Raw genomic sequence first — 57,671 nt, 5'->3', positions numbered from 1 at the left:
CCACGAAACAGAGAATCGAGGATGGAAGATAGAGGATCGATCCTCTACCTTCCATCTTCGATCCTCCAGGCTAGGCTGCTCATTGGAAGATCGTGGCTTGATACTCGTGCCTGTCAACCGCGCGGACTCGCTGTGCCCAGTAGCCGAGCGCGCGCATCTCGGACTCGGCTTGCTCGGTCATCTGCGAATTATCAAAGACCCCAAAGACAGTTGCGCCGCTGCCGGACATCAGAGCGTGTCTCGCGCCGAGGCTTATGAGCCTGCGTTTGACTTCCGCGATTTCTGGGTGAGCGGCGAACACCACCTCTTCCAGATCGTTTCTCGCCACGAGCGGTAGCCCACTGATGCCTTTAGCGGCTAGTAAAGCAAAAGGTAGTTTAAGAGCCGCTTCTGACCTTGTCAACCGCGAAAGCTTTTCGTATGCGTCGCGGGTTGATACGGCGAAGCCTGGATTCACCAGCAGCAACTCTTCCGACTGAACTTGTTCAATCGAGTATACCTCTTCGCCGCGTCCGACACCGAGCGCCGTGCCTCCGATCAGAAAGAAAGGCACGTCCGATCCAAGGCTCGCCGCGATTCGAAATCGATTTCGTTCATCGATATCAAGCTGCCAGAGTTCGATCAGCGCGAGAAGCGTCGCCGCGGCGTTTGAAGACCCTCCACCCAACCCGGCAGCTACAGGGATGCGCTTCTCGATCTCGATGCGCGCGCCTTTTGAAGCACCCGCCGCTTCACGCAACAACGCCGCGGCCTTGAATGCGAGATTTGTTTCATCGCACGGGACTAGCGGATCATCGCAGATGATTTCGATTGCGTTGCTGGTTTCAGTGATGCGAAGCGAGTCGTGAAGCGAGACAGTCTGATAGATGGTTCGAAGTTCGTGAAAGTCATCCTCGCGCTTGAACAGCACGTCGAGCGTCCAATTGATCTTTGCGTAGGATTGGATCTGGATGGAGGACGGCATTTGGTTGGTAGCGGAAGTCTTGATTCAAATCTTATAGCTTTCCACGTCGCCTGTCCGACGCAATTCTACAGTGAAGATATAGCCTATCCCCCGCTATCAATCAGCATCAGCGCAGTTCGTGTGAGGGTCTAACTACTGTTTGAGAAAAATCTCCGTGAAGTACACCGTCCCATCCGACCTGATCCAGACGCCGATCGCGGTCAGCTTGAAATCAGGATCGAGAATGTTGCGTCGATGCCCCGGGCTCTCCATCCAACCGTGGAGGCTCGCCGCTACCGGGTTTATGTAGCCGTTCGAGTAAGCCAGGTTCTCACCCACCATTCGCCACCTGATGTCCGCGTCGTCGACTCTCTCACGAACGGTGCGCCCGTCGGGGTCGTTGTGAGAGAAGAAGCGCTCTTCGGCCATGCGGCGGCTGTACTCGCGAGCCACCGGCAGAAGGTCCTCATAAAAGTTGAGCCGAGGAAGCCCGCTGCGCCGGCGCACACGGTTGATTTCGTCCAGGCACTGCTGCTCGAGCGATTCAATCTCGCGAATGCGGCGGCTTGAAACGCGGGGCGTGGACTCGTCTTCTTCTGAAGTCGCGCGCTCAACGTGAGAATGTGTTGACTCGGCAGCGCGCGAGTCGCGGGCATTTCCTCGCGCAACTCGGCCGCCCCCGGCGACTCCGCCCTTCTGTAGCGAGCTGCCGGGTTGTGCCGCTGGCGGCGCCACCATCAACATCAACGCCGCGATGAAAAGAATTGCGCCAAGCTTGTTTCGCATAAAACAACCAGAGGGTTCGGGATTCAGGGTTCAGGGTTCAGGGTTCAGGGTTCAGGGTTCGTAAACGCTCTGCACTTCTATTGCAAGTAGAGGCTGAACCACACCCGGAACTCAGAACCCTGAACCCTGAACCGTTTCTTCTTACTTCTTCCCCAACTTCTCCTTGATCTTCTTTATCTCATCGGGCTCGGTCGCCAGTTTCAGCGCCTCTTCCCACTTTGCGCGAGCCTTATCCGTCTGTCCCTGTTTCTTGTACACATCGCCCAGATGATCGTGAATCGTTGCCGAGCGTTGCTGATAGATCACCGCTTGCTCCAAATACTTTTGCGCTTCGGCGAGCTTGCCCTGTCGATACAGCAGCCATCCGAGTGAATCCAGGAACGACCCGTTCGTCGGCTCGATGTTCACCGCGCGGCGTATAAGCGCTTCCGCTTCCGCAAGCCGCTCGTTTCGATCGGCAAGAAAGTAGCCGAGGTTGTTGAGAACCGTCGCGTTGTCCGGGTCGATCTCGAGCGCCTTTTTCAAGGTCGCCTCCGACTCTTTGTATTTTTTCTCCCGATCCTGAACGCTCGCCAGAGTCACCAGTGGACCGACGTCGTTGGGCTCCAGCGCGACTGCTTTGCGCGCGCTTTCTTCCGCTTCCTTCACCTGATTGGCCTCGAGCTGGACGCTCGACCAAAACAGGTAAACGTCCACGTCCTCGGGTCCGCTCTTGAGCATCGACTTCAGCGTTGCATCGGCGGTGGCCACATCCCCGAGGCGGCCCGCCGACTGCGCGCGATACAGCTTGAACGACCGCTCGTCGGGAAATCGCGCCGATGCATCGGTCGCCAACGCGAATGCTTCCTTGTATTTGCCCTCGTTGATCAACGTGTCCACGATGAGCTGATCCGCGCGCGGCCGGTCCTTTCCTACGACCTTCTTGATGCGTTCGAAGGTTTCCATCGCCTTGTCGCGCTTCCCAGCCATGCGGTAAGCGATCCCTATTCGCTGAAGCACAACCTCGGCGGCTTGCTTATCCTGCTCGCGATTGCCAACCGTGCCATCCGGATTGACGATCGAGGCAAGCGCGTCTTCGTAGGTCGAGATCGCCTTGTCAAACTGGAGCATCTCCTCGTGCGTCTCCGCCAGGGCGTAAACGACTGGCAGGCTGTCGGACACATCCTGTCCTTTGAGCGCCGTCTCGAGCAACTGCGCAGCCTCTTCGCGCTTGCCGGTTCTGCGCAACACATTGCTCTTCTCCCTGATCAGCGTCAGGTAAGTCGGCGTGTCTTTGCGGACGATCTTGATTAAAGGATCGAGCAGCTTGTTAGCTTCGTCGTAGCGTCCCGCGAACACCAACGCTTCCGCGTAGTCAATCAGGAGCGGGGAGTTTATTAGCACGCTGGTGCCCTCTTCATCCTTGTCCTTGTCTTCTGACGTCTTCGCTTCGGTTGCTTTCTTGTCCTCTTTGCTCGCCGTTTCCTTTATGCCGATGGCTTTCTTGTAGATGTCCAGAGCCTCTTGGGTCCGCCCGATGCGCAGCAGCGCTCTCGCCAGCAGGCCCGCGTACTGCGGCGATTTCGAATCTATGTCATAAGCCTTGCGGGCGGCAGCGGCGGCTTCGCGGAACTTGTTTCTCTGGTAGTAGAGCGTTGCCAGTTGATAGTGCGCGCGATCCGCTGTCGAGCTGCCTTCCGAAACGCGCTTCAGCGCTTCCAGCGCTTTATCCTGTTCGTCGAGCTCCCAATACAACGAACCGATGAGGCTGAGCACCGGCTGTTCTTGATCGCCTACTTCAATTTTCGCGGTCGGGCTCAGCCGAGCGATCTCCTCGAGTTCCTTGAGCGCAGCTCGAGCCTTTTCCTTTACCGTGGTTGTGCCGACGAAGGTCTGCGCAAGATAGATGCGCGCGAGGAGCTTGCGCACGTCTATGTTATCGGGCGCCAGCTTCATGGCTTCCCGGGCCTGGGCTTCGGCGTCGATGACGTTGCGGTTCTTCAGGTAGAGCGAACCAAGCGCCGTTCTCAACTCGACCGATTGCGGGTCAAGAGTCAGCGCTTCCTTGTAGGCCGCCACCGCGCCGGGATAATTGCCGGCCTGTTCCAGCCGCTGAGCCTCCAGGTATTTCTTCAGCGCGTCGGCGCGCTTGTCAGCGCTTTGCGCCGGCTTGTTGTCTTGAGCCTTGAACCCGGCTCCAAAGGCCCATTCCACGTTCGCCGCACTGGCGAGCGCCATCATCAGAGCAAGCGCTGCGCTGACTGTGAATTTGTTGTTTCTCAAAATTGCTCCCTTTCTATGCGGAAAAGTAACATAGACTTTAGTCTGTAGCAGCCACATCGATAGAATGATAATTCACCGGACACAGACTAAAGTCTATGCTACTTCCGGTCACAGGCCCAATCTGCCCTCACCCGCGCCTTCGGCCGTCGCGGAGAAATAGTCAACGGCTCGCTGCCAGGCCGACCTTCTCGGGTAGTTGTACAACGAGACCATCAGCGCAACAATACCCAGCCTTATAACATCGTTCTGATCGCCACCGAAGAAGGCAACCACCAGCGCGAGCACTCCGATGATTTCCGCTATAGCGGCGGCCAGGATCGTCGCATTCAGCAGGTGCTTGATTAGCCCTTCGGCCCCGCGCGTTGCGGCTACCACCTCGAGCTTCATCCTGTGCAACTGCGCGCGTCGAATCACGATTGAACCGATCGCCAGCCCCGCCGCCGCCGCGTAGAACCCGTAGGGCAGCTCCGTCCGCGTATTCCCCTTCCTGAGATTCAAGATCAAGAGCCCCACCCCCACATAGATGACTATGCTCATCGCGAAAGCCAGGACGAGGGTGAGAGCAGTCCTGTGAGCGGCGGCTACGCGGATGTTCAGCGATGCTGCTTGCTGAGCCTGTTCGGGGCTTCGCGTCACTCGCTGGCTCCCTTGACCAACCGCCCGTTCTCGAAAACGATGTCGTCATCCGTGTCCGGCTTGCCGTCCGCGCCGAGACTGATCAGGCGGTAGCTTGCGGCCGTGCCTTTATAACCGAATTCGCGCGACCAGGCATCGAGCCGAATAATCGTATTCAGGTATCGCGGGGCCAGATTATCCATCAGCGCCGAACCGGTATCGGCTTGAACGTACGAACCGTTGTCGCGGCGATAGGCTTCAAGCGCCGTCGCAACCGTGCGAAGCTCGGCGCCGGTCCTAAGCGCTTTCTCCTTGCGGAGCGCAGTCTGGATGAGCTCGATCGACTCCCACCGCCGGTCGCCGGCGCGCACCTCGACCGCTTGCCACTTGCCTTCTTTATCGGTCGTGAACCTGAACGCCGCGTCGAACTGGGCTTCGACTATAGCCTCGCTCCCCATGCCGCGGCTGATGTTCTTGATGTGTACGTTGTCGGATTTGTCAAACCCGAGCGCTTGCGCAATCTTCTCGCGAGCTTCACGCGCGCCGAGTTCTCGCGCATAGGCAACAATGCCGATCAAAGAGAGCGCCAGCGCCAACATCACCAGCGCACGCGGCTTGGGTTTCATTATTGTCCTCCGGCAACGGGTACAGGGGCTGTAGCTGCGGTCGAATCAGCTAACGAAGATAGTAACAAACGGCTGTTTCGAATGGCAATAATTCTTCTGGTTGGGTGCGGTTGCGAGGCCTGGGAGAGCAGCATCCCTCCCTCCCGTTGCTTTTGCGGGTCTTTGCGACTTTGCACGAAACTGGCGCTGTCTCAAGTCCAACTCCCGGGGGCCCGTCACCACTCAAATTCTGCCGGCGGAATTCGTCGGATAAACGTTTTGCCGCCTCGCCTAAGACTATGATCTTGAATGTGACTGCCGACTGGACAAACTTATCGCTCGCAAACTTATCGGGGGTCATGCCCGCGGCAAATTGCTGAATGTCCTGCGCGGCCAGCAGAATGTCCGCGGCGGTAGCATCATCTTTCCACGTAGATTGACAGCGCGGAACTTAACACGTGCTCACGGCGGATCCAGTTGCGATGACGTTCCATTTTCTCTCGTTCGATCAAATCCACTTTGCGGCCGAGCAAGGCAGAAAGTTCGTCGGCCATGTTGTTGTTAAGCCACGGACCGTACGCTCGATCTCTGCGAAAGGCCGGGCCCGGTGTGTAAAGAAAATCAATATCGCTGTCGGGTCGGAAGTCATCGCGAAGTGCCGAGCCGAAGAGTTCGAGTCTAACAATGCCCCAACGCCGGCAAAAATCAGCTCTCTCTTTTTGTGGTAGCTCGATGGTCATTTTCTTTGTCTTTCAGCGACTCGCAAATAGTATGCTTTGCGCTCCACGGATCGTCAATTTCGATGAAGTCCCTTCCTCTGTAGAGTCTCCCGACGGCTCAAACGCTCGCACCTAAGGAACCGACTGCCGCTTAGTAGGTCAAATGCCGGATGAAATGCTAACAGAATGTGGTGCGGTGCAGAAGTATCGATTCCTAAGTTTCAATTCCCCACCCGCAGTGGGTTTAGACGCTAATGGTCCGCATGAACGCACTGCTCAACGCATCCCCCCAGAGGCTGCGCAGAGTTGACTCGTGCTAGAATTTTGCTTCAATAAAAACGGAGCGGCTTAAAGCATCAACATCACAACCGACAGTTACTACGCTGAAATCTTCGGTCGCCTGTTTCAGAGCGCTGAGGTTGAGCGGCTTGCTTCTGAAATAAAGGCCGGTCGTCGCGTGGTCGTCGTGTCGGGTCTCGCCGGAAGCGCTCGCGCGCTGGTCTTAACAGCCCTCGAAAAGAAACTCGGCCGCCGCGTCGTGTTCGTTGCCCGCTCAAATCGCGAGGTCGAAGAGTTCCATTCCGACGTCAGCTTCTTCTACTGCGCGTTGAACGGCGTCAACACCAGCGAGTCGAGCGTTCTCACGATACCCGCCGTTGAAGCCGATCCTTATGACGGCACATCGCCTCACCTCGAAGTGCTCGAACAACGCGCGCTCGCGCTCTACCGTGCTACAAGAGGCGAAGCTCGAATCGTGCTTACATCGCTTGGCGCGCTTGCCGAGCGAACTATCTCGCCTGATCTGTTGAAAGCATCGAGCATCACCCTGCGCGCCGGCGAAGAAATGCCGCCGGAGCTGATCGTGGACCTCTTGATTGCCGCCGGCTATGTGCGCGAAGAACCAGTTGGCGCCGTCGGAGAGTTCAGCCTTCGCGGAGGCATTCTCGACGTCTTCTCGCCTGCTCACGACGCCCCGCACCGAATAGAGTTCTTCGGCGACGCGGTCGAATCGATACGCGAGTTCGATCCCGACACTCAACGCTCCGTCGGCCGCAAAACCGAATCGACGATCGTTCCAATGCGCGAGCTTTCTGTCCGGCGCGAAGAGTTCATGTCGTGGGCCGAGGCCGCCGCGCGCCATTGGGAAGACGATCGATTCCGCCGCGACCTTCGAGCGCGGCTCGCACACGCAGAACGAGGCGAGCCTTTTCCGGGTTGGGAGTATCTGATTCCGCTCACCCGGCCGCTTGCCTCTTCGGCGTTCGACTATTTCAAAGACGCGGTCCTGGTCATCGATGAACCGGTCGAGATCGAAAAGCGAGCGTCCGATCTGTACCGATATCTCGCGGACCGCTTCGCGCTCGCCGACGACGCCGGGGAACTGTCCCTGCCTCCTGACAAGTTGTTCCTGACCGCGGATGAGCTTCGAGCGCGCTTTGAAGCTGCGACGCGAATCGAGCTTCGGTTGCTCGGCCGCGACGCCGCCGCTACGGATGAACAGTTCAGTAGTATCGCAAGCTGCCAGCTTGCGGGTTCTGAGAGCCCTCCAGGTGGTTCTTCCCCGAGCCTCGCAAGCCGGCAGCGTGCGCCACTTTTCCTCTTCCCGATCGTGCCGTCCACTCCGGACATCTCAGCAATCTCTCAATCGCCGAGGCGGTATCACGGCCGCATCGCGGATCTTGCGCGCGACCTCGAATCGGAAACCCGCACGACATTGTTCGCGATGCCGAGCCTCGGATTAGCTGAGCGCGTAACCGAGATGCTCGCGGAGTACGCGATCACCGCCGAGCTGTTGCCGTCTCTAAATCCGAAGCAGCGTGAAAACGCAGCGCTCGCAGGCAATCGCATCGTCACCGTCGGCAAGCTCGCGAATGGGTTCACGCTTCCGGCGGCCGATCTGTCGGTGCTGACCGAGAGCGATGTCTTCGGCGACGTCGAACGCGTAGCCCTGCAACGAGCCGTTCCGAAGAAGGCGCGCAAGAAACGAACCGCTGCCGCGTTTCTCTCCGACCTCGGAGACTTGAAAGTCGAAGATTACGTCGTGCACGTAGACCACGGCGTCGGTCAGTTTCAAGGGCTTGTTCAGATGGCGACCGCCGGCGGACCAACAGGCAACGTAGCCGCCGGTCTAGAGCGAGCCCGCGGCGACATGCGCGAGTTCATGCTTCTAACCTACGCCGAAGGCTCGCGGCTCTATGTCCCGGTAGAGCGTTTGGATCTTGTCCAGCGTTATTCGGGAAGCGAAGGGCATCGTCCTCAACTCGATAAACTGGGCGGGCTCGGCTGGCAAAAAGCCAAGTCGCGGGCGCGCCGCGCGATGCGCGACATGGCCGAAGAGCTGTTGAAGCTCTACGCCGAACGCAAACTTGTTCAAGGTCACGCTTATGGCGCGGACACTCCGTGGCAACACGAGTTCGAAGACGCGTTCGAGTATCAGCTCACGCCCGATCAAGAGACCGCCATCGAAGACGTGAAGGAAGGCATGGAGAGTCCGCAGCCGATGGACCGTTTGATCGTCGGCGACGTCGGATACGGCAAGACGGAAGTGGCCATGAGAGCCGCTTTCAAGGCTGTGATGGAAGGCAAGCAGGTCGCAGTTCTCGCGCCCACGACCGTGCTGGTCTATCAGCACTGCAAGACTTTTCAGCAGCGGTTCAGCCCGTTCCCCGCGCGCATCGAAATGCTTTCGCGCTTTCGAAGTAACAAAGACATAAAGGACGTCGTGAAGGCGCTTGAAGCCGGGACGGTCGACGTCGTCATCGGCACTCACAGGCTTCTGTCGAAGGACATTCGCTTCAAAGACCTGGGTCTGCTGGTGGTCGATGAAGAGCAGCGGTTCGGAGTCGCACACAAAGAGCGAATCAAACAGATGCGCAAGAAGGTAGACGTGATCGCGATGTCGGCAACGCCGATTCCGAGGACGCTGAACATGTCGCTTGCGGGGTTGCGCGATATGTCGGTGATCGAAACGCCGCCGCGCGACCGGCTCGCGATTCAGACTCACGTGGTTCAGTTTTCGGAATCCGTCGTGCGGTCGGCCGTCGAGCTCGAGCTTCAACGCAGCGGGCAGGTTTTCTTCGTTCACAACCGCGTCGAAACGATCAACACGATTGCCGAGCTGATCTCGAGGCTCGTTCCTCAAGCGCGCCTCGGCGTTGGTCACGGGCAGATGGGCGAGAAGGAGCTTGAAGACGTCATCCTCAAATTCATTCGTCACGACCTTGATGTTCTGGTGTGCACAACGATCATTGAAAACGGCATCGACATACCGCTCGCGAATACTATCATCATCAACCGGGCGGATAAGTACGGTCTGGCGCAGCTCTATCAACTGCGCGGGCGAGTCGGGCGCTCGAACCGGCGGGCCTATTCGTATCTGCTAATCCCAGCCGAAGACACTTTGACCGACATCGCGCGCCGGCGGCTCGCCGCAATTCGAGAGTTCTCGGACCTCGGCGCGGGCTTTCGCATCGCCGCGCTCGACCTCGAGCTTCGAGGTGCGGGCAATCTGTTAGGCGCGCAGCAATCGGGACAGATCGACGCGATCGGGTTTGACCTTTACACGCAGATGCTCGAGCGCACGGTGAGGGAGATGAAGGGCGAGCCGGTTGAAGATGAAGTATCGACCGCGATCAATCTGGGCGTGGACATTCGAATACCCGAAGACTACATCTACGATATGAGCCAGCGGCTCCGGACGTATAAGCGCATCTCGTCAGCCGAGAGCGAAGCAGAACTGGCTGATGTACACGCGGAGATCGCTGACCGCTACGGCCCGATCCCGGAGACCATCGAGAACCTGTTCGAGTACTCACGTCTGCGGCGTGAGGCTTCGAAGTTGGGGATCATCTCGATCGACCGCGAAGCCGACCGGCTTGCAGTGAAGTTCACCGAGCAAGCGAAGATTAACCCGGACAAGTTGATTGCGCTTGTTTCATCCGGTTCCGCCAGCTTCGCCCCGAGCGGCGTGTTGAAGATCAAGCTCACCGCCGAAGATGACGCGGCGGTGTTTGATGAAGTGAGAGGGTTGTTGAATCAACTACGGTAGACAGACAAAAGAGCTTTTTCGCTAGCTTCCCGACGACTGCGCAGGTATGCTCTCGCAAACGAGATGATCACAAAGCTCACCGTCGAATCGTTCAAGTCCTTAGCGTCCGTCGAGGTCGAACTCGGACAAGTGAATGTGTTTATCGGGGCTAACGGGAGCGGTAAAAGCAACCTGCTTGAAGCCCTCGGCGTTCTCGGGGCCGCAGCGTCTGGACGGGTCGACGACGAGTCGCTGCGAAGGCGTGGCGTTCGCCCCGGCGTGCCAAAACTCTACAAGTCGGCGTTCCCGCGCCGAAAGGGAGAAAAAGAAACCCCTCATATTCTGTTTGAAGCTGAGCAAAACGGTGCTAGGTACAGAGTGTCGCTATGCAATCCGATTAATGACCCGAGTCCAGCCTGGCAGTATGAGACTGAGCTCCTAGAACGCCAGCCGAATGACAAGTTTGTCGCGCGATCTCCCGAAGACACGCATTTGAATCTGGAACAGGGGCTTGCTGCGTTGAAAGTAGTTGAATTGAGCAACGGCGATCCGGCGCTGAGACTATTTGACGATCTACGTGGCTACCGCATCTACTGCGCAAACACTCCTACGCTTCGTGGGGCGCCAGATCTGCAATCGCGCGAGCCGCTTGGTCTCTCCGGTGGTCGACTGGCCGATGCCATCAGAGAAATCAGGGGGGCGCGGAAGGGCAACAAACGTCTGAGAGGCGCCTTTAAGGAAGCGATTTCATTGATTGACTGGGCGAAGAACGTTGAGTCAGCGGGGTCCCACTCTGTTCCTCTCTCACCATCCGCAACTTCGCCAAAGCGGGTTGTTCAATTTACCGATCGCTTCATGGCGGAGGACCGAAATGCCTTAACCGGCTATGACGCTAGTGAGGGTGCGCTTTATGTCCTTTTCGCAGCAGTTCTTGCTCTTCATCCAAAGGTCCCTAGCTGCTTCGCGATCGACAACCTCGACCAAGCATTGAATCCACGCCTTTCTATGCGGCTTGCAGAGGCTTTATGTCGATGGCTACTTGACTCGCCAGACCCCAAGCAGGTTCTTTTGACCACACACAATCCTGTCGCGCTCGATGGCCTACCTTTAACGGATGACCGCGTGCGACTGTTCACGGTGGATCGCGACAATAGAGGGCACACGGTCGTGCGCAGAGTTGAGTTGACCAAGGCCTTGCGCGCCAAAGCGGATGAGGGATGGCCCCTGTCGCGGATGTGGGTAAACAAGTTAATCGGTGGAGTTCCGAATGTCTGAGCCTTTGAGACTAGCTCTCGTCGCGGAGGGGCCAACCGACAGGGTGGTCATCGAGGCGGCGATTTCGTCCATGCTCGATCCGCGACCGTTCATCCTGAACCAATTGCAGCCAGAGGAGTCTCTAGCCTTCTTCCCAACGGGCGGATTCGGCCAATTTGGGGGAGGATGGGGAGGCGTTTACCGATGGTGTCGACAAGCAACCGCCCGCAGTGGAGGCTCCTTGGACGCTGATCCTTTGTTCGAATTCCACGACATTCTTGTAATCCACCTCGACGCCGATGTCGCGGATAAAACTTATAATAGCGCTAACATACAAGACAACTCTGGCGATTTGCCTTGCGCTCAACCATGTCCTCCACCTCGTGCGACCACTGACCGCCTTATGAGAGTTCTCTTGCGATGGGTAGGCGAAATAGGACCGCCAGACCGCACAGTGCTCTGCACTCCGTCCAAGAGTACCGAGGCCTGGGTTCTGGCCGCTCTTCTTCCAAACGATCCTGCGGTGCTTGGCGGTAACTTGGAATGCCTGCAACACCCCGAGAATCGATTTGGACAGCAGCCAATAGAAAGCCGCGTATACAAAAGCGAGTCCGATTACGATAGCCATAGGGACTCGCTTCGAGAGGCTTGGCTGACCGTAACGGAAATCTGCACTGAGGCACGGCGATTCAACGATGACTTTCGCAGGGCGCTCCAAACAGTGGACGCAATTGCCAATGCAGCCGACGGTTCCTAGGTGAAAGCGTCACTGGGGAATCCCGCAGGAACAGACCTGCTATTCAGCCGGAGCAAGCTGTACCAGATGCAACGTTCTGAAGATGCACGGGACACTCAGTTATTCATCCCGTGATCCGCAAGCCTTATCAATTCATCTATCGATACGTCATTGAATCCGCGCTGTCGCATCTTCTTGATAAAAGCCGCTGTCACTCCATGATCTTGCATGCGGACCAATTGCTCGATCGGTAGATTGTCGTAGCCTGCCTCTTTGATCTCGCGGATGTATCTCGCGGTGACACCATGGTCTTGCATCCGCACCAACTTCTCTAACGGGAGCCGAGTATAGCCCAGCGATTCAATCTCCTTGATGAAGCTCGCGGTGAGTCCGTGATCCACCACTCGGGTCAACTGCTCGAGCGAGAGATCCGTGTAACCCGCAGCTTGAAGCTCACGGATGAACCGTGGCGTGACCCCGTGATCCACAGTTCGGATCAGGGTCTCGACGGGTATATCCTTGAACCCGAGCGCATCCAGCTCCCTTATGAATTTCGGGTTCACGCCGTGGTCCACCATCCTTGTCAGCAAGTCGACTGACTGGACGCTGTAGCCTTGCGCCTTCAATTCGCGAACGTAGTCGAGACTCACTCCGTGCTCGCCCATTCGAACGAGTTGATCGAGCGACGGGCGTTCATATCCCTGCGCTTTTAGCTCGTCGACTAACGCAAGGCTGACATCGCTCAGCGTCATCGAAAACTGCTGTGCTTCGCTGGGAGCTTGATAGCCTCGCCTTTGAAGCTCGGCGGCGAATGTCGGGCTCGCGGCGAAAACGAAATGTCCGGAGCCTTTGCCGTCCTTGAACCAGCCTTCGCAGTTGAGCGTCCCTGCATCGCGAACGAGTTGGAACTGGACGCGCGACCCCGCGGACATTACCTGGTTTTGAGTAAGTCCCTGGAACCGCTCTGGCTCAATCGTGAAACCCGACATGCTCTGGCCGCGCCCTATTCTGCCGGACCGGTATGTGAACGTCACCTGGTAGCGGTCAGCCACGCGAGACGGTTCGATTATCCACTGTCCGGTGTAGGAATCTTGAGCGCTCGTCTCACAGGTGGCCAGCGAACCGATCAGCAGGCTTAAGACGGTGATTACTCCGAGTATCGTAAGGATAGAAACAGGTTTCTCTCTCATCTCACACCTCCGAACAAATGTGGTTACTTGTCAAAGCCGTGGATCTTCAACTCAACCAGTTGATCGATCGTAGCGTCGTTGAACCCGCGCGTCTTCATCTTCTGAATGAACCCCGGACTGACTCCGTGTATTCGCATCGTTACAAGCTGGTCCGGAGATACGCGCTCGTAGCCCAGTGCCTTGATCTCTCTTATGAACCCCGTGCTCACACCGTGGATGCGCATCGCGACGAGTTGATCCATTGAAACGCGGTCGTAGCCAAGCTCCTTCAACTCCTTGATGAATTCATTCTTCACGCCGTGAATTCGCATCGCGATGAGTTGATCGATCGGCGGCAAGCGATAACCTGCGTCTTGCAGTCCTTTGATGAACTCGGCGCTCACACCGTGTATGCGCATCGCAACGAGCTGATCGAGGGGCTGGTGCTCATATCCGAGCGATTTGAGCTCTCGAATGAACTCGGGCCTCACGCCATGAATTCGCATGGCCACCAGATTATCGACCGGCACCTGGTCATATCCCTCGTCCTTCATCGCCTTGATGAATTGCGGATCGGCGCCGTGAATGCGCATAGCGAAGAGATTGTCGGTTGTCAGGTGGTCATAGCCGAGCGTGCTCAACTCGCGAATGAATTGCAGACCTATGTCGTGCACCGCCATCGAAAACAAGGTCTCTTCCGTCATCCTTTCGTGGCCCAGACTTCTCATTTCTGAGGCAAAGTTCTGATTTGGTGTAAACGTGAAATGCCCCGAGCCGTTGCCATTCTTGAACCAGCCTTCGCAGTTTAGCGTTCCGGCGTCGCGGACAATTTGAAAGTTGACCGCCGAGCCGCTGCCCGAGGCTTGCGCGATGGACAGGCCTCTCAGAGCGTCGGCTCGAATGTCGGAGGACGATGAGTGGTGGCCGCCTCTTTCACTTCGGCGGTTGATCGTCAGATATACGCGGTCGCCGCCGGGCTTCGCCTCGAGCGTCCACTGTCCGCTCATCGACTCTTGCGCCGCCGTGGAGGCGACGCACGCATAACACAACAGCGAGATCGACACGACCAGCGCCGCTCGCACACTGTGTTTCAAAAGGTCATTCTTGATGTTCATTTCACCTCCCAAGCGCACACTTATCCTGGACCGGGCGGAGCCCGGTTGCTTTCGAGCTGATGAGGCCGACCTGGTCCGACCTCGTTATTTTTTTCGGGACGACGGGATGATGTTCAACCGCCGCAGTTCTACGAGCTGATCTATGGTCACATCGGTGAATCCGCGGCTCTTCACCGTCTGAATGAATTCCGGAGTGACCCCGAATATCCTGAGTTCAACAAGCTGGTCCGCGGTTATGCGCGGATAACCGGCCTCTCTAATCGAGCTGATGAACCCGGGGGTGACTCCATGAATCTTCCACCCCATCAGTTGATCCGCGGTCAGGTTCGTGTATCCGAGGGCCTCGAGTCCCTTGATGAATTCGGGACTGACGCCGTGAATCCTTAAGCCCGTTAGATCGTCCGGCGAGAGCTTTCCTCGGATGATGGATCTCATCGCCTGAATGAACTCGGGGGTAACGCCGTGTATCTTGAAAGCGGTAAGCTGATCTCCAGAAAGACTCGTGAAGCCCAGGTCCTTGATCTGCTGGATGTACGCCGGAGTAATCCCGTGAATCCTGAACGCGACGAGCGAGTCGGGATCTGCATTGCCCACTCCGGCTGCTTTGATCTCGTTGATGAATTGCGGAGTCACCCCGTGTATAGCAAACGCTACAAGCTCATCAGCATCCAGCCCGTTTAGTCCCAGTGCCTTGAACTGGTTTGCATACCCCGGTGAGACGCCGTGAATCTTCATCGCGATAATTTCGTCCACCGTAAGCTTCTTGGTTACGGTCCCGGCCAGCTCGCGGACAAATTGCGCGGTCACTCCGTGAATCTTGAGCGTGACCAACTGGTCGACCTTCAAGTTCGTCAGACCGGCAGACACCATTTCGGAAATGAAATCCTGCGGGCTCGAGGCAGGTTCCTGCGCAGGCGGCTCCGATTGGGTAGTATCGTTCTGAGCCTGATCCTTCTGGGTCGGGGCGTTCTGATCCTGAACCGTATTTGCGGGATCGGTGCGCGATGCTTCTTCGGCGTGATTGAACGCCTGCTCTCGAGTGACTCGGTCAACGGTTGGCAAAATCGAATTCGTTGTTTGACCAGCAACCCTCGAATCAGAAGCAACAGACGTGAGCGTAACCGCGTCTTGAACGGCGGCCGCTTTGACATCGCGTGAGAGAAGCGCGGTTTCGGCGGCCGCGAGCAAGCCGAAGACCGTCGCCAGAGCGAGGACACCGGCCAGCCAGTTCTCAAACCCGTAGCGCGCCGGCGCGCGATGTCGAAGCAGGCGTTGAATCCTGACGAGCAGCGACCCGCCACTTGCCGCGACGGCGAGATGCGGCTCGACGACGCGCAGTTGTTCTAACGCCGCGAGAGCGCGAGCATAGGTCAATACGTCTCCGCACGCGGCTACGGCAAGATCGTCGCAGCAGTGCTCACGCTCCTGGCGGATCTGCCGCGACACCCACCAGACCGCGGGATGATAGAAAAGCAATGTCTCGATCGTTGTCTGGAGCAGATTGACCAGGTAATCACATCGGCGGATATGCGCCAGCTCGTGCGCCAGCAAGGCTTCCAACTGCTCCGCGCTCAGCCCGGTGACCGCGCTGACAGGAATGAGAATGACAGGTCGAAGCCAGCCGATCACGGTCGGCACTTCGACAAGCACCGATTCGCACAAACGAACGGGGCGCGAGACCCGTAGCCGAACACAGAGCGCGATGAGTTTTTCTTGCCAAAGCTGTACGACTGCGCTGTCGTCGACTCGCTTGAGTCGCTGGGCGGTCACCAATCCTCCCGCGAACCTCAGCGACAGAAGGAGCACTCCCAAGAACCACAATGCCAGGAGCCACGGCATAGCTAGTGGGAGCCGGTCGGCCGCCCACTGTTTCATCGGCGAACCGTGGGGAGCAGCAGCGGGTTCGACTTTCGAGGTGATCGCTTGCTGATCGTCCGTCGATCGCGCGATCGGGTTTGCCGGCTGAGCTTGCCCTATCGTGTCCGAAGGTGCGCCGGCAAGCGAAGGTTCCTGTGCGCGGATTACCGCGAACATAGTTGCCGCGGGAGCAATCAGCATCAGCAGCATTGCAAAGCAAGCAGAGGCGTACCGAACATTCGAGGTGGACCGCCTAAGCAGAACGCTCACGCTGGCGTAGAGAATCGCGACCAGAGCGCCTTCCCAGATGAAATGAATCAAGGTCCAGCCAAGCGCCTGGAAAACCGGTTTGCCCAACAGCATCTCTATGCCGTTCATCATTCCGTTCATCGGGCACCTCGATCAAGCTCGTCCAAAATCTCTCTGATCTGGGAGAGCTCTTCGCGAGAGGCCCCCTTCTTGGTGGCCAGGGCGTGCATCAGCAGATTCGAGGCTGACCCGTCAAAAACCCGATTGAGCAAATCGCCAACCATTTGCCGCTGGGTCAGATGCTGGGCGAGCTGAGCTTCGTAAACGTGCGCCCGCTGCTCCTCATTCCTGCGAACGAGCCCCTTCTCCGTCATGATTTGGAGCATCTTGAGAACGGTTGTATAGCCGGTCGGCTTGTTCTCGTTGAGAGCCTCTTGAACCTCGCGGACGGTGCTGGCCCCGCGCTGCCACAGCACCCTCAGAATCCCAAGCTCTGCATCGGTTGGCCGAGGCGGCCCTTTCTTTGGCATCGTCATCGATCCCCCTGTTTTGTCAGGCCGCCATACTACTACGAAGAACTTCGTAGTGTCAACGAAAATCTTCGTAGTGCCGTTTTTAGGGTCTCCGGTGAGTGGCGACGGTGGTGAGATGGTTTCAAGTTTCTGTTGATTGGCAGTACTATGACAGTCAGTTGGGAGGTCATATGTCAAAACCTGTGGAGCTAATGCCGGCGACAGAGTTAGCGGAAGAGATCGATGCAGTCCTTGATGGCCTGAGGACCTCTGATCAGCCTCTCACCGAGGAGGGTCGCCCCTCGGCCGTGATGCTAAGCGTCGCAGCCTACGAGCGGGCCGAGCGTGAACGGCAGATCTTACTATTGCTGGCCCGCGGCGAGAGGGAGATCGCCCGATCAGAAGGTCATGACCTCGACGACGTGCTCGCAGAGGCCGACGCCATTCTCGCTAATGCGCCATTGTGAAGATTCGGTTCACCAAGTCCGCCCGCGCTCAGTTCCTAGCCGCACTGTCCTACATCACAGCCTTCTGAACATTGTTCCTCCCACGTTGGAAGACTAGCGAACCGTTGGCCGTCGAGCTTTCCTTTGACTCTAGCGCTCCGGTTCGTGTAGGAATGTGGGCGTTCACAAAGCAAGCTTCAAAGGACTTGAGATGAAAAACAGAATCGCCCTGTTAATTCCGCTCTGGTTGATCCTCGTTTTCGTTTTCCCTCAACCACAAGCTGCGCAGGCAACTGCCGATCCTCAGCTTGTCGCCGAGATCGCAAAGATCAAAGCCATCGACAATCACGCGCACCCGTTGCGGTTCGTCCCTGAAGGAGACAAACCTGATGACGAATACGACGCTCTGCCTCTGGAGGGGCTCGAACCGTTCGCGCTGCCGCCGCGACTCAATCCCGCCAATCCGGAATACATCGGCGCCTGGCGAGCTCTATACGGATATAAGCACGATGACATGAGCGAGGCGCACGTTAAGGAGTTGATGGCAGCCAAACAACGCGTTATGCGCGAGCGCGGCGACGGCTATCCCGCATGGGTGCTGGACCAAATCGGCATAGAGACGATGTTTGCCAACCGTGTAGCCATGGGGCGTGGCCTTCAAGCGCCTCGTTATCGATGGGTTTCATTCGTCGACGCGCTGATGGTCCCGCTCAACAATGAGGCAGCGCGCAGGTCGAATCCTGACTATCGAGTCTTCTATCTGGGCGAAGACCAATTGTTGAAACGCTACCTGGCGGAATCAAGAATAGACTCGCTTCCCGCGACCCTCGATGAGTATGTGAAAAAAGTTGTGACCGCGACGCTTGAACGCCAGAAACGCGACGGCGCGGTAGCCGTGAAGTTCGAAGCGGCATATCTGCGCCGGCTCGATTTCGATGATGCGCCGGAGACCGAAGCTCGGCGCGTCTACGCTAAGTACGTCAAAGGCGGCGAGCCCCCGGCAATCGAATACAGGTCGCTGCAGGATTATCTTTTTCGCTACATTGCGCGTGAAGCCGGCCGCCTGGGCTTGGCCGTTCACATTCACGCCATCGATGGCGTCGGCAGTTTCTACAAGCAGAGCGGCAGCAATCCATTGCTTCTCGAATCGGCGTTCAACGATCCTGGCTTGAGGAAGACCAGCTTCGTCATAGTGCACGGCGGTTATCCGTTCACCAAGCAGACGGCATCGCTGATGAGCAAATCGAACGTCTATGCGGACTTCTCGGCGCAAACGTTTCTGCTCTACGCGCGTGCGCTCAGCGACGTGTTGCGCAACTGGCTCGAGTTCTATCCCGACAAAGTGCTGTTCGGCACCGACGCGTTTGCGCTCACCCCTGAGATTGGATGGGAGGAGGGAGGATGGCTCGCGATCACCAGCGCGCGACAGGCGCTGGCGCTGGCGCTGACCGGGATGCTGAATGACGGCGAGATCACTCGCGAGCGCGCGATTGAATTGGCCCGGATGGTGATGCGCGATAATGCCGTCAAGCTGTACGGCTTGAAATCTCAATGAGTGCGACAGGGTGATAAGCTTAACCAAAGTGAAGCACGCTCGATTGATCTTGTTGTCTTTTTTGATTCCGATGATCTTGTGCTGTCGAGCGGGCGGCGATCGTTCTCCGGTGATTGCAACATTGAACGGGCACGACATACGGCGCGATGAGTTCGAGCGTTTTCTCCAATTGAAGATGGGCGAGTTCAGCGGCGCCGAAGGTTCCAGTTCGCTTCCAAGCGAGGTGCTTGACGAGTACCTGAAGCGCCGGCTGGTGCTCGACGACGCGGCGCGCCTGGGGCTCAGCGTGCTCAGCTCCGAGATCGATCAGACAACGCAAGACAACCCGCAAATGAAGTCTTCGGTCACCAGCGCCGCTGCTCGCGAAGAGCTAGCTCGCGATTTGCTGGTTGAAAAATACTACCGCCAGGTTGCGCTGCGCGATGTGCGGGTTTCCCCGGAAGAAGTCCAGCAGTACGTCGAGAAGAACCAGTCGCGACTCACCGATCGTCCGGGTTTCCTGGTGCGCGAGATTCGCGTTCAGTCTCGAGAGGAGGCTGATCGATTGCGCGGCGAGGTTACCGAAGGCCGCCGCGACTTCGCCTCCGTGGCGCGGCTTCATTCCGATGCTCCAAACGCCGAGCAAAGCGGGCTCGATCGCTACGACGAAGGCCAGCTTCCGGAGGTGCTTGAAAAGGCGGTGGGCCAACTCGGGCCCGGCGACGTTAGCCCGGTGATCGAATCCAACTACGGCTTTCACATTTTCAAACTGGAGCAACGCATTCAGCCTCATGCGATTGAAGAGCGGCGCTCGAAGCTCGACGACCGCCGCGCGCAGTTGACCGAAGAGCTGATCGCCCTGAAGAACCAGCAGGCGGTCGATAAGACGATCGAGCGCCTCACATCGGAGGCGACGATCAAAATCAACGACGCGGCTCTGGGCTTCACATACACGGGACAGCTCAGGCATAATTGAGCTTCACACCAGCCCAAACAAATGATGCGTGATGCGTGATTCGTGACAGGAGGGACGCCTGATAAGAAGCTCCGGTCACGCATTACGCATCACGCATCACGAAAGAGAGGATGTGCCACATGAAGTTCATCATAACGACCCTGGCGATCGGGTTCGTGCTCGCGTTCGCGACAACCGCACGCGCGCAGGACCCGGAACTGGTCAACGAAATCGTCGCCCGCGTCAATAACGATATCGTCACTCTCGCTGACTACCTGAATGGGCTCCGCGACTTTAAGGAAGAACTCGTTCGGCAGATGGCAGGCAAGAGCGAAGCCGAGATCAAGGCGGAATTCGAGCGGCTCAAGTCTTCGGTGCTCGACTACATCATCGATGATCTGCTCCTCGAGCAAAAGGCCAAGGAGCTCAACCTCGACGTCGAGGCCGAGGTTAACCAGCGGATGAAAGAGATAGCGGCTCAGAACGGGTCTCCTAACGTACTCGCTTTCGAAAACGAGCTCAAGAAGCAAGGCGTAGATCCGGAAACCGCGAGGGCGTCGATTCGCAAGCAACTTCAACAGCAGTACGTCATTCAACGCGAAGTGCTTTCGCCGATCTTCCAGCGCTTGAACGACAAGGACAAACGCGACTTTTACGACAAGCATAAGGAGGGGTTCACTGTGCCGGGCGAGGTGACGCTTTCGGAAATCTTCCTGCCCCTGGAGGGTCACACCGCCGCCGAAGTGGATCAAAGAGCTAAACGTTTGGTCGCCGAGCTTCGCGCCGGCAAGGACTTCGCCGTCGCGGTGCAGGAGAACTCGCCAGCGGGCCGCGCTTCTCGAGCGCAGAATGGCAAGCTCGGGGTCTTCAAGCAGGGCGAGCTTAAAGAAGACATTGCCGCCGCAATCTCAACTCTCAAAACCGGAGAGGTAACCGAACCGTTGAGACTCCAGGACGGATTTCAGATAATTCGCCTGGACGATCGCAAGGCTGCTAACCTGCGCGCGTTTGAAGAACCCGATGTGCAGAGTGCCATCGGCCGGGCGGCGACGATGGAACGCGCGGACGACGCTCGCAAGAAGTATCTGAAGAAGTTGCGCGAGGACGCCTTCATCAAGATCGCGGACGGTTACGTTACTGCTCAAGCCAAGCCCGCCGATAAGACGGACAAGAACTAGCAGAGGAGCACGCAAGGGAGCAGAGGAGAATCGGACCGCCACACTTTTCCCTGCTCACCTGCATGCGTGCTTGCCCACATGCGCCTCGACAACTTCCTTAAGCTGTCACGACTCGTGCCTCGCAGAACACTGGCCCAGGAGGCGTGCGAAGCAGGCGCCGTGAAAGTAAACGGCTTGCGTGCAAAGAGCGCGCACGAAGTACGAGAAGGAGATCTCCTTTCAATCAGGCAGCGCGGCCGAATGACTACCGTGCGCGTGCTCAAGGTCCCGTCGAAACCGCCGCCCAAGCGTGAGGCGGCGGCGCTGTGCGAGACAGTGAGCATCGAATCATACAACGTCGATTAAGAGCGGAATGCGAATGCGGTACTGGCCGCCCGTTAGGATTTCAGCAGCGGCATGTGATTGAGCTCCACGTTGTTTTCGCGGCATACAATCGCGACTAACCGTCAATGCCCAAACGATTCACAATCGAAGAGCACGTCCGTTGGTCGGACATCGACCGCGCTGGGATTATCTACTATGGTCAGTTCCTCAGGTTCTTTGAGATCGCCGAGACAGAACTGTTTCGCGCGGTTGGCCTGCCGTATTCAGAAGTCTTTGATCGCTTCGATATCTGGCTTCCGCGGGTGCAGATCCATTTCGACTTTCGCAAACCGCTCATGCTGGACGATCCGATTGAGGTCTCGGCTTATGTCGGCCGTTTCGGGACCAAGTCGCTGACGCTTCGGTTCGAAGTAAGCAAGAAGGGCGAGACAGATCTGGTAGCCGACGGCCACGTCGTGCTTGCCTGTGTGTCGAGATCGACGTTCAAGTCCATTCCTGTACCGAGCGAGGTGATCGAAGCGCTCAGGCGCTACGTTGTTGAATAAAGGCTTCCGCCCTCGCCGGATCTCGTTTCGGTCACCCTATTGACTCCTCGCTTCCAATGGAATTCATTTCTTGGGTCCGCTTGCCCACGACGTTTTGACACATCGCTGACCGTCCGGTTGCATTGGTCCAACTTAGACCTTAACCTACATACCTTGAATGCGGATGGGCGACTTTGCGTTTCCGCTCGAATCCGCTCCTTGCTTGCGAGGTGGAGATGGCAAACAGACACAACTTCCTGGGCGGCGCCGCAATTGATCCGAAGCCCGTGACCGGCTCGATGACCGTGGCCGAACTTGTCGACACGGCTTTTCTAGCTTACAACGCGGCGCGGCTACGCGAGGCGTGCCGGCTCTTCGTCGAGAAGATGCTCGAAGACGATGTGACCATCGGAATGAGCCTGACTGGAGCGCTGACCCCCGCAGGTCTGGGCATGTCGGCAATCATCCCGCTCATCGAGAATGGCTTTGTCGATTGGATTGTCTCAACGGGTGCCAATGCCTATCACGACACCCACTTCGGGATTGGGCTTCGAATGCACCGGGGCAATCCGCAGACCAGCGACGTTGTACTCCGCGAAGAGGGGATTGTTCGCATCTACGACATATTCTTCGAGTACGACGTGTTGCTGTCGACCGACGAGTTCTATCGCAAGATGATCGAAGGGCCGGAGTTCCAACGGGAAATGAGCACCGCCGAGTTTCACCACCTCGCGGGCAAGTACGTCGCCGAACGCGAACGCGTGCTGGGGATCGGGCGCAAGAGCCTGCTTGCGGCGGCGCACGACGCGGCTGTTCCCGTTTACACCTCTTCGCCCGGCGACAGCTCGATCGGAATGAACGTCGCGGCAAAGGCGCTTACCGGCAACAAGCTGCGCTACGATGTGAACGCAGATGTAAACGAAACCGCGGCAATCGTTCTCGACGCCAAACGCAGCGGTGGCAAATCAGCGGTGTTGATCTTTGGCGGAGGTAGCCCAAAGAATTTCCTGCTTCAAACCGAGCCGCAGATTCAAGAAGTGCTGAAGATCGAAGAGAAGGGTCACGATTACTTCTTGCAGGTGACCGACGCTCGGCCCGACACCGGCGGCCTGTCGGGCGCGACTCCGAGCGAAGCGGTAAGCTGGGGCAAGATCGACCCCGACCGCTTGCCCGACGCCGTTGTGTGCTATCTCGATTCGACGATCGCGCTGCCGATCATTACGTCATACGCGCTGGCTCGTCACAAGCCCCGACAGCTCAAGCGTCTTTACGACCGTCGCGCTGAGATGATGAAGCTGCTGACAGACGAACATGCTCGCGCGCTTTCAAATGAACCGGCTCCCGCCCATGAAGCGCACAGCCTCGATCGAATCAGATAGGCTGTTCAAGTCGAGTCTATCCTCGGGCTGTTGTTGCTTGGTTAGAACTGGCACAATGGTTGATACGATTCAAAGTCCGGAGGGCTGTGAGTGACTGCCCGTCGAGGAGTAGAAACTATGAGATCAATTCTGTTACGCCGAGTTACGGTGGTTATCGCTGGTATCGTATTATGCGCGTCGTTGCTGTTGCCTACTCAGGTTGTAGCCCAGGGAAACGGTCGCGGACGCGGCCAGGCAAAGAAATCTCAGAAATTCATCAACGGTCATGACGCTCGTTCAGGACGCTGGGATGGGCGCGGCCCCAGGCCCAGGCTTGGTGTACGGACGTTCCGCCGCAATGGTCGTCACCGTGGCTGGACGATTCGACGACATAAGAAAGTTCGGGTGCTCTAACGTTCGCTGAAGCGCACAACTATCGGTCAAAGCAAGCACTGTCGAGCATCGCGATAGGTTGAAGTCGCCATCCTCAATTCAGAACTGTAACTTCAAAGCCAATTGAATCGAGCGTGGACCGCCGATTTGATAAAGCGGACTCAATCCTGCTCCCTCTCCAAGACTTCGACCAAACATTTGTAGCGACTGCCCGAAGAGATTTATGTTGTTGAAAAAAGGATTTGGATCAGCGAAATTAGGATGGTTCATGACATTGAAGAGATCGGCCCTGAATTGAAGAGTCAGTCGTTCCGCTAGATTGAATCTTCGCCGGAGTGCTAGATCCAACTGAGATACAGGAAATCCTCGCAAGCTGTTACGGCCCAGAGTGCCTTGCTGGTTCGGCGGCGGGATCGAAAACGCAGCCCGGTTGATTCGACTGCCTCCTGCCACCGCCGGATCATCGAGATACAGAGGAACGCCTAGAACCAGGTCGGGACGATTGACAACGGGCACGCCAAACAGCAGTCTGCTCATAATTACATTCACAGGGGTGGCTGTTCGTGCTCTGAACATAGAATCAACAGACCAGTTGCGCAGAATCGCGCCGACAATCCCTGTGAGGGCCGGCGACGGAAAATCGTAAGTCAGCGCCCCAGAGAATGAATGGCGTACGTCAAAGTCAGACGGTCCCCGATTTACGTTCGGTTCTATCCTGGCTGCGGGAACATTGTTTCCTGTCTCGGTAGAAGCGCCGTCAATCGAGTGCGACCACGTATATGAAGCGAGGGCCTGCAATCCACGCGACAAGCGCCGATGATATTTCGTTTGCAGAGCGTGATAGTCCGACGTTGCCGCATTTCTCACGACTGCCAATCTGCGGAAATCAGGATTCGGGAGATTAGAGCCGCTCAGTGTCTCGAGGCGCAGCAGATCGCGGCCCACCGCGGCCACATATGAGATTGAAACTGCCTGGTCGGGGCCGAGCGATTGCTCTATTGACACGTTCCATTGATACGTCTTCGGCAGCTTCATATCAGGATCATACGCAAACAAATTGTATGGGGGGTCGAAGCTGAAAGCGGGCGGTCTTGCCTGTTCACTCGCGAGCGGAAAGGGGACGTCAAGCAGGAACATCCCGGAGCCGAAAGGGGATATGGCTCTTCCCGCTGGACCGGTGCCAAGATCATAAAGGAGCCCAATTCCGCCTCGCAGCACGGTTTCGAATCCCTTCGACTGAAATAACTGGTATGCTGCGCCCAGCCTCGGAGCAAAGTTCTTGTAAGAAGCTCGCCACAGTGGGGTCCCTATCGGAGCCAGGCTCATGGTAGCCGGATCGTCAAGGCCGCTGACGGTAAAAGGCCCGTTGCCATTTTTCTCTCTGGGAGGCGGATTGTACTCCCACCGAAGTCCGAAAGTGAGCGTTAGTCGTCGTTGGCTTGCTTTCCACGTGTCCTGTGCGTATGGAGAGACATTAGTGAATAATGGGAAGACTCTGCCAAACGTTGCCCCAATTTCCACGGACGGTGCAATGCCCGATACGAGCTCACTGGTATCAGAGAAATTGACTATTTGCGAGTACGACGATTGATTTGATATTGGGGAAAGCCGTCTATAATCAAATCCAAATTTGAATTGGTGGCCGACCGCAAGCACCGACAGGCTTTCAACCACATTGATCTGGCGCTGCAGATTGTCCGCAACCTTTCCAACGAGGTAAGCCGTGCCTGGCAGCGAGATCTGAAAAAGGGCATCCCGGCTTGCGGTGAACGAAGGGAAAATGACTGAGTCAGCGGGAGGAACTGCCCCGCCGAGTTGGTCCAGTACAAATCTCGTGCTTGCGCCGGTCCTGGTGTAATTGATTCGGAAGTCATTGCTGACGGACGGAGAAATGGCCTGCGTTAACCCCAGCGTTGAGCTTTGGGTCTTGAATGAATTTAGACCAACGTTATTCAAAGTAAGTTCCGGGTCCCGGAAAATCGCCTTAGATGGAGCGTGGTTGTATCTGCCAAATAGTGTTGTACCGGACCCTAAAGTGTGATCTGCTCGGATGCTAGTAGCGTCCAGACTCGATGGGTCTGAATAGCCGGCGCTGAACTCTGAAAACCCGCCTTGTAGCTCCTCGCCGTTAGGTATCGGGAAGGCGTTCAAGAATGGTTGAATCTGTGGCAAAGCGCTGCGTCGCAGGCTCAACGAAGGGACCTGGCTAATGCGAACCTCCGGCAGGCGCAGACGCAATCCCTCGTACGAAAAGAAGAAGAATGTTTGGTCCTTAATGATTGGGCCACCCAGCACCCCGCCAAAATCGTTCTGACGCAGCGCCGGCTTATTCAAGCCCCTGCTGTTGGCGAACCAGTCGTTGGCATCGAGCGCATCATTTCGAAAGTAATTAAAGACAGTCCCATGAAACTGGTTTGTGCCCGAGCGTGTTAAGAGCGAAACCTGGGCACCAGGCGTGCGGCCGAACTCAGGCGCATATGTAGAAGTCAGGATTCGGAACTCTTCCAAGGCATCAACAGAAACAAGGTTACTGGTGGTCCCGAGAGCGTTGAACGCGGGCACCGTCCCTCCGGCAGTTTGGCCGAGAGACAGGCCGATTGCGATACCAGTGTTGGAGCTGACACCATCAATCATGAAGTAATTGGCGTTGTTGCGCTGCCCGTTGACGCTGAACTGTCCCTGTTCTGCACCGGTTGATTTGGTAAGGACAACTCCCGGCGTGAGCTCGATCAGAGCATGAAAACTCCTCCCATTCAGCGGTATATTCTCTACAAATTGACGATCGACCAGTATGCCGATAGCGGCAGATTCAGTCTGAACAACGGACCCGCCCTCGACGATGATAGATTCGCTAATGTCACCCGTTTTCAGTTTGATATTTATTGCAACATGACCGCCGACATTTAGTTTGAGGTGGCTTACTTCTGCGGTTGCAAATCCCTGTCGTTGAGCCTTCAAGGTGTAGCTACCGGGTGGAAGCATCGCTAGTGAAAAGTAACCATCGCTGTTTGTGATGGCCTGTCTCTGAATACCGGTGTGGGCTTCACCAAAACGATATCAACATCGGGCACAAGCGCACCGGTCTCGTCAAAGGCGGTGCCGCTCAGCGTGGCTACGGGGGATTGCGTGTATGGGGCGGGCAATGCGCTGCCCAAACTCTCGCTTTGTAGCTGACCTAGCACAATGAGCAGCGTGGTTGCCAGTATGAGCAGAGATTGCCTGGGGGCAAACTCGTATCTGAGCCCGTTCATTGGTTGTCACCCCCGGAAGACAAGAGTTGATGCGTTCATATGATGCTCGCAAAGCGCCCCCCAATAGAACTGTGCCGGGTGGCAGGGCCTATGCGGAGTCCGCACGAGGGAAGCACAATTCCGCCGTGCAATCAGTAAAAGTTTGTTATCGAGACCAAATCACGCACGGTAAAGCCTCTCGAGCAGATGAGACTGCCGTCCGTTGACCAGTCGAATCCATACGCCGTGAGTGAGTTGAAATCTGTTAGCTGCCGCGGTGGCCCGTCATCTATCGGCTGACTCCAGATGTTTGAGACCCCGTTGCGAGTAACGATGTAGTTCAGGGCGCGACTGTCTGGAGACCAGCGCATATTGATGCTTGACGGAATGTCGAGTGTTCTTACGGGCGTGCCTCCTTCAAATGAAAGCACCGCTACTCTCCACCGAGCGGCAGGACTATCCTTCCACTGGCAGGCGATTAGCTTCCCGTCTGGCGACACCTTTGCAAATCTTGAAGGCTTTTCGACCAATTGTATGGGCTCGCCACCATCAATTGGGACTTTCCAGACCGTTAGCTCATCTCCAGTGCCAGATGAATAAATCACCCATCCGTCCGGTGAACAACTGGGAAAATTCTCGCCGACACCGTTGGTCAACCGTTTAAGATCGCTGCCATCAATATCCATTCTCCAAATGTGATGCGAGGCGTCGTTGTCGAGAGCGGAGAATACAATATAGCGACCATCAGCCGAGCCTGTGGGCCAAAATTTTGGCAAGCCATCAGAGGTCAACTTCCTAGGATCCGTTCCATCAGAATTCATCACCCAGATTTCACGACTGCCGCTCGTGTTTGAGGGAGCTACGATTCTGCCATCGGGTAGCCAGCAAACCGCTCTGAAAACAGTATTTCTTTCGTCTGTGATCTGTTTAGCAAGGCTGGCATCTCCATTCGGCACGTGCCAGATACTGGTTCGCATTTCTATCCGCGAACTGACAAGGATCTTTGAATCTGCCGTCAAGCTGAGTCTGGAATAGCCATTCAAATCATTTGTTATCCTCCGCGGCGCGCCACTTGGATATGATAGATGCCAAATTTGAAGTCGACCCGCTGTCTCTTTTTCCGCGGCCGTCACAATCAAACCGGTACCGTCTGAGAGCCACGCAACCTGTTCGATATTTTCCAATTCACCACGAGAAATTGCCTTCACGAGACCATTCTCTACCTGCGCTTCTACCACACTTTCGTAACCATCTTTGCCCATTCTCCCGGCTGGGCACGCGATGACCTTTCCATCAGGTGACCAGGCCGGCGCGATAGGATTGAAAAACTCTGGCAATTTGCGCAGGGCGAGTTGATTCTCTCCGGACCCATCGGCGTTCGCCAGTATGATTGCAGTCGCTTCTCCAGCCATCCGGACGAGAGCGAACTTCTTCCCGTCGGCGGAAAAAGTGATGGCACTACTTACGTCACCCATTACTATTTGGGACTCACCTCCGGACACCGCTACCCGGTAGAGCACGCCGGAATCCTCATCCTCACCCCTGACATAGTAGATATAGTCACCGTCCAACGAGAACGTGAGCCCTATGAAAACACCGTCGGCAGGCGGAATGATCTCAGTATCACTGTCTGTGGAAAGTCTCCTGATCCAGAGGCTGCTTTGACCTCGCACGTCTGCGACGTGAGCAAGGTATTTCCCATCCGCAGAGATCGCTCCAAGTCGTGAGCTGTCAGTTCCGATGATTTTTCTTATGCTCATTTCCTGAAAGGGGGCCCGGCTATTACTGCTTCTCCAGCCTACAGCATAGATAATGCCCGCAACGATGATGAGCAGAGCTGATGAGATTGCCGTCGCTTTTGTTTTGCCCCTTTTGACTTGGCTCGTAGTGTGCTTGCTGGCCAGCAGCGTTGGGATCGTTCCGATGTTCCCACTTGGAGCTGTCAAACAACCAGACGCTTCGACTGCTGCTTGAACACTGCTTGGCGTCAGGTCGGCTATGCCGGTTCTGTTCTGTTGCCTGAGATGGCGAGAGTCAAGCTCCAGCTCCTGCTTCAGCCGCTGAAGATCAATCAGCATGCTCCGCAGGGTTTCATAGCGTTCTTGTTTGTCTTTTCGGAGGGCTTTTGCGGTGATGCGCTGTAATTCATGTGGCACATCTGGCGAATAATACTGTAAAGGCGGCGGCTCATCTTTGAGTAGAGTCGCAATGAGATCGCTGTTTGTTTCGCCCTCAAATGGCGCGCGGCCCGCGACCATCTCGTACATAACCACTGCGAGGCTGAACACGTCGCTACGCGAATCTACATTCAGGCCTCTCGCCTGCTCGGGCGACATATACTTGACTGTGCCCATCAGCAGACCTGGTGTAGTTACTGGCTCTTCGATGTCGCGCCTATTCTCGCGGTGATCTTGCTGCTCGATCGATTTGGCAAGTCCAAAGTCGAGGACTTTAACGTAGCCATCTGAGCGCAGCATTATGTTTTCAGGTTTGATATCACGGTGAATAATTCCCGCCTCATGCGCCACTGCAAGGAGGCTCGCCACTTGAATCGATATATCCAGGATTCTGCTGACTGGAATTCTGTCACGACTCAAGTATTGGCGCAGGGTTTTGCCCTCAATGAATTCAGAGACAATAAAGCGCTGCCCATTGAATTGACCGATCTCGTAGATTGTTATGATATTCGGATGGTTGAGAGCCGACGCGGCGCGCGCCTCCTGCTGGAAGCGATAGAGTTGCTTTCCATCGGGAGTGTAACCACTGAGCAACACCTTGATGGCAACTCTACGGTCGAGGTTCGGGTCCTCGGCGAGATAAACTTCGCCCATGCCCCCGGCGCCGAGGAAAGAGAGGATTCTGTAGTGCCCGATAAGCTGTCCCGTTTCCAGTTCGGGAATATGGGTCGATAGCAAGCCGGCCGCAACTTCAAACGCGGGCGCGTCCATCATACTCAGCGCCGTCTCGCCAGAAAGTAAAAACTCGATCTCCTGCCTCAGGCTTTCATCGCCAGAACACGTTTCATCGAGGAACCGGGTACGCTCGGCGGGCGGACGCTCAAGCACGGCCTGCAAAACCGTGTCGATCTGCCGCCAACGTTCCTGGTCCATCATAGAGAAACCCCGCGAGAGGATGGGAATTCGACTGATCGCCACATTGTATAGCGAAATTTCTCGTCGGATTAGCTCAGCACATTAAGTATTCGTCATCAGACGGTGCAGCCACAGCTTAGCCGCCTGAAGCTCGCGTTTAACAGTGGCAGGCGAAATCTTCATAACTTCAGCAATCTCTTCAATGGTCAAGCCGCCGAAGAATTGCAACTCTACTATCTGGCTTTTGCGTGAATCGAAGGTTGTAAGACTGACGAGGGCATCGTCTAGAGCCACCAGTTCTGAGGCTCTCTGGCTATTCGCAATCACTGATTCATCGAGCGGCACCTGCTGTGCTCCGGCGCCGCGCCTCGCAGATTGATACTTACGGGCATGGTCTATCAGGATATTGCGCATAATCTGAGCGGCAACCGCAAAGAAATGTGCGCGGTCCTGCCATTCTACCTTTTGCTGGTCTACGAGCCGCAGATACGCCTCGTTAATCAGAGCAGAAGTTTGAAGGGTGTGATTCGAGCGCTCGCGTCGCATGTAGAGCCGGGCCAGGCGGCGCAGTTCACTGTAGACGAGAGGTATCAACTCGTCTAATGCCTTGTCGTCCCCAGTATTCCAGCTCAGCAAGAGCTGAGTGACTTCATTTGGTAAACCCGCCATAAGATTCCAGCGCTGATTGGTTCGGCCCGATTCTTAGGAGCGCGATTATAGCATTGTCGGCATAGCACCTGAATGCCAGCAAGAAACTCAAAATAACGATGAGCTTATACAGGCAAGTTTTTCGCTATATCAGGTGAGGCGCCAACCTGGCTAGCTCAGACGCGGCCATGATCTTCCAGGGGTTGGCCAGCGGGAATTCGCCTCTATCTTTGACCCGTGAGGAGAAAAGACCATGAAGAGAGTCATCTTGTTCACCTTGACGCTCACCATGCTTTCCGGTTTGACCGCTGTCGGTGTTCTGGCAGAGAAGCCAGGTACCATTGCGGCGGTCAATCTAAAGGCCGTCATTGAACCCACCGATTCATCCGGTAGCGCGTGTCAGATTCTTAGTGACGGAGGTGGTCCGTACGTTCACGGGCAGGAGGGTGTCTCGGCAAGCTTCGACAACTCTGGAGATCTGATCATAAATTTCCAGACAGGCAAAACGCCAATACGGGGAGTGGCGTTTGATTATTCGGTGCCATATACAGGCCTCGATAATGACCCGCCAACGACCCCCAAACAGCCTGTGTCAGGAACATATCCGCGTGCTTTCTTGAGCACAATTCCACAAAACAATGACGGCAGCTACATACCTCTTCAGAGTCTGTCCATCGGAGCTTCTGAATGCGTGCAGCTTTCCTGGTTTTATACTCTGAATGATGCCAAGAAAACACAGTGGCGGCATAACTTCCATAGAACTTCATCAGCCAGCGGTCTTGACGTGAGCCAAACAGCTTACGGTGTGGTCACGCGTATCGATGCGGATACGTGGGAAGTGGAGCCTGCAGGCACTGCGGCCTGCAACAACAGTGTTCCTGAGCCAGCCCTGGCAAGGCTGAAAGATACGCCAACGGTAGGCGCTTTGCGGCTCAACAATGATGGATTGTACTCTCTTCGGTTCAAGCTAACGCTCCTGAGGAAGTAGACGTAGCAGGTTAGTCTTGCCTCAAGTACTCAAGAGCTGAGGTAGAAAGGAACTATACGATGAACAAGATCAAGTTCGGCGACGAGTATGACGTTGTTCCTCGGGATGGTCATTGGACTACTGCTGTCAGGCGGCAGGGGCATCGTTGCACAGGGCCCCACCTGGCAATCAGCCATCAAGATCAGTAGGGCATGACGCAACTCTAGCTGGTCAGGGAACAACCACGTTTCCATTAGGGATTGCTAATGGCGGGGTTGGATCAAACCAACTCGCGAACGGAGCTGTGACCCCGCCAAAGTTAACACCGTAGGTACTACCACTGGATAAGTAATGACGGTGACTGCGACGGGGCCTGCATGGAGCACGCCGACCGCCGGCTTAGGCGCTTTAAGAGTCGTCGACAGTCTCGATCGGATCAGATATGCACGCGGTTGCCAAAGACCGTCATTCACCGTGCCGCTCGTCGCAGTTGGACAAGAATCGGATGGTCCGCGTCGGCGTATCTTAGCAGGCTCAGGAGTTCGACTTCGATCCTTTGAGCATCCTCCACTCGATTGAGCTTGCGATAGAGTTGCGCCAGTCGCGACTTGATTTCAACCAAAACACTTCTGGCGTTCCGGCCACATTCCCAGCCTCATCTTCACGACAACCTTGTTCCAACGCCCAAAGCGCTTCGGGTGAATTGCCTTGTTGTTCGTAAGTGGCTGCCAGCGATTCCGAGGCAGAATAGAAGCACTCCCAAAACGAGTACAACTCTCAACGGCGGTGCCTGGAAGCATGATCACTGTTAACGAGACTGACTCGGTACTATAGTTGCGTCTCGTACTCCGCTCCCTATTAGGGGCCATCTCTTATCAATACAACATCGCTAATCCGCGCGTTGCGCACGAAGGCGAGTTGTTTGCCATCGCGTGACCATTCCGCTTGCAACATCGTTTCTGTTCGGAGGTGGGTGAGCTGACTTGGCAGGCCACCAGCTAATGGCTGGCTCCATAAGTTGGAAATACCGCCGTGGGTCTCTATGTATGTAAGAGCGCTTCCGTCCGGCGCCCAGCGAATGGACCCGTAGGAAAGTCCAGGCGCAAGATAGGTCTTGATCGGCTGCCCGCCCTCAAAGGGGATTATCGCTATGTGAGCAGCCGAGGAAGGGGCATCTCTGTAAACACAAGCTATCATCTTCCCATCGGGTGAAACGGTAGGAGCAGCCGAGAACTTGTCAGTCAATTGCGAAGGGCTTCCTCCATCGCTGGACACCTTCCATATGTTTTGAATGGCGTGCCCGGTAACAAAACCCGAATAGACGATCCATTTGCCATCTGGTGAAAAGCTTGTTGACGTTATGTTGCCACACCTCGTCAGCAACGTTGGATTGTCACCGTTGATGTCCATTCTCCATAAACCCGGCTCTCCCCCTCTCGTGGAAGCAAAAGCAATGTATTGACCATCAAGTGAAACCGATGGTGTGTGGTTCTTACCCGCCGCAAACGTCAACTGCTTTTGATCGGTCCCATCGAGCTCCATGGTAAGAATCTCTAGATTGCCGTTGATTGTGTCGCCGCAGACTATCTTGCCGTCAGGCGTCAGTGCTAAACCCCGGTAAGGGGGACGACTAGATGTGATCTGTCTGGCTTGACTCAGGTCCCCAGTGGGTCCGATCCACATACTTGAAGTTTGACTGGATTGAGTAGTCACCAGATTCAGTGAATCTGACGTAAGGCTAATGCCCGTGTACGTGTTCAATTCACTAGTAGTTTTTTCGGCTTCGCCGCTGGGATAAGAGATACGCCATATCTTGGCAGTGTCTTCAGACCCCGGCCCATCCAAGGCAGCGAGGATCAGGCCGCTGCCATCCGAGAGCCAGCCAAGTCCATAGAACGCCCGCCAAGCCTTAGAAGTAATAGGCCTGTCGGTCTTATCCTCCAAACGAAATTCGACGATTCTAGTCAGATTGCGACCGGCTGCGGCATCAAAGTACCCTGCTCCGCAGGCAATGACCCTCCCATCCGGTGACCATGCCGGCCCGCAGGGATAGGTGGAGAGAAACTCAGGTTCTCTCCATTTGGTGAGTTCCTGCTCTCCAGCGCCATCTGCGTTTGCAACTATCAAAACTGTTTCCCTTGGATACCGGCGAATGAATGCGACCTGCTCGCCGTTGGGAGAAAAACTGATCGCCGAGTGGACGTTTGGAATCAACTTTCTCGAAGCACCTCCAAACACGCTAACTTGATAGAGCGCGTTTTGAGCCAGGTCAAATCCTTCATACTTGACGTAATAAACGGAATTTCCATCACGCGAGAAAGTTAAGGCTTGATATCGAGTAGGTTCAGGTGGCGTTATCGGAGCTGTAGAGTTTGTGGCGACTTGCCTTATCCAAAGGCCCTCCTGGCCGGCTTCTTCGACTACATAAGCTACGAGTTTGCCATCGGGCGAAATGGCTGCGTCCCTAGCCTTTCCGTTGGTCGTGAGGTTGATGATCTCCATGCTTTGGAAACGGCGTTCCGACGACCGGGATCGTTGCTGTGCAACCAACCACGCGACACTCCCAAGCAAGATGACAGCAACCGCTGTCATTACCGCCGCCCTTCCGCGTCGGTTGCTCCTGGAGAGTAAATGCGCTGGGCTTAATGCAGTGCGCAAAGCTTTTTCGCGCACGTTTGATGCTGATTGATCACGCCTCGTGTAAAGTCGAGCGCGCCACGAGCCGGTGTTTGGGCGGTAATACGAGGATCGTGGAAGCTTAGCCGCTAACTCCAACCCTTCTCTTAGCCTCTCGAGCTCGGCGAGCAAATCATTGATCGTTTGATAACGTTGATCTCTGTCCTTGCAGAGCGCTTTGCTCACGATGTCTTGTAATTCGGCAGGTACAACAGCAGGGGATTGGGTCAGCGGCACCGGCTCGACCCTCAGAATGGCGGCAATCAAGTCGCTGTTGGTTTCGCCTTCGAATGGCGGCCGGCCTGCCAGCATTTCGTAGATAACAATACCCAGACTGAATAAATCGCTTCGCGCATCCAGGTTCAACCCTCGCGCTTGCTCAGGAGACATGTACTTCACCGTGCCGATCAATAGGCCGGGTGTTGTATCGCCTTCCTTAGAAGAAAAATCGCTGCTACCGCCATCGCCCGATTGCTCCTCCAGTGTAGCCAGTCCGAAGTCCAACACTTTGACGTAGCCATCGGGCCGCAGCATGATGTTCTCCGGTTTGACGTCGCGATGAACGATGCCTGCCTGGTGCGCAGCGCCAAGCGCGCCCGCCACTTGAATGGCAATATCGAGAGTTTCGTTTAGGTTGAGGGTTGTACGCCTCATTCGTTGGCGCAGCGTCTCGCCTTCTATGTACTCAGTGGCTATGAAATGCCTGTCCTGGAATTCTCCTGTTTCGTGAATGGTGACGATATACGGGTGGTTAAGAGCCGACGCGGCGCGGGCCTCCTGCTGGAATCGACGCACTCGGCCGCGATCTGTGCTGAAGTCAGCGGGCAAAAGCTTGAGTGCGATCTTGCGACCCAGTTTAGTATCTTCCGCGAGATAGACCTCTCCCATACCGCCTGCGCCGAGCAATGAGAGAATTCTGAAATGGCCAACAAACTGTCCTTCAATCAGATCGGGTTGATCCGGAGCAAGTACGCAGGCCGCCGCCTCCAATGCGGGTCTATCTATGATGTCGAGTCCCTCCTTCTCAAGAGAAAGCAGGGAGATTACTTCGTCTCGCAGAGACTCGTCACCCTCACACGCACTGTCAACGAAGACGCTGCGCTCGGCCGGATTCAAGGCGAGAGCGGCTTGAAGAATATTATCTGTTCTGCGCCAGCGTTCGAGTTCCATGCGCGATGATCACGTTCCTAGACTGCTTTCGCAGCTACTTCATATAGCGAGAACATATCCGAATTCGGCTCACGAGAGAGTGTATTTCTCAGCAAGATTGGTCATGAGCCATTATGTGCTTTAACCAGAGCTTGGCCGCTTGCAACTCGCGCTTAACGGTAGCGGGCGAGGTGTGCACGACTTCGGCAACTTCTTCAATGCTCAACCCGCCAAAGAAACGCAGCTCGACGATCTGACTCTTGCGCGAGTCAAACGCCGCCAGTTCAATCAGCGCGTCGTCGAGCGCAATTAACTCTTTAGCCCGCTGCTGACCTAACAACGCCGCGTCGGTAAGGGCTACCTTCTGAGCGCCCGCCCCTCGCTTTTCATACTTATAGCGTCGAGCATGGTCAATCAGGATGTGGCGCATTATCTGGGCAGCGACGGCGAAAAAATGCGCCCGGTCTTTCCATTCGACGTTCTGCTGATTGACAAGCCGCAGGTACGCTTCATTGATGAGAGCAGAAGTCTGAAGAGTGTGGCCGGATCGCTCCTTGGCCATGTAACGCGTGGCCAATCGGCGCAACTCGGATGAGACCAGCGGGATTAGCTGGTCCAGAGCTTCCTTATCGCCATTGCTCCAGCTTAGTAAAAGCTCGGTGATCTGATCAGGTAGAGCGGCCATGAATGCCTGCCTTTGTTAACCATGAGGCGGGCGGATTATAGCACTCCTGGCGGGAAGCTTAAAAAGGTTAAGAACCGAGTGAGCCGTTTCGATCAAACTTCTCGCTTTATGCAGTGAGCGAGACACAGCTTCGAAGCGAAAGTTGGATGATCTTGGAGCCATTGGCCTGTGAAACGGTTCTCACCTATCCAGAACGAATGTTTTTATTGATTAAGGAGGATTCACGATGAGCAGACAAAGAATTCTGTTAGCTGTTTTGCTCGCCTGCTTGACCTTGCCCATCCCGGCATTGACCCAGCAGCAAGTGGCGGCTTCCCAAAAGCCCAACCGTCGCCCTGACCTTCCGGTTACATCGACAATCACGGATTACATCGATGTGACCGATGACACCGGCGCAGTGCAGCGCATCTGGATGCAGGTCCGGAGCGACGGAGCGGGTGGCTATACCAACAGCAGTGACGTGGAATCCATCATCCAGGGCGCTTATGGAAATTGGTACTTGACCAACTTTACCGCAGCCAGGCATGTCTTTCTAGATTTCAGCAAGCCAATTCCAGGCACGGGTCCGAATGGCGGCGCGCCGGTGCCTCCGTTTACCTCAGCATTGATCGGGCCCGTCTTGTAACGAAGTGCGATCAATACAACGTTGACATGTTTACCATTGCTGCTGGCACCACGGTCAATTGCCCGCTGGCGGTCTTGTTCAGCGACAGCGGGAACGATTACCTGCTCCAAATGAATCCGCTCACAGGCTACGTCGCTCCCGAGACAGACTATGTGAAGGTCACGTGTAACGGAACCGCCAACTCTCAGTGCAACAACTGGACGATCGTCCCGGATGGCACGCGGGGCGGGTGCGTGGCAGCGGACTGTTCGCTGAAGCAAAACGTCGCGCGGCTGAACAAGATGGTCCCAGGCAAAGGCAAATCGGGATCCGTGACTCCGGTGAATCAGGGAGACTTCTATGTGGCCTTCTCGGTCAGCATCACGAATCCCTGAGCGAATTCCTGGCTGGGCCGAGACCGGTTCGCTGATTACCGAATCTTGGTTTCTACCCGTCCAAGCAAAACAGAAAAGGCTTCGGTCGCGGTTATAGCACTCCGGGCGGGAAGCTTTAAAAGGTTCAAACCGAAAGAGCCGTTTCGATCAAAGATCTCGCTTCATGCGGCCGGGCAAATCAGAAAGTCTTCGGGCCAGTGATAGCTTTCGGCCAGATTTCTCGCTTAGTAAGGTGAGGCTTGACGATAAGACAGAGGCCCAGATTCATTGGGAGGAGAAGTTTATTGCTGGCCGCTTTCCTTTAACACGGTCTAAAAGCAGAACAACGGCACGCGCCAATCAGAACGAAGACCGACGATGCGTTGCTCACAACGATCAATCACGAAATGCTTTGAGCGCAATCGTCATAATCAAGCGGAGACTAAGGCCGGCTATTTGCGCTCGCGGGCTGATTGAGTAAGTACAACTTGGGCCTCACAGGGAATAGATAACGGAAGTTTGATTCGCGATCACTCACCGATTCAATAAAGGGAGCAAAGTCTCGACACGCGATCTTTCGACAAGCCTGCGCAAGCTCGATGCACGCGACTGAGGAATGAAAAAGTCTACGCGATTGATCGCGCTATGTTCTTGCTTCTTTCTGCTTCAGATAAGGGGAATCGAATGCTCAACAAACGAATTCGCCTGACTCACCTGTTCAGCTTTACCGTGTTGGCTCTGATTGTTTGCCTCACTCTGCCGGACCGCATGAAGTCACTTGCCTCAAGCGTCCTCGCACACACCAGCAAGACTTCCGCGTTTTCCGCCCGACATACCGCCGAAGCAAATCGCGTTGGGGTTCACGCTATCGGTCGAGGCAATCCATGGATCAAGCTCGGCGACGGCGTCGATATGCAGATCGAATACTCGCAAGCCGCGATGAAGCAGCTCGTGGATCAAGGTCAGGTCAGGCCTCTCACGCTCGCGTCTGCGGACTTCGATGAGGACGGCACTCCCGATCTGATCAGCGGCTACGCCAGCGCAAGCACAGGTTTCATAACCCATCTTCGCGGCAACGTTGATTCGATCTATCCCAACAGTCCCGAAGCGCAGCAACGAAAGGCAAGAGGTGAGTTCACCGATCAGCCTTTTCTCTCACCGGCGCGGGCCTTCGACTTGCCCGAAGCGCCTGACTTCCTTGGCGCCGGAGACTTCGACGCGGACGGTCATTGGGACGTAGTGACAGCGTCGCGCCGGGACACCGCGCTTTACCTGCTGACGGGAGATGGTCACGGCAACTTCGCGGCAGCGAAACGCATAGAACTACCGGGCCGCGTCACCGCGCTTGCAACAGGCGAAGTAAACCGCGCCGATGGGTTAACCGATGTTGTCGTCGGCATAGTCGCAGCCAATGGGCCGAAGGTTCTTGTCTTCGAATCGCTCGAAGGTGCGCTTCGAGGGAAAGCTGAAGAATTCGATCTGCCCGCCGAAGCGACTGCAATTGCAATTGGGAACCTCGACGAAGAGTACACGATGGACATCGCAGTCACAGCCGGCAGCGAACTCGTTGTCATATACGGACGCGACCGCAAGCTGTCGCAGGACGAGCAGAGACAAGGGGAAGTCCCGAAAGCGCGCATCAGCCAGCGATCCTTCCCGTTCGCGTTGAAGTCTGTGGCCATCGGAGACTTCAAAGGCGATCACAAGACAGGGCTGTCTCTGTTGGTGAGCGATGGCAGCGTGCACCTGTTGAGTCCGGGGGCGACAAAGGCAAAAAAGAAAAAGAAAAGTGCGGGCGTAGAGTCGTGGAAAGATGAAGTGCTGGCCTCTGGCGTCGGGGCGCAAGCGACACAGATGGTCTGTGCCCGCGTGTCGAGCATTCCGTCAGACGATCTCGTAGTAGTTGATCCGGCGAGCCGCCAGTTGCACATCATCGCGGGCGGCAAAGACTCAAGCGCTCAAGCTTCGAGCCTGCGGCCAGTGTCGCTGGATGTAGAGTCTGAGCCGGTCGCAGTGTTGCCGATGCGATTGAAGAGTTATGCGCTCAGCGACCTGGTGGTGCTCAGAAGTGGAGCGATAACACCGTCCGGAGTGGTTCACATTGCGGCGGCGTTCCCGGTGACCAACACGAACGACAGCGGGGCAGGCTCGTTGAGGCAGGCGATCATTAATGCGAATGCTAACGCGGGACTCGACACGATCACCTTCGCAATCGGCTCAGGCCCGCAGACGATCACGCCGCTATCGCCTCTGCCTACGATCACGGACGCGGTGGTGATAGACGGAACAACACAGCCGGGATTCGCAGGCACACCGATTATCGAGATCAACGGAAGCAGCGCAGGGCAATCAGACGGGGTCACTATTACAGCGGGAAACAGCGCGGTGCGCGGTTTGGTTATTAATCGTTTCCAAGACATTCCCAATCTTAGTGGCCGTTTGATTCAATTAATCACGAACGGCAATAACATAGTCGAAGGCAATTTTCTCGGGACTAACGTAGCTGGCACAGGCGTTCCGGGCGCACCCAGTCGCACTGGAGTGCTGATATTCGGGGGTCCAGCTAACAATAGAATCGGAGGCACCACCGCAGCAGCACGCAATCTGATTTCTGGAAACAGTTTCCTTGGCATCCAGTTCGCTCAAAGTTCAGGCGGAGACGTAGTGCAGGGCAACTTTATCGGCACCGATGTGACAGGCAACTCTGCTATAGGTAACGCCAATGGCATAGTCATTCAGGGCATTCCTTCGATCAGTATCGGAGGCACCACGGCGGGGGCAGGCAATGTCATCTCGGGTAACGGTGCGAACGGAGTTCAATTGAACAGTGCGACAGGAAACCAAGTGCAAGGCAACTTCATCGGCACCGGCGCAACCGGAACCACGGACCTAGGCAATTCGGCTAATGGGATCTTCATCAGCAACGCGCCCAACACGGTCGTCGGCGGCTCGACGGATGGAGCTCGAAATATCATCTCAGGCAACAATCAGGCTGGTATCTTGATCGTCGGCAGCGGTGCGACAGGAACTCAGGTAAAGGGTAACTTCATCGGCACTGATGTTACTGGCGCGGTTGGGCTGGGCAATACTCAGCATGGTGTAAACATCTTCAACGGCGCGGCCAACAACCGAATTGGCGGAGCAATAGTCGCCGAACGCAATGTCATCTCGGGCAATGGATTTCATGGCGTTAGTATCAATGCTTCGAGTAGTAACACCGTGCAGGGTAACTTCATTGGCACGGACGCGACCGGAACTGCTGCACTGGGCAATGCCTTGAACGGCGTCATAATCGGCGCCACTGTCCCGATCACGCCGACTAATAACCTCATCGGCGGCACCGGCAGCGGCGAGGGTAATGTCATCGCTTTTAACGCTCTCAATGGGGTCCTGTTGTTCCCTCCTGCCGGTAGCAGCAATCCCATTCTCTCCAACGCTATATTCTCGAACAATGGCTTAGGCATCGATCTTGGCGATAATGGTGTTACGCCAAACGATCCCTGCGACGTAGACACGGGTCCGAACAACCTGCAGAACTTTCCTGTCTTGACTTCCGCCTTCGCCTCTATTGGAGGGGTCACAACAATCGAGGGAACGCTGAACGGCACTGCAAATACGACATTCACGATCCAGTTCTTTTCCAACAGTGATTGCGATCCGTCCGGCTTTGGCGAGGGTCAGACTCTCATCGGCTCGAGGACTGTGACCACCGATGCCACTTGCAACGCGAGTTTCAAATTCACCACAAACCAGCCGGTGGCGGGCCAGGTCTTTACGGCAACAGCAACAGACTCGGCGGGTAATACGTCAGAGTTTTCTCAGTGCATCGATATCGGCGCGGCGCCGGCTGACGTCGCAATTACGAAGTCTGCCTCAACGGGTACGCCCAAGCCAGGTGATAAACTGACCTACACCATCACCGTCACCAACAACGGGCCACAAACAACGAACAACGTTGTGGTGACCGACAGCCTGCCCGATCAGTTGACGTTTGTCTCCTGCTCGGCAACAGGCGGCGGCTTCTGTGGAGGAGCGGGCAATGGGCGGACGGTCACCTTCCCGCTTATGGCCTTAAACGCCTCAGCCACTATCACCTTCGAAGCGACTGTGAAATCATCGATCACCAACGGCACGAAGATTGACAACACCGCTACGGTCACCGCCGCGACTAACGATTCCATTACGTCCAACAACGCAGCCACCGCGAGCGTGACCGTCTCGACAAATCCGATTGCCATTAACTGCCCCGCCAATGTCACGGTTGCTGCCGCCCAGGGACAAACTTCGGCTGTGGTCAGCTATCCTTCACCCGCTGTTGTGGGTAATCCTCCAGAGGTCACGATGGCCTGCTCGCCGCTCTCTGGATCAACGTTTCCTGTGGGCGCCACCCCGGTCACTTGCACCGCGACAGATCCAGCGAACAACAAAGGCTCGTGCGGCTTCAGTGTGACGGTCAACTTGTTTGTGCCTAACAATCCTGCGCCGGACAAGACCGCAGTTGATTTCGGCAGCGCGATCGCTTTACCGAATCAGAATCCGCCTTCGGGCACATTCGGGATCACCAACGCAGCGGCGGTTCCTGTTGACATCACTCTTGCTTCAATCAGGCGAACGGGCAGCGACGTCAGCGGGGGCAAAATTACGAATGGGGATGACAGTGGATTCTTTACCGTCTTCGCCGTCAATCCGGGTGCGGCTGATACTCAGCTCAGCGTCGGGGCGACGGTGACGATTCCAGTGGGTCAACGGAGCTTCCGGGTGACATTCAATCCGACGATTCCAGCGGTGGCGGCGCGAACGAGCAATCTGGCGGCCAATCAAGTGCTGCCCGACGTGGTCTCGTCCGCGATCAACTTCACTACAAGTGACAACAGGACGCTGACGATAAACCTGACTGGCCGGATCGCAAGCGTATTACGCCTGATCGATCCGACCAACACGAGCCGGCCGCCCGTCGTGACGTTCTCGAAATCAGGCAACCAGTTCACCCTGACCTACTCTGTGTTCGATTCCAATCTGGATGTCAGCCGGGCGTCGCATCAGTTCCTCGACAGCAGCGGTCAGCCGGTCGGGCAGGCGCTCGAAGTTAACCTTGCGCAGGCGCTTCAACCGCTCGGGCTGACCAGAGGTCAAAGCTTCACCGTAGAGCAGCCGTTTTCGGGAGCGAGCAGCCATCCCGGAAATCGCCGGCGTGCGAGTTACGGTTTTCGACGGCGAGACTAGCGTTTCTGCCACCGCAAGCCTGGGACCCACCGCCGCAAGCGCGACCGCGGCGGATCGCGCAGAAAGAGTGACCCTGGTGCTTCCTAAGGTGAAGCTGAGCGGTATCACTCCCTGAGTAACCGGCGCGAAGAGCAAAGCAGTACTCGCTGCCAGATCGAGGCGATCTGTCGAAGAAGGAGAACCAAATGATAAGAAACGAGTCTCTTGCCGCAAGCTTGTTGCTCGCAGTCTTGACGGCGGGTCTGATGCCGAAGTCTGCGCTAGCTGACGACTCAAGCTCACAACCGGAGAGGCCGATACGGCTTTACGCAACCGCGATGGCTGGTCCTATTGGCAAGTTCCGAACGCTGTCACCGGTGAGCCTCAACGGGCGCGTGTATTGTGGGGAGCACTTCATCTGGGGTGGCGACCTGCTTCAAGCTTTCGACACAGGTGCGCAGTTGGAGTTCGAGCAGTTGGGCCGGGTTGCGCTCGCCCGCGGCGCAGCAGCAAGATTCGCATCCGCAAGGGCGTCGTTCGAGGACAGCGCAAGCGGAAAAGTTCTGATTGTTTCGTTGATCAGTGGAGCTGTGACTCTGAAGCTGGGAGCAGACGCCGGGGCGTTCGTCGAAGCGGGCGGGTCGGTGTTCACGGCGTCTCGCGGCGCAGCTTTTCGGCTGATGGTCAGCGAAGGCCGGGCGGAGCTCACAACCATCGCGGGCAAGATTCAAACGGAGCAGGCAGCTCAGAGCGACCTCAAAATACAAGTCGTCGACGAACTCGGACGGCCTGTTGCCTCCGGCGCGCAACTGAGCGTGCGAGCCCGCGCGGCGCGGCAGATTCAAGTTAGAGTGACAGACAAGAACGATCGTCCAGTGCCCGATACAGCGGTCATATTCCTAATGGGCGGGCAAGGAGGGGGCACGCTGGGGTCAGGCGCGACTGCGGGAACCAGCGTGACTGTGAGCACAAACGCGCAAGGTATAGCGACGACCAGCTTCACTGCAGGACCTACGTCCGCCTCGACTTCGGTCACAGCGACCGTTGCCGGCACCAGCACCTCCACAACGATAGGAGTGAGCACGACGGCGGCGGCTGGGATACTTACCGGGACGACGCTCGGAATCGTTGCTGCGGCAGTGGCGGCAGGTACTGTAGCCGCGGTTGTCACAGTAAGGCAGGTGCAAGGTAACAAAGAACCAGTGACGGCCTTGCCGCCGAATATTACCCCGAAGCCGTGAGCGCGACGATAATAAACGTAAAGTAAGGAAGTAGCCATGAGATGCCCCTGCCACGCCGAAATCTCGGCAAGTTCCAGGTTCTGCCCTCACTGTGGACGGCGTGCTGCTGAGGAACTAGCGCTGGCAAGCACGGGCTCGCTACGCAGTAACGGCGCGACTACTGTTCCGGCACGAGATGAGATCCCCACGATCGCCGCTTCACGCTCAGTCGAAAAAACCACGAGTGACACTTTGACGCCACAACTGCCCGGAAAATATACGGCTAGACTTGCAGCGGGGATCAGGCCTGAACCAATCATTCGCGATTTGTTCGAGCAAGAGAATCAGCTAAGAAAAATCTTGGAGGCGGTAATCGTGGAATGGCCGGCAAACCTAACTGGTCGAGCGGTGGAAGAAGCCAAGGAATACCTGAGGACCCATTGCAAGGTTTGTGGGAAAGAGACAATGAGTCGCAAGCAAGCGGCAACCCCGCTATGTGGTTACTGCGAGGAGGTGTGATCGCCGTCCAGGTGAGAACTGGCGCCTGCCCTGCTGCAATCTCCGGCTTGGCCCGCTATACTGCGCCTGATTCAACTGGTCCAGGGCCGGTGCAAATGACAGACGCTTTCCAGCGGTTAACAACGCAATCTCGCGACTACACCGATCAGCTCATTGTCGCTCGGCTCAACTTTCACTATGACGGTGTGCTCGAAGATCCACGATATGCTATTCGCTGACATCGAGCTAGCCCGACGACTGGAGGTGACCGACGCCCTTGCGGGCGTCGAGTTCGCTCGCTCATGGGCCAGGCTCAACTCTTTCAAGGGCCAAGTGTTCCTCCCGGTAGGCGGCGGTCACGCGGCATTTGGCGGTATCGACTCGCCGGTGACGCAAGCCTTTGGTCTCGGCTTGAACGGCCCGGTAACCGACGCGGACATGGCCGGGATGGAAGAGTTCTATCAAACGCACGGGTCGGCTGTTAACATCGAGACTTGTTCGCTGGCCGATCCTTCTTTGTTGAAGCTGCTGAACGAACGAGGCTACAGTCCGATCGAATACTCGAATGTTTTCACACGAGAACTTACCAATAGCGACTCACGCGCCTGGCCGGACCCAACAAGCGAAGTTCGCGTGCGCAGGCCGGCGCCCGGTGAAGCTGAGAGTTACTCGCTGTTGGTGGCGAAGAGCTTCTTTGAGAACGACGAGATCTCGCCCGAATTCCTGAGCGTCTTCACGAGTTGCTTTTACGCTGCCGGCGCGTTCTTCTTCCTGGCTGAAGTCGATGGCGTTCCGGCCGGCGGCGGCATGATGTCGATTCATCAAGGCGTGGCGTCTCTTGGCGGCACGGGCACTCTGCCTGAGTTCCGCAATCGAGGCGCGCAGAAAGCCTTGCTCCTCGCGCGCCTTGCAGTGGCCGCCGAGTCAGGCTGCGATCTGGCGATGGTCGCTACGGCGCCGGGCTCGATCTCGCAACGCAACGTCGAACGACAGGGATTCAGGGTCGTCTACACTCGAACGAAATTCAGCAAGCAGTAGGCAGTAGGCAGAAGGCAGAAGGCAGTAGGCAGTAGGCAGAAGGCAGTAGGCAGAAGGCAGAAGGCAGAAGGCAGAAGGCAGTAGGCAGTAGGCAGAAGGCAAAAGGCGGTGGTCGCCATCTCCGCCAGATGTTTTCTTGTCTTCTGCCTACTGCCTTCTGCCTTCTGCCTACTGCCTACAGCCTACTGCCTTCTGCCTTCTGCCTTCTTCTGCCGCCTGCCGGGCTGCCGTCTGGTTAGCGTTTCATGCTAGTCTGCCACGATGACCGCCTGGCAAGGATCCCTCGTCTTCTTAGCCGGCCTGATTGCCGGAATGATGAACTCAGTTGCCGGCGGCGGCACACTCGTAGCTTTTCCCACGCTGGTGTGGATGGGCATCGACCCGATTCGAGCCAACGTCACCTGCACCGTCGCGCTTTGGCCGGGTTCGCTTGGTGCGATGGTCGGCTTTCGCCGCGAGCTTGGCGACAGCCGCCGCTGGATGCTCTTGCTTGGAGCGCCTTCCATTGTCGGAGGACTGATCGGCGCGCGTTTGCTTCTGCTCACCCCTTCGCCGCTGTTTGCATCGATCGTGCCTTTTCTGATCCTGTTCGCGACGATCCTTTTCGCCGCCGGCGAACCGATCAGGCGAAGGTTGGCTCCGAACGGCAATCCGGAGTCTTCCACCGAACGCGCGCCGACGCGATCGCGGTGGATCGCCGCGATGGTTTTTCAGTTCTTTGTTGCGATCTACGGAGGATACTTCGGCGCGGGCATGGGCATTCTGATGCTGGCGGCGTTAGGCCTGATGGGGCTGACGGACATTCATCGGATGAACGGGCTGAAGAACTTTTTCGCCGTCTGCATAAACGTCGTCGCAGCCGCTTACTTCATCGTGTCAGGGCGAGTCGAGTGGCCATACGCGATGGTTATGGTAGCCGGAGGGATCGCAGGCGGCTATGGCGGTGCGGGCCTTGCGCGAAAGCTTGGCCGCCGATTCGTTCGCCGCGCGGTGATCGTGATTGGTGTTTTGATGGCGCTATCTCTACTGCTTCGCCGCTGATTCCAGGCGTTCCGAACAAGAGCCGAAAAAATTTCCCCTTTTACTCTTGAGGAAACCAACTCGACAGGAACCGAACTGCGCGGTTTGATCACTCAATTTCAGGTCGCCGACAACGATGGATCGCGCTTAAGAAGATCTCTGTTCCTTTGCTATCAGCAGAACCACTTGCGCTTTACCTCTGTCAGTTTGATTCCATTGGCTTGGTCAGTGCTTTCACCTCTTTCACGATTCGGCTCTAAGTATTTTGTGAAGTATGTGGGTAAGAGAGTCTTGAGGTCCCTTTCGGTTTCTATTTTCTCAAGACCAAATGACTCAAAGCTTTAGCAAGCTCAACTCAATTATGTCTTGCGAGTTAGCCTTGATCGCGTCCAGCACGACTTCAGAGGGCGCCGAGTCGAGGTGAATGCGAGCGATGGCCGCAGTCGCTCCGTCGAAGACAATGTTCTCGGTTTCTTCAACGTTGATGCCCGCCTGCTTGAGTTGAGTAAAAACATTTGCGAGCACGCCGACGCGATCGTAGTGCCGAACGACCAGCAAGTGCGTCGCGGGCGTCTTCTTCGCCAGGTTCACAACGTTCGGCGCCCGGCCCGTTTCTTTGTACTCGCGGATGATACGCACGGTTTCTTCGGCGATGGCTTGTTGGGCTTGATCGGTTGACGCGCCGATGTGATGAGTGCCGATCACGCCGTCGAGTTTGAAGATTTCGTCTTCGACCGTTCCGACTCCGCCCGCAGGTTCGCCCGCGAAGACGTCGAGCCCGGCGCGAACACCGCGTTCAGTAACTGCTTGCGCGAGCGCTGCCTGATCGACCACTTCCGCGCGCGATGTGTTTATGAAGTACGAGCCGGACTTCATTGCGTTGAAGAACTTCTGGTCGAGAAGATTCCGCGTTTCGGCGTTGAGAGCGACATGCACGCTGATAGTGTCTGCAGCCCAGGCGACCTCGAGCGGCGACTGCTTCATATCGACGCCCAATCGTTCTGCGCGTTCCGGCGTCAGCGAACGGCTCCACGCGACAACCGGCATTCCGAAAGCATTCGCGCGCGGGATCATTTCCTGACCGATCTTGCCCAAGCCAATCAGCCCGAGAGTTCGGCCAAAGATGCCTCGCGCCTTGCTGTACTCTTTTTTGTTCCAGCGGCCTTGTCTCAGATCAAGAGCGTTGTCAGCTATGCGCCGATCCAGCGCCAGCATCAATCCGAACGCCAGTTCGGCGACCGCGACCGAGTTCTTACCGGGGCAGTTCGTAACATAGATGCCGCGCGACGAGGCGGTCTTGACATCGATCGTGTTGTAGCCCGCGCCCGCGCGAACGACGAGGCTCAAACGGCCTGCATCGAGCATCTCGCCGCCGACCTTCGTGCCGCGAACTACCAGGATGTCGGCGGCGGTCGATTTGATCGCGGCGGCGAGGGCATCGTCTTTCAGTTCGGGGTCATACACAATCTCGAAGCCGGCCTGGCGCAAATCCGTTTGGCCGCTTTCGGGGAACTTGTCCGCGATGAGTATTTTCATGACTGTGCCCTTCGACCTTAGGACTTTCAGATCAAATGGCTCAACAATCCATCTCGCAGCTTGGGTTCGAACCATGTTGACTTGGGTGGCATGATCTCGTTCCGATCGGCGATAGCCATCAACTCGTCAACTGTTCCCGGGTACAGCGAGAACGCCACTTCCGCGTGTCCATCGTCGACAATCTGCTCGAGAGCCGCAGTTCCCCGAAGCCCGCCGGCAAAGTCGATGCGCGAATCGGTGCTAACGTCTTTGATGCCCAGCAGCGGTTCGAGCACCCGCTCCTGCAACACGCTCACATCAAGCGAAGAGATCGGGTCGATCGGGTTGGTGGTGCCGGGGCTGGAGGTCAGACTGTACCACCTGCCCGCGAGGTACATGCATATCTCGCCTTTCTGCGAAGGCGCGGGCGAAGCGGTTTCCTTGATATCGAACTTCTCAGACAACAGCTTGAGAAAGCCGTCTGCTGACATGCCGCTAAGGTCCTTGACCACTCGATTGTAGGGCAGTATCTGAAGCTGATCGGCAGGGAATAAGACCGTGAGAAAGAAGTTGTACTCTTCGACTCCGCTGTGCCCGGCGTTCTTTGCCCTGAGTTCCGTTCGCGCACGGCTCGCGCTGGCGGCGCGGTGGTGACCGTCCGCAATGTAAACCAGCGGGACCGCTTGAAAGGCTTTGATCAAACGGCCGGTATCGGGCTGGCCGACTCGCCAGATGGTGTGAGCGACGCCGTCGGGCGCAACGAAATCGCAAAGCGGCTCTTCCTGCTGCGCGCGAATAGCAAGATCGTTGATCTCGTCCCGTCCGCGATAGGTCAGGAGCACCGGTCCCGTTTGCGCGCCCAGCGTCAGCATGTGGCGGGTGCGATCATCTTCCTTCACCTTGCGGGTACCTTCGTGCTTGCGAACGATATCCGCGTCGTACTCGTCTACCGAGCAACACGCGGCGATCCCGGTTTGTGTGTGCTCGCCCATGCGAAGGCGATAGACGTACAGGCTTGGGGCATCTTCGATGAACAGCGGCGCCGCGGCCTTCAGCTTTTCGAAGTTCTCGGCAGCCTTGCCATAGACCGCATCGGAATAAACGTCGATGCCGTCCGGCAAGTCAATTTCCGGCCGCGAGACGTGCAGAAAACTAAGCGGATTCCCCGCTGCGAGCTCGCGAGCCTCGTAAGTGCTCACCACGTCGTAGGGCACCGCCGAAACTAACGCCGCTGTTTCTGCCGGCGGGCGCAGCGCTTTAAAAGCGCGAACGATTGCCATCTTTTGAGCCTCCCATTATCGCGATCGAGCTTGTTCAGTCGCGTGTTAAGGAATGCTAGGACGCCCCTGGGGGGCTGTCAACTTGTGCCTTCCTCCTTTATCATTCAGCTACTCTGGGAGCTGGCAGGATTCCTGCCTGTGTGGTGTGCGCGCGAGACGCTTTGAAAGAAGAAAATCTTCCTTAGCGGACAGCAGGCAAGGATGCCTGCGCTCCCAGGAGCAGGAGGCCGCATCGATGACAAACACTAGCCCGGAACCGCTTGTGTTGAGCCACCGCGAAGGAGCCGTGCTGACGCTCACGCTCAACCGGCCCGACAAGAGCAACTCGCTTCATCCGGATCTTGTCGAACGGCTATCGGCCGCGTTGAAGGGCGCCGAGGCCGACAACGAGCTTGGCGTCGTTGTGATCACGGGCGCTGGCCGCAGCTTCTGCGCCGGGCTGGATCTGGATCTGCTGCTCGGCTGGACTACCGATCAGAAGCTGGCGCACCTGGAAGCGGTGACGGGGATCTTTCGGCTTCTGTGGTCATTGCCGCAGCCGGTGATAGCAGCGGTGAACGGTCCCGCTATCGCGGGAGGCTTTGACCTGGCAGCGTTCTGTGACATTCGGCTCGCCGCGAAGGAAGCGATCTTTGGACAAGCGGAGATCAACATAGGTCTGACTCAGATCATTCATCCGCTATACAAATCGATCGGGCTTGCGCGGGCGAAAGAGCTGGCGATGACCGGACAGAACATTTCCGCCGATGAAGCCTTTCGCATCGGGCTGGTCAACCACGTCTATCCGCGCGAAGAACTGATGCCGCGGGCAATGGAGATGGCGGCGGTGCTGGCGTCGAAACCGCGCGCAGCGCTGTTCGAAACCAAGCGGCTCACTCGCGAGCTGATCGATCTGGACACCAACACAGCTCTCGATGAAATAGGGAAGACGTTTCGGGAATTGGTGGCATCCGACGAGCACCGCTGGCGAGTCGCGGGAGTTTTGGAAGGCTTAAAGAAGAAGTGATCCTGGGAGCGCAGGCATCCCTGCCTGCCTGCGTTGCGGCCTGCCGACAGAATCCCGGAAGAAGAAAAGGCAGGCAGGGATGCCTCCGCTCCCAGGTTTAAGCCTTCGCTCCCAGCGCAGTCTCCACAATCAACTCGCGCAACCACGCATGAGCTAAGTCTGCCTCCATACGTTCGTGCCACAGCATAGTCATTCGAAACGGCGGGATCGCAAGGGGCACGGGCAGCACTTGGAGCTTCAACTGCTTTGCAAAGTGATCGGCTGTTCGCTCGGGCACGGTCGCGATCAAATCCGATGCGGCTACAACAAACGGAATGCTCGCGAAGTGCCCAACGATCACCGCCGCGCGCCGCGCAAGTCCCCTCTGCTCGAGCAGCGTGTCGATAAAGCCCTGGCCTTCAGTCTTGTAGAACACCGCCGCGTGATGCTCGGCCGCGAACTGCCGCAACGTGAGCTTGCCCTTGATGCGCGGATGAGCCTTGCGCGCGAGCGCTACGCTTCTCTCCTCCCACAGCACTTCGGAATGAATGCTCGCGTCGAGAGCCGGCACATCCGGAAAGAAGCCGATCGCAAGGTCGATCGAATCGGCCAACGCGTTAACCGCAGGCGGCTGAAAGATAGCGCGCGGCCGGGTGAGCCGCAGGCTGACGCGGCTGGCCTTCGCAAGAAGTTTCGTTACCAGAGGCGCGATGAGCGCTATCTCGACGTGATCGCTGGTCGAGAGATGAAAGGTACGCTTCGACGCAGTAGGATCAAACGCGGGCCTTTCCTCCAATGCGGCGCGAAGCTGGGCCAGCGCCGCGCGCACCGGGACTATCAACGAATGAGCGGCCGCGGTCGGCGCCATCCCTTCCGGCGTTCGCACCAACAGCGGATCGTCAAACGTTCGCCGCAGCCGCGAAAGCGCGTTGCTCATCGCCGGCTGGCTTAAACCGATTCGCTTTGCCGCTCGCGTCACGTTGCGCTCGATCATCAGCGATTCGAACGCAAGAAGCAGGTTCAGATCGAACGATTGTAGATTCATAACGTGAATACAGGATATTACCATAATCCATAAAACGAATTCGCGAGGCGAGCGTTAGACTGTGGAGAACGAATTACGACTTTGGAGAGGATTACATGAAATCAAGAATTAAGACCCTTTCAATGATGCTGACCGCCCGGGCTCTGGTGGTAGCAATGGCTGCCATGCTCGTCATACCGGCGCCGGCGCAAAATCTGAACAGCGTTGTTCCCGACACCGCTCTCGGCAAACTGGCCGGCACGCTGATAGCGACGTTCAATACCGGCGACAAAGAGAAGATCAAGAGCTTCATCACCGCCAACATGTCACAGAACTTCCTGAGAGAGGACTCACCCGAAGGGCTGGCCAACGATCTGCAAGCCCTTTACCGGCAGACCGGCGGGCTCGACGTGATAGAGATCATCCCGAGTAAGGAACCAAACACAATCAGGTTTAAGCTTCGCAGCAAGCGCGGCAACCACTGGGCGAGGTTCATGACTCGCCTCGACAAAGATCAGCCAGACAGGCTCGACGGCTGGGGTCTGCGCCCGATACTGGATCCCGAAACCGAGAAAGCGGAAGCATGGCCCGAAGGCAAAGTGACCGAAGCCGACGCCGTCAAGGAGATCGAACGTCACGCGGCCAGCGCTGCCTCGCGAGATCAATTCTCGGGGGTGGTGCTTGTCGCCAAAGGTGACCGCGTCGTTTTCCATAAGGCGTACGGCAACGCGGAGAAAAACTTTTACGGGCCCAACAAGCTTGATACCAAGTTCAATCTCGGCTCGATGAACAAGATGTTCACCAGCGTCGCAATCGCGCAGTTGGTACAGGCGGGCAAGCTCTCCTATGAAGACACGCTGGCGAAGGTGCTGCCCGAATATCCGAACAAACAGATAGCCGAGAAGGTCACGATTCATAACCTGTTGACGCACACCTCGGGACTCGGCGACTTCTTCAAGCCGGAGTTCTTCAAGAACCGCGAGAAGTACGTCGCGCTTCGAGAATACCTCCCGATCTTTGCGAACGACCCGCTTCAATTCGAACCGGGCAAGGGCTGGTCCTACAGCAACGCGGCGTTCATTGTGCTCGGGGTTGTAGTCGAGAAGGTCTCGGGCCAGGACTACTTCGACTACGTGCGCGAGCACATATTCAAGCCTGCGGGCATGATGGACAGCGACTCGTTCAGGCGAGATGAAGTAGTTGCTAATCTCTCATACGGCTACACACGTTTCAGCGGCAACGATCCGCTTGGAATCGAGCCACGGAAGATCAACTGGATGGAGCTGCCGCTTAGAGGAAGCTCTGCCGGCGGCGGTTATTCGACCGCTGCGGACCTTCTAAAGTTTGTCCAGGCGTTGAGAGGCTACAAGCTGTTAAGCAAGGAACTGACGGAAAAGATCACCAGCGCAAAAGTCGACAACCGTTTCAGCCCCGAACTCAAATACGGTTACGGCTTCATGGAGACCCAGATGTCAGGCCATAGCGTGCGCGGTCACGGGGGCGGCGCGCCCGGGATTAATTCGGACTTGAAGATATTTTGGGACGGAAGCTATACGGTGGTGGCGATGGGTAACTACGATCCGCCGGCCGCGCAGGACCTTTCGCAGAAGATCGCCGAGTTCCTTGCGCGGCAGTAAGCGGGACAAACGGCGACGCTTAAGAAGACGTGTCATCGCGGTGCTTTGGCTCTTGTTACTAAGACTGAGTTCCGCACCGCTCTAGTTATGCGTCACACCCAAAGCGGCGGACTTTTGGAGTGCGCCGTCCACCACCAAAGAGCTTTGCAAGACGTGTCATTCGCGGCGCTTTGGCTCTCGGTACTACGACTGAGTTCTGCACCGCTCTACTTATTTGGCACATCCAAAGCGGCGCCGCCGCAGTCCAAATGTGCCCCGGTCTGCACGATCATAGGTCGGGCGCTTGAACTCCGGGCAAAGTTGCATCTGTCAGGTTTTTACTGCACACGATTTATCACCGCTCTTAATCAAGTCTGCCAAACTCCATTCGTTTTGAACCCTTTACCAACTTCATTGTTGTGGCATCCCCGTTGCCCTGTCACTGGGTGGACTTGAGCCATCGAGGACAGGACCTGCTAGGGGTTGTTATGGATGAGATGGAACAAGAAGTAAGGACGGTCGCGATCAAGGCTTGCTGCGGGTGCGGCTCGGGACTGCTCGACCGCGACAAGTTTTGCCGTTGGTGCGGCGAGCATCAGCACGAGCGCACGGCGTTAACGCTTGAACAAGCGCCTGCCGAGCCTGTCTCTGGAGCGACGTCGTATGCGACCTCTCTGCTTGCGACCGGCGCGCGATCGGATGTGTATCGCCGAGTCTCCGCGCCGCTTGTCAGTGCTGTGGTCACCGGCGCTCTAGCGGGGCCTTCAGCGGAGAATCAAAGCCGTCTCGTAAAGCGAATGATCCTCGGGCTCATCTCGATTCCAATCTGGTTGATCATAGTTTTGCTTTCGCCGCTGGACGCTTACGCGGCAGTGAAGAACTTAGCGAGGTAAGAATGAACAGCCCGGCCGAAAAAAATCTTACAATGGAACCTCAACTCAATCCCGAGTTCAAGAGTGCGGTTCGACAGCAGACGAGCATGCTCGCGCCGCTCGAGCGCATTTGTTTGAGCTGGCTGGCGAGTCATATGCCGGGCTGGGTCAAGTCGGACCACCTCACGCTGCTGGGTCTGGCCGCGATGCTGGCTGCAGGTGTGTGCTACGCACTCGCGAGGTGGTGGCCGCCCGCGCTTCTGATTGTGAACCTGTGCCTCGCGCTCAACTGGTTTGGCGACAGTCTCGACGGAACGCTAGCCCGCGCCCGCAACAAACAGAGACCGCGATACGGCTTTTACGTCGACCACATCATCGACGCGTTCGGCATTCTGTTCGTGATCTGCGGACTGGCGCTATCCGGCTATATGTCGTGGACGATCGCGCTCGCAACGCTGGTGACTTACTTCATGCTGTCGATCGACGTCTATCTTGCGACTTATACGATTGGGACTTTCAAGCTCTCGTTTTATAAGTTCAGCCCGACCGAGCTAAGAATACTGCTCGCCATTGGCAACATCAGAGCAATGGGGCATCCGACCACTCAGGTACTGGGCGACACGTACCTGTTCTTCGATATCGGCGCCATCGTAGCCGTGGCGTTGATGGCGGTCGTGCTGCTCGTTTCAGTCACGCGAAACACCATAACGCTGTATCGCGCGGAGAGGGTTTGATGAACGGCGCTCGCGCAGGCAGTCATCCACGAGAAGAGACCGGGCTCGAACGGACGGGCGTCTTCCATCGCTTCGCCAGGTTCAGCGCGGTTGGGGCCGGGGGTGTCATCGTGCAAACGGCGACGCTTGCCGTTCTGTTGCGGGTTGCGGGAATGCACTATTTGATCGCGACCGCTTTCGCGGTTGAAGCATCAGTGCTGCACAATTTCGTTTGGCACAGACGATGGACCTGGGCTGACCGTCCGCAGTCTCGGGCCTCGCATTCTCTGCTGCGGTTTAACGCGATGAACGGAGCGACGTCGTTGATTGGCAACCTGGCGGTGATGTTCTTACTGGTGGGTCTGCTCAATCTGAACCCGCATGCGGCGAACCTTATTACAATAGGAATCTGTTCTCTGGTGAACTTCGCTCTAGCCGACCGTTTGGTATTCATCTAGGCGCGAGTTGATTCTTGGCGCTCCGCCCTGTCCGCCGCACGTTTCCGCCTTGCCCGCAGGAGTGGCCTCAGATAGAATGCGCCTTACCATTGAGCTTTAAGCCTTAGAAAAAAAGGCATTCAAGTCACAAAATTAAGCTAAAGGAGTCGGCTTAAGTCTTCTACCCTTGACCACCCTCTGGTCTTTGGCTGCAAGACAGGCCTTTCAACATGAAAAGAAAAGCAAGTCCTGGGAAGAGAATAGCTGTGCGTGTACGGCGGAACGCCTCCGTTCTGCTTCTGATAACGATCTTTCTATCTGCAGCCTACTTGGTTGCGTCGCCCCCCCGAGTCCAAGGCATCTCAAGCGGAGTCGTAATCAGTCAGGTGTACGGCGGCGGCGGCAACGTCGGCGCGACCTTCACTCACGACTTTATCGAACTATTCAACCGTGGCACTACCACGGTCTCACTGGCCGGATGGTCGGTGCAGTATACGAGCGCAACTGGCACCGGTAACTTCGGCTCCGCAACTAATCTGATCACACCTTTGTCTGGTTCCATTGCTCCGGGCCAGTATTTTTTGATTCAGGAAGCTACAAACGCGGCTGTCGGTTCACCGCTTCCAACACCGGACGTTACCGATGCAACTCCAATTGCTATGGCCGCTGGCGCAGGGAAAGTGGCTTTGGTCAACACAACAACTCCTCTCGGTTGCAACGGAAGCGTTGGGCAACCCTGCACACCTGCCGCGCTTGCCACTATCGTGGACCTAGTCGGCTACGGCAATGCGAACTTCTTCGAGGGAGCCGGAGCCGCGCCGACTCTATCGGCTATACTTGCTGCCTTCCGGGCACTGGGCGGCTGCACCGATACGGATAACAACGCGTCCGATTTTGCTGCTGCTACGCCGAACCCACGCAACACGAGCTCTCCACTAAATACCTGTGTTGGCGATGCTGCGCCAGCGGTAGCTAGTACTGTTCCGATCAACGGCGCTACCAACGTCGCCCTGAACGCGTCCATCACAGTCAACTTCAGCGAAGCTGTAAACGTGAGCGGCACGTGGTTCACGATCGTCGGCACCTCGAGTGGCTCGCATGCTGCTGCGGTGAGCGGCGGTCCGACGACCTTCACCCTCGATCCCACCATCGATTTTGTTAATAACGAATCTGTCACCGTGACAATTGTGGCGAGCCAGGTGACTGACCTGGATACGAATGATCCGCCAGACCTAATGGCAGCGGACTTTGCCTTCAGCTTTGCCACGCCGGTCGTACTGATCTGCGGCGACCCGGCTACTCTTATTCACGCCATCCAGGGTAGCGGTCCGGCCAGCCCGATCGTTGGAGCGACGAATGTGGTAATTGAGGGGATCGTCGTCGGCGATTATCAGGGAGCCGGCCAGTTTAGTGGCTACTTCGTGCAAGAGGAAGATGCCGATGCCGATGCTGATCCCGCGACGTCGGAAGGGATCTTTGTTTTCAACACCAGCTTCGCGGTTAATGTCGGCGATAAGGTTCGTGTGAAGGGCACCGTCACCGAGTTCTTAACCAGCGGCGTTACCCTGACCGAACTCACAAGTGTTTCCGCACTCTCTGTCTGTAGTTCCGGCAACAGCCTTCCCTCGTCCTCAACTGTTACGCTTCCAGTCGCAAGCATCGCTGATTGGGAACGCTACGAGGGGATGCGGATCGACATTCTGCAAGATTTGACCGTTACCGACAACTTCACCCTTGGCCGATTCGGGGAAGTCGGTCTTTCTGTAGACGGACGCCTGTTGAATCCGACCAACATCACAACGCCCGGCGCCTTGGCTATCGCGCAACAAGACCTCAACGACCGCAGACGCATAGTGCTCGATGACGCCAACAACCTTCAAAACATCGACCCGACGCTTTATCCTGCTCCAGGGTTGAGCGCCTTCAACACTCTGCGGGTGGGTTACAAGGTCAGCGGCCTGACCGGTGTGCTGGAGCAGAGGTTCGGGCTTTACCGAGTGCAACCGGTGGGTCCGATCAGCTTTACCGCGGATAACCCGCGACCGGCCGCGCACGCTGCTGTTGGCGGCACGCTTAAAGTCGCCGGCCTCAACGTCTTGAATTATTTCAACGGTGACGGGCTGGGCGGAGGATTCCCGACTGCGCGAGGCGCAGACACAACGACTGAGTTCACACGCCAGAGAGACAAGATCATCAACTCGATTACGACCATCAATCCTGATATTGCGGGGTTGAGTGAAATAGAAAATGACGCGACCCCCAACAGCGCCATTGAAGACCTTGTAGCCGGCCTGAACGCAGCGACCGCGCCTGGCACCTATGCCTTTATTAATACCGGAGTGGTCGGGACAGATGAAATTCGCGTCGCGTTCATCTACAAGCCCGCGACCGTTGCGCCTGTCGGCTCACACGCCATTCTCACTACGACGGTGGACCCGCTGTTCATTGACACAAGAAATCGTCCGGCGCTGGCTCAGACGTTTAGTCAGATTTCGACGGGCGCGAAATTCACGGTCGTGGTCAATCACTTGAAGTCAAAGGGCTCGGCCTGCGCTGACATAGGTGACCCTGATACAGGTGATGGTCAGGGCAACTGTAACTTGACCCGCACCAACGCTGCCACGGCGTTGGTTAACTGGCTTGCGACAGACCCCACTGGCAGCGGCGATCCGGACTTTCTGATCATGGGCGATCTCAATTCTTATGCGAAGGAAGACCCGATCACCGTGATCAAGAACGCCGGCTACACTGAGCTGATAAATGCTTTCGTGGGAGCCGATGCCTACTCATACCAATTCGACGGGCAGTCAGGCTATCTTGATCACGCGCTGGCCAGCGCAACCCTGTCTTCGCAAGTGACAGGCGCGACCGAGTGGCATATCAATGCTGATGAGCCGGTAGTCCTCGACTACAACGTCGAGTTCAAGACAGTCAATCAGGTTAATACGTTCTATGATCCGGGCGCATTCCGCGCGTCTGATCACGACCCAGTCGTCGTGGGGCTGGCCCTTAACGACCCCCCAACAGTCGATGCGGGCGGACCGTACTCGGTGGTTGAAGGCGGATCCGTCCTGGTAAGTGCGGTGGGGAGCGACCCGAACGGCGGGACTCTCACCTATGCCTGGGACCTCGACAACAATGGCAGCTTTGAGACGCCGGGCCAGACCGCGACCTTTTCGGCTGCCGCATTGACTGCTCCTGGCACGCATACGATCAAGGTGCAAGTCACCGATGATGGTGGTCTTACTGCAACCGACGAGGCGAC

The 57,671-nt window shown here is 56.6% G+C and carries 41 protein-coding genes (1 of these 41 only partly in view); 22 read left to right on the top strand and 19 right to left on the bottom strand.

What is annotated here, in order from left to right:
* Window positions 1–79 precede the first annotated feature (79 nt).
* The 6 genes from ispE to AABO57_09105 all read right to left on the bottom strand — a co-directional run bounded on the left by ispE (window position 80) and on the right by AABO57_09105 (window position 5,951).
* The gene (gene ispE / locus AABO57_09130; GenBank protein ID MEK6285889.1) at window positions 80–964 is read right to left on the bottom strand and encodes a 4-(cytidine 5'-diphospho)-2-C-methyl-D-erythritol kinase; all 885 of its coding nucleotides are present in this window, start codon (window positions 962–964) and stop codon (window positions 80–82) included.
* A gap of 132 nt (window positions 965–1,096) precedes the next feature.
* Window positions 1,097–1,729 (bottom strand): CAP domain-containing protein, encoded by a 633-nt coding sequence (locus tag AABO57_09125; protein MEK6285888.1) that lies wholly within the window; start codon window positions 1,727–1,729, stop codon window positions 1,097–1,099.
* Between the two features lie 141 nt (window positions 1,730–1,870).
* The gene (locus tag AABO57_09120) at window positions 1,871–3,991 is read right to left on the bottom strand and encodes a tetratricopeptide repeat protein (GenBank protein MEK6285887.1); all 2,121 of its coding nucleotides are present in this window, start codon (window positions 3,989–3,991) and stop codon (window positions 1,871–1,873) included.
* Window positions 3,992–4,099: 108 nt separating this feature from the next.
* Entirely contained in the window at window positions 4,100–4,627 is a 528-nt protein-coding gene (locus tag AABO57_09115) for a hypothetical protein (protein MEK6285886.1), read from the bottom strand.
* Window positions 4,624–5,232: a type II secretion system protein GspG gene (locus AABO57_09110; protein ID MEK6285885.1), complete on the bottom strand. Its 609-nt coding sequence runs from the start codon at window positions 5,230–5,232 to the stop codon at window positions 4,624–4,626. Before AABO57_09110 ends, AABO57_09115 begins: the two co-directional genes overlap by 4 nt.
* Window positions 5,233–5,630: 398 nt before the next feature.
* Window positions 5,631–5,951, bottom strand: a complete 321-nt coding sequence (locus tag AABO57_09105; protein ID MEK6285884.1) for a nucleotidyltransferase domain-containing protein — start codon at window positions 5,949–5,951, stop codon at window positions 5,631–5,633.
* A 436-nt stretch (window positions 5,952–6,387) separates the two neighbouring features.
* On the opposite strand from AABO57_09105, the gene mfd reads away from it, so the two are divergent.
* Together mfd and AABO57_09095 are read left to right on the top strand one after the other, a co-directional pair.
* On the top strand, window positions 6,388–9,978 hold the full coding sequence (gene mfd, locus AABO57_09100; GenBank protein ID MEK6285883.1) for a transcription-repair coupling factor: 3,591 nt from the start codon (window positions 6,388–6,390) through the stop codon (window positions 9,976–9,978).
* A 63-nt stretch (window positions 9,979–10,041) separates the two neighbouring features.
* A complete protein-coding gene (locus tag AABO57_09095; protein MEK6285882.1) occupies window positions 10,042–11,232 on the top strand; it encodes an AAA family ATPase in 1,191 nt (396 codons plus the stop codon).
* An 831-nt stretch (window positions 11,233–12,063) separates the two neighbouring features.
* Here the strand turns inward: AABO57_09095 and AABO57_09090 are convergent.
* The 4 genes from AABO57_09090 to AABO57_09075 form a co-directional block, all read right to left on the bottom strand.
* Window positions 12,064–13,137, bottom strand: a complete 1,074-nt coding sequence (locus tag AABO57_09090; protein MEK6285881.1) for a hypothetical protein — start codon at window positions 13,135–13,137, stop codon at window positions 12,064–12,066.
* Between the two features lie 23 nt (window positions 13,138–13,160).
* The gene (locus tag AABO57_09085; GenBank protein MEK6285880.1) at window positions 13,161–14,231 is read right to left on the bottom strand and encodes a hypothetical protein; all 1,071 of its coding nucleotides are present in this window, start codon (window positions 14,229–14,231) and stop codon (window positions 13,161–13,163) included.
* Window positions 14,232–14,315: 84 nt separating this feature from the next.
* On the bottom strand, window positions 14,316–16,478 hold the full coding sequence (locus tag AABO57_09080; GenBank protein MEK6285879.1) for a M56 family metallopeptidase: 2,163 nt from the start codon (window positions 16,476–16,478) through the stop codon (window positions 14,316–14,318).
* A complete protein-coding gene (locus AABO57_09075) occupies window positions 16,475–16,873 on the bottom strand; it encodes a BlaI/MecI/CopY family transcriptional regulator (GenBank protein MEK6285878.1) in 399 nt (132 codons plus the stop codon). The genes AABO57_09080 and AABO57_09075 overlap by 4 nt, the downstream gene beginning before the upstream one ends.
* A gap of 167 nt (window positions 16,874–17,040) precedes the next feature.
* Between AABO57_09075 and AABO57_09070 the strand changes: the two genes are divergently transcribed.
* From AABO57_09070 to speY, 7 genes are all read left to right on the top strand, one after another.
* Entirely contained in the window at window positions 17,041–17,316 is a 276-nt protein-coding gene (locus tag AABO57_09070) for a type II toxin-antitoxin system Phd/YefM family antitoxin (protein ID MEK6285877.1), read from the top strand.
* 190 nt (window positions 17,317–17,506) lie between these two features.
* Window positions 17,507–18,850 carry an amidohydrolase family protein gene (locus AABO57_09065; GenBank protein ID MEK6285876.1) on the top strand — a complete coding sequence of 448 codons (1,344 nt, stop codon included), beginning with the start codon at window positions 17,507–17,509 and terminating at the stop codon, window positions 18,848–18,850.
* Window positions 18,851–18,860: 10 nt separating this feature from the next.
* Window positions 18,861–19,805: a peptidyl-prolyl cis-trans isomerase gene (locus AABO57_09060; GenBank protein MEK6285875.1), complete on the top strand. Its 945-nt coding sequence runs from the start codon at window positions 18,861–18,863 to the stop codon at window positions 19,803–19,805.
* A gap of 119 nt (window positions 19,806–19,924) precedes the next feature.
* On the top strand, window positions 19,925–20,962 hold the full coding sequence (locus tag AABO57_09055) for a SurA N-terminal domain-containing protein (GenBank protein MEK6285874.1): 1,038 nt from the start codon (window positions 19,925–19,927) through the stop codon (window positions 20,960–20,962).
* A gap of 78 nt (window positions 20,963–21,040) precedes the next feature.
* Complete coding sequence (locus tag AABO57_09050) at window positions 21,041–21,307, top strand: RNA-binding S4 domain-containing protein (GenBank protein MEK6285873.1); 267 nt, start codon at window positions 21,041–21,043, stop codon at window positions 21,305–21,307.
* 104 nt (window positions 21,308–21,411) lie between these two features.
* A complete protein-coding gene (locus tag AABO57_09045; protein MEK6285872.1) occupies window positions 21,412–21,831 on the top strand; it encodes a thioesterase family protein in 420 nt (139 codons plus the stop codon).
* A gap of 215 nt (window positions 21,832–22,046) precedes the next feature.
* Window positions 22,047–23,189, top strand: a complete 1,143-nt coding sequence (speY, locus tag AABO57_09040) for a deoxyhypusine synthase (GenBank protein MEK6285871.1) — start codon at window positions 22,047–22,049, stop codon at window positions 23,187–23,189.
* A 471-nt stretch (window positions 23,190–23,660) separates the two neighbouring features.
* On the opposite strand, the gene AABO57_09035 is transcribed toward speY, so the two are convergent.
* From AABO57_09035 to AABO57_09020, 4 genes are all read right to left on the bottom strand, one after another.
* Window positions 23,661–26,543 (bottom strand): TonB-dependent receptor, encoded by a 2,883-nt coding sequence (locus AABO57_09035; GenBank protein ID MEK6285870.1) that lies wholly within the window; start codon window positions 26,541–26,543, stop codon window positions 23,661–23,663.
* Between the two features lie 2 nt (window positions 26,544–26,545).
* A complete protein-coding gene (locus AABO57_09030; protein ID MEK6285869.1) occupies window positions 26,546–26,812 on the bottom strand; it encodes a hypothetical protein in 267 nt (88 codons plus the stop codon).
* Window positions 26,813–26,943: 131 nt separating this feature from the next.
* Window positions 26,944–29,622 (bottom strand): protein kinase, encoded by a 2,679-nt coding sequence (locus tag AABO57_09025; GenBank protein ID MEK6285868.1) that lies wholly within the window; start codon window positions 29,620–29,622, stop codon window positions 26,944–26,946.
* A gap of 363 nt (window positions 29,623–29,985) precedes the next feature.
* Complete coding sequence (locus AABO57_09020) at window positions 29,986–30,552, bottom strand: sigma-70 family RNA polymerase sigma factor (GenBank protein MEK6285867.1); 567 nt, start codon at window positions 30,550–30,552, stop codon at window positions 29,986–29,988.
* 232 nt (window positions 30,553–30,784) lie between these two features.
* On the opposite strand from AABO57_09020, the gene AABO57_09015 reads away from it, so the two are divergent.
* Complete coding sequence (locus AABO57_09015) at window positions 30,785–31,519, top strand: hypothetical protein (GenBank protein MEK6285866.1); 735 nt, start codon at window positions 30,785–30,787, stop codon at window positions 31,517–31,519.
* An 837-nt stretch (window positions 31,520–32,356) separates the two neighbouring features.
* On the opposite strand, the gene AABO57_09010 is transcribed toward AABO57_09015, so the two are convergent.
* Window positions 32,357–35,344 (bottom strand): protein kinase, encoded by a 2,988-nt coding sequence (locus AABO57_09010; GenBank protein ID MEK6285865.1) that lies wholly within the window; start codon window positions 35,342–35,344, stop codon window positions 32,357–32,359.
* An 88-nt stretch (window positions 35,345–35,432) separates the two neighbouring features.
* Window positions 35,433–36,008: a sigma-70 family RNA polymerase sigma factor gene (locus tag AABO57_09005; GenBank protein ID MEK6285864.1), complete on the bottom strand. Its 576-nt coding sequence runs from the start codon at window positions 36,006–36,008 to the stop codon at window positions 35,433–35,435.
* A 226-nt stretch (window positions 36,009–36,234) separates the two neighbouring features.
* On the opposite strand from AABO57_09005, the gene AABO57_09000 reads away from it, so the two are divergent.
* The 6 genes from AABO57_09000 to AABO57_08975 all read left to right on the top strand — a co-directional run bounded on the left by AABO57_09000 (window position 36,235) and on the right by AABO57_08975 (window position 45,985).
* Complete coding sequence (locus AABO57_09000) at window positions 36,235–36,633, top strand: hypothetical protein (GenBank protein ID MEK6285863.1); 399 nt, start codon at window positions 36,235–36,237, stop codon at window positions 36,631–36,633.
* A 26-nt stretch (window positions 36,634–36,659) separates the two neighbouring features.
* Window positions 36,660–37,007 carry a hypothetical protein gene (locus tag AABO57_08995; protein MEK6285862.1) on the top strand — a complete coding sequence of 116 codons (348 nt, stop codon included), beginning with the start codon at window positions 36,660–36,662 and terminating at the stop codon, window positions 37,005–37,007.
* Window positions 37,008–37,670: 663 nt separating this feature from the next.
* Window positions 37,671–42,209 (top strand): HYR domain-containing protein, encoded by a 4,539-nt coding sequence (locus AABO57_08990; GenBank protein MEK6285861.1) that lies wholly within the window; start codon window positions 37,671–37,673, stop codon window positions 42,207–42,209.
* A 185-nt stretch (window positions 42,210–42,394) separates the two neighbouring features.
* Window positions 42,395–43,429 carry a hypothetical protein gene (locus AABO57_08985; GenBank protein MEK6285860.1) on the top strand — a complete coding sequence of 345 codons (1,035 nt, stop codon included), beginning with the start codon at window positions 42,395–42,397 and terminating at the stop codon, window positions 43,427–43,429.
* Window positions 43,430–44,131: 702 nt separating this feature from the next.
* The gene (locus AABO57_08980; GenBank protein ID MEK6285859.1) at window positions 44,132–44,944 is read left to right on the top strand and encodes a GNAT family N-acetyltransferase; all 813 of its coding nucleotides are present in this window, start codon (window positions 44,132–44,134) and stop codon (window positions 44,942–44,944) included.
* Window positions 44,945–45,205: 261 nt separating this feature from the next.
* A complete protein-coding gene (locus tag AABO57_08975) occupies window positions 45,206–45,985 on the top strand; it encodes a sulfite exporter TauE/SafE family protein (GenBank protein MEK6285858.1) in 780 nt (259 codons plus the stop codon).
* A 312-nt stretch (window positions 45,986–46,297) separates the two neighbouring features.
* Here AABO57_08975 and AABO57_08970 read toward each other — a convergent pair whose 3' ends face one another.
* Window positions 46,298–47,500 (bottom strand): 3-phosphoglycerate dehydrogenase family protein, encoded by a 1,203-nt coding sequence (locus tag AABO57_08970; GenBank protein MEK6285857.1) that lies wholly within the window; start codon window positions 47,498–47,500, stop codon window positions 46,298–46,300.
* A gap of 26 nt (window positions 47,501–47,526) precedes the next feature.
* On the bottom strand, window positions 47,527–48,759 hold the full coding sequence (locus AABO57_08965) for a DUF1015 family protein (GenBank protein ID MEK6285856.1): 1,233 nt from the start codon (window positions 48,757–48,759) through the stop codon (window positions 47,527–47,529).
* A 235-nt stretch (window positions 48,760–48,994) separates the two neighbouring features.
* On the opposite strand from AABO57_08965, the gene AABO57_08960 reads away from it, so the two are divergent.
* Entirely contained in the window at window positions 48,995–49,765 is a 771-nt protein-coding gene (locus AABO57_08960) for an enoyl-CoA hydratase/isomerase family protein (protein MEK6285855.1), read from the top strand.
* Window positions 49,766–49,862: 97 nt separating this feature from the next.
* On the opposite strand, the gene AABO57_08955 is transcribed toward AABO57_08960, so the two are convergent.
* On the bottom strand, window positions 49,863–50,789 hold the full coding sequence (locus AABO57_08955) for a LysR family transcriptional regulator (GenBank protein MEK6285854.1): 927 nt from the start codon (window positions 50,787–50,789) through the stop codon (window positions 49,863–49,865).
* A gap of 95 nt (window positions 50,790–50,884) precedes the next feature.
* Between AABO57_08955 and AABO57_08950 the strand changes: the two genes are divergently transcribed.
* From AABO57_08950 to AABO57_08930, 5 genes are all read left to right on the top strand, one after another.
* The gene (locus tag AABO57_08950) at window positions 50,885–52,405 is read left to right on the top strand and encodes a serine hydrolase domain-containing protein (protein ID MEK6285853.1); all 1,521 of its coding nucleotides are present in this window, start codon (window positions 50,885–50,887) and stop codon (window positions 52,403–52,405) included.
* 476 nt (window positions 52,406–52,881) lie between these two features.
* Window positions 52,882–53,277, top strand: a complete 396-nt coding sequence (locus tag AABO57_08945; protein ID MEK6285852.1) for a hypothetical protein — start codon at window positions 52,882–52,884, stop codon at window positions 53,275–53,277.
* A 32-nt stretch (window positions 53,278–53,309) separates the two neighbouring features.
* Entirely contained in the window at window positions 53,310–53,990 is a 681-nt protein-coding gene (locus AABO57_08940) for a CDP-alcohol phosphatidyltransferase family protein (protein MEK6285851.1), read from the top strand.
* On the top strand, window positions 53,990–54,427 hold the full coding sequence (locus tag AABO57_08935) for a GtrA family protein (protein ID MEK6285850.1): 438 nt from the start codon (window positions 53,990–53,992) through the stop codon (window positions 54,425–54,427). The genes AABO57_08940 and AABO57_08935 overlap by 1 nt, the downstream gene beginning before the upstream one ends.
* Window positions 54,428–54,636: 209 nt before the next feature.
* A protein-coding gene (locus tag AABO57_08930; protein MEK6285849.1) for an ExeM/NucH family extracellular endonuclease crosses the window boundary here: on the top strand, window positions 54,637–57,671 show its 5' portion. It continues 361 nt past the right edge of the window; the window shows 3,035 of its 3,396 coding nt (coding positions 1–3,035); its start codon is at window positions 54,637–54,639; its stop codon lies beyond the right edge, outside the window.

This window comes from Acidobacteriota bacterium (assembly GCA_038040445.1).
In the GTDB taxonomy this organism is placed as follows: Bacteria; Acidobacteriota; Blastocatellia; order UBA7656; family UBA7656; genus Onstottus_A; species Onstottus_A frigus.
The sequence above is the reverse complement of the archived record's forward strand: the minus strand, read 5'-3'. Positions and strand labels throughout refer to the sequence as shown.

Coding starts and splice junctions, on each gene's coding strand:
- ispE (MEK6285889.1), bottom strand. CDS start 964: ATGCCGTCCTCCATCCAGATCCAATCCTACGCAAAGATCAATTGGACG.
- AABO57_09125 (MEK6285888.1), bottom strand. CDS start 1,729: ATGCGAAACAAGCTTGGCGCAATTCTTTTCATCGCGGCGTTGATGTTG.
- AABO57_09110 (MEK6285885.1), bottom strand. CDS start 5,232: ATGAAACCCAAGCCGCGTGCGCTGGTGATGTTGGCGCTGGCGCTCTCT.
- AABO57_09105 (MEK6285884.1), bottom strand. CDS start 5,951: ATGACCATCGAGCTACCACAAAAAGAGAGAGCTGATTTTTGCCGGCGT.
- AABO57_09095 (MEK6285882.1), top strand. CDS start 10,042: ATGATCACAAAGCTCACCGTCGAATCGTTCAAGTCCTTAGCGTCCGTC.
- AABO57_09090 (MEK6285881.1), bottom strand. CDS start 13,137: ATGAGAGAGAAACCTGTTTCTATCCTTACGATACTCGGAGTAATCACC.
- AABO57_09085 (MEK6285880.1), bottom strand. CDS start 14,231: ATGAACATCAAGAATGACCTTTTGAAACACAGTGTGCGAGCGGCGCTG.
- AABO57_09080 (MEK6285879.1), bottom strand. CDS start 16,478: ATGAACGGAATGATGAACGGCATAGAGATGCTGTTGGGCAAACCGGTT.
- AABO57_09075 (MEK6285878.1), bottom strand. CDS start 16,873: ATGACGATGCCAAAGAAAGGGCCGCCTCGGCCAACCGATGCAGAGCTT.
- AABO57_09070 (MEK6285877.1), top strand. CDS start 17,041: ATGTCAAAACCTGTGGAGCTAATGCCGGCGACAGAGTTAGCGGAAGAG.
- AABO57_09065 (MEK6285876.1), top strand. CDS start 17,507: ATGAAAAACAGAATCGCCCTGTTAATTCCGCTCTGGTTGATCCTCGTT.
- AABO57_09055 (MEK6285874.1), top strand. CDS start 19,925: ATGAAGTTCATCATAACGACCCTGGCGATCGGGTTCGTGCTCGCGTTC.
- AABO57_09050 (MEK6285873.1), top strand. CDS start 21,041: ATGCGCCTCGACAACTTCCTTAAGCTGTCACGACTCGTGCCTCGCAGA.
- AABO57_09045 (MEK6285872.1), top strand. CDS start 21,412: ATGCCCAAACGATTCACAATCGAAGAGCACGTCCGTTGGTCGGACATC.
- speY (MEK6285871.1), top strand. CDS start 22,047: ATGGCAAACAGACACAACTTCCTGGGCGGCGCCGCAATTGATCCGAAG.
- AABO57_09035 (MEK6285870.1), bottom strand. CDS start 26,543: ATGCTTCCACCCGGTAGCTACACCTTGAAGGCTCAACGACAGGGATTT.
- AABO57_09030 (MEK6285869.1), bottom strand. CDS start 26,812: ATGAACGGGCTCAGATACGAGTTTGCCCCCAGGCAATCTCTGCTCATA.
- AABO57_09025 (MEK6285868.1), bottom strand. CDS start 29,622: ATGGGCGAAGTTTATCTCGCCGAGGACCCGAACCTCGACCGTAGAGTT.
- AABO57_09020 (MEK6285867.1), bottom strand. CDS start 30,552: ATGGCGGGTTTACCAAATGAAGTCACTCAGCTCTTGCTGAGCTGGAAT.
- AABO57_09015 (MEK6285866.1), top strand. CDS start 30,785: ATGAAGAGAGTCATCTTGTTCACCTTGACGCTCACCATGCTTTCCGGT.
- AABO57_09010 (MEK6285865.1), bottom strand. CDS start 35,344: ATGGAACTCGAACGCTGGCGCAGAACAGATAATATTCTTCAAGCCGCT.
- AABO57_09005 (MEK6285864.1), bottom strand. CDS start 36,008: ATGGCCGCTCTACCTGATCAGATCACCGAGCTTTTACTAAGCTGGAGC.
- AABO57_09000 (MEK6285863.1), top strand. CDS start 36,235: ATGAGCAGACAAAGAATTCTGTTAGCTGTTTTGCTCGCCTGCTTGACC.
- AABO57_08995 (MEK6285862.1), top strand. CDS start 36,660: ATGTTTACCATTGCTGCTGGCACCACGGTCAATTGCCCGCTGGCGGTC.
- AABO57_08990 (MEK6285861.1), top strand. CDS start 37,671: ATGCTCAACAAACGAATTCGCCTGACTCACCTGTTCAGCTTTACCGTG.
- AABO57_08985 (MEK6285860.1), top strand. CDS start 42,395: ATGATAAGAAACGAGTCTCTTGCCGCAAGCTTGTTGCTCGCAGTCTTG.
- AABO57_08980 (MEK6285859.1), top strand. CDS start 44,132: ATGCTATTCGCTGACATCGAGCTAGCCCGACGACTGGAGGTGACCGAC.
- AABO57_08975 (MEK6285858.1), top strand. CDS start 45,206: ATGACCGCCTGGCAAGGATCCCTCGTCTTCTTAGCCGGCCTGATTGCC.
- AABO57_08970 (MEK6285857.1), bottom strand. CDS start 47,500: ATGAAAATACTCATCGCGGACAAGTTCCCCGAAAGCGGCCAAACGGAT.
- AABO57_08965 (MEK6285856.1), bottom strand. CDS start 48,759: ATGGCAATCGTTCGCGCTTTTAAAGCGCTGCGCCCGCCGGCAGAAACA.
- AABO57_08960 (MEK6285855.1), top strand. CDS start 48,995: ATGACAAACACTAGCCCGGAACCGCTTGTGTTGAGCCACCGCGAAGGA.
- AABO57_08955 (MEK6285854.1), bottom strand. CDS start 50,789: ATGAATCTACAATCGTTCGATCTGAACCTGCTTCTTGCGTTCGAATCG.
- AABO57_08950 (MEK6285853.1), top strand. CDS start 50,885: ATGAAATCAAGAATTAAGACCCTTTCAATGATGCTGACCGCCCGGGCT.
- AABO57_08945 (MEK6285852.1), top strand. CDS start 52,882: ATGGAACAAGAAGTAAGGACGGTCGCGATCAAGGCTTGCTGCGGGTGC.
- AABO57_08940 (MEK6285851.1), top strand. CDS start 53,310: ATGGAACCTCAACTCAATCCCGAGTTCAAGAGTGCGGTTCGACAGCAG.
- AABO57_08935 (MEK6285850.1), top strand. CDS start 53,990: ATGAACGGCGCTCGCGCAGGCAGTCATCCACGAGAAGAGACCGGGCTC.